This is a genomic window from Pseudomonas graminis (genome assembly GCF_001705435.1).
Taxonomy (GTDB): domain Bacteria; phylum Pseudomonadota; class Gammaproteobacteria; order Pseudomonadales; family Pseudomonadaceae; genus Aquipseudomonas; species Aquipseudomonas graminis_B.
Map to the genome: position 1 here is coordinate 624557 of NZ_MDEN01000069.1, position 56629 is coordinate 681185.

A 56629-nucleotide genomic window follows, 5' to 3' on the forward strand; every position below is an offset into this window, starting at 1 on the left:
CACCGTCCTGGCGAGCAACCCCAGGAGCGCACTGTCATCAATGAGGCGTCGTGGCCATGGGCCTGGCTGTTCCTGAATCTGAATCTGCACCTCGTCCATCACGACTTGCCTGGCTTGTCGTGGTATCACATGCCCGTCGTGTATCGGGCGCGGCGCGAGGAGTGGCTGGCACGCAGCGGCGGTTTTCTGGTGGCCGGTTACGCGGAACTCTTTCGTCGCCACAGCTTCAATCCTATCGACAGCCCGCAACATCCCCATGTTTGAAACCCTATGTCTGAAACCCCAGGTCTGATGAGGAACACCGAACATGCCCCAAGGCTTCGCTGAGCTGTTGATGTATGTCGCGCCGCCGCGCATTCGGCAGGCGCAGGAACAGTGGCTGAGCCGTGTGCTGGACATCCTCGGCGTGCAGCGTCTCGATGCTCAAGACCTGGAGCTGAAAGCGCTTTGGCTGTCGCCGCAGTTGCTGCTGACGCAAACCTGCGGTTATCCGCTGATGACTGAATTGCAGGGCAAGGTACAGGTGGTCGGGCGGCCTGTTTATCAGCTGCCCCACAGCGCCAATGGCAACCACTGCAGCCTGTTGATCGCCCGCGAGGACGATCCGCGTCAGGCACTCGTCGAATTCAGGGGCAGTCATGGCTTGCTCAATTCGCGGGATTCCAATTCCGGCATGAACCTGTTCCGCCACGCCCTGGCGCCGCTTCAACAAAACGGGGCGTTCTTTGCTGATGTGACGCTCACCGGCGGCCACCGCAGCAGCCTCGCTGCGATCAAAGCGGGTGACGGCGATCTGGCCGCCATCGACAGCGTGACCTTCGATTATCTGGCGCGCGACGGTAGCGAGGAGGTCGCCGGCGTGAAAGTGATTGCTCGAACGGCGGAGGGGCCGTGCCTGCCGTACATCACGCGCCTCGGCGCCGAGGCTGATGTCATCCGCGAGGTAATGAATCAGGCGCTGACTGAACTCCCCGATGTCGCCCACGTGTTGGCGATCAGCGAGGTGATGTCTGCGAGCGTGGAGGATTATCAGGTGTTGCTGGATTACCGGCAGCAGGCGGTATCACAAGGCCTGGCTTCGCTCTAGTTATTCCCCGATGGTCTATAAAGAACACTTTTAAGTATTTTTACTGCATAACCGCGCTTGCTAGCATGCCCACTCGGAAAGTCCCGATGATAAAAATTTCAGGGCAGGGGATGTCTTATGGCTGGCGCCGATATGATGCATCGCCAATACCTCGGCGAACTTTTTGTGCAGCACCACTCGTGGCTATGCCTACGCCTGCGTCGGCTTCTCGACTCCGAGCAGAGCGCTGAAGACGTTGCGTCCGAAACCTTCCTGCAACTGCTGGCCTCGCCCAACGTTGTGCCGATTCGCGACCCACGCGCGCTGCTGACTACCATTGCCCAGCGACGGGTGTATGAGCGCTGGCGGCGGCGTGATCAGGAGCGCGATTATCTGGCGGGATTGGCCCTGGAAGATGCTGTTCCTTGTGCATCTGCAGAAAGCCACGCCGCTACGCTGCAAATCCTTGACCGTCTGGATCGCCGCCTTGACCGCCTGCCTGCGAAGATCAAATCAACCTTTGTGCTCTCGCGTCGCGGCGGTCTGACCTACCCTGAAATTGCCGCGCACCTCGGCATTTCCCGGCGCTCGGTGAGCGACTACATGGATCAGGCTGAAACCTGTTGCCGCCGCGCTTGTCTGGAATAGAGCGTGTGCTGTGCCCGGCCGACTGTGCCAAACCGTTTGAGCTTCTCCCATCCCCGAGCGACGAGAGACATCCATGACACCAATCAAAAAATTGCTGGGCGGCTCGCTGCTGGCATTGGCTGCCCTGACGGGCTCGGCGTACGGCGCAGAAAAAACCGCGCCGATTCATTTCGGTGACATTACGTGGGAGAGCGGCAGCCTGATCACCGAAATCCTGCGCACCATCGTGGAAAAAGGCTACGGCTATCCCACTGACACCCTGCCGGGCAGTACGGTCAGTCTCGAAGCGGCACTGGCGAAGAACGACATTCAGGTGATCGGCGAAGAGTGGGCGGGCCGCAGCCCTGCGTGGGTCAAGGCGGAAGCCGAAGGCAAGGTTCACGGCCTGGGCAATATCGTCAAAGGCGCAACCGAAGGTTGGTGGGTGCCGGAGTTCGTCATCAAGGGCGACCCGGAGCGCGGGATCAAGCCGCTGGCGCCTGACCTGAAATCGGTGTCGGACCTGCCCAAATACAAAGACGTGTTCAAGGACCCGGAATCCCCGGACAAGGGCCGCTTCCTCAACAGCCCGACCGGCTGGACCTCGGAGATCGTCAACACCCAGAAGCTCAAGGCCTACAAGCTCAACGACAGCTACGTGAACTTCCGTACCGGTTCGGGGGCGGCGCTGGATGCTGAAGTTGCATCGTCGATTCGCCGCGGCAAGCCGGTGTTGTTCTACTACTGGTCGCCGACGCCGCTGCTGGGTCGCTTCAAGCTGATCAAACTGGAAGAGCCGCCATTCAACGAAGCCGCCTGGAAAACCCTCGCCGACGCCAGCAATCCCAACCCGATCGGCTCCAGCTCCCTCGCTGCGCACCTGGCCATTGGCGTGTCGGAACCGTTCCGTCAGCAGTACCCGGATCTGGTGAGCTTCTTCGAGAAGGTGGACCTGCCCATCGACCAGTTGAACAAGACCCTGGGCGAGATGAGCGAGAAGCGCCAGGAGCCCAGCGTTGTGGCGAAAAGCTTCCTGAAGGATCACCCGGAAGTCTGGTCTTCCTGGGTACCGGCTGAGGTTGCCAGCAAGGTGAAAGCCAGCCTGTAAGCGCTTTCCCTTCAAGCTGTGGGCAAGCGGGCTGCCGCTTGTCCCACAGGCAACCCTGTTCATGCACGAGTCACGCTTCATGAACCCTTTATGCCTTCCCCTTCATACCGAACGCCTGATCCTGCGCGAACTCACCCCTGACGACACCCCGGCGCTGGCGCAGATTCTGGGCGATGCCGAGGTAATGCGTCATTCGGTGGCGGGCGTGTTGTCGGAAAAGGCGACAGGGGAGTTCATCGACTGGTGCCGGATTTCCTACCGTGAGCGCGGCTTCGGTCCGTGGGCGGTGGTGGAAAAATCCACCTCAACCCTGGCCGGCTTCTGCGGTCTCAATGCCGAGCGGGTCGATGGGAAGGACGAGATCGAGATCGGCTATCGGCTCGCCACCGGGTTCTGGGGGAAAGGCCTTGGCACTGAAGCGGCGCGCAGCGCTCTGGCTTATGGTTTTAAAGAGCTCCAGGTGCCGTCGCTGATCGCCATCGTTCAACCGGCCAATTTCGCGTCGGTGAAAGTGATTCAGAAGCTCGGGTTCGGCGGGTTCGTTCACAGCCAGTATCATCGACAGGGCGTGAGAATTTACCGCATGACCGCGCAGCAATGGGCGCAGGGTCGTTCAGCAGAATCACAAGATACGCAATTCCCGTAGGGCCGGCTTCAGCCGGGAAGGCGTCAGGCATTTCAATGCAGAACTCACGGCGTACGCGCTGGCCTCTTCCCGGCTAAAGCCGGTCCCACAAGGTATGCATCGTTCGGCCAGAGATCGCTCACCGATGGATATCTCGCCCCTCAACTGTTAGCGTCCAGCAGACAATCAAAGCGTTGATCACCGATAAAAAGTCGCCGGGAGAGGACATGGGATATTGCAGATCGACAGCAATGACGATGATGAAGGCGTCACTCGGGCTGACTTTAGTGGGGGTGATGGCCCTGCAGAGCGTGGCATTGGCCAGCGAAACCGCCCCCGCTCCCGCACCCGTGGCCGGGGACGCCGCGCTGACCTTCGTGCAGGAGCGGCATCTGGGCGAAAGCCTGGGCTGGCTGGGTTATCAGGTCGCGTCCCACACGGTGACCTTCGCCACGATCGTCGAGACGGTCGGCCGCACCAAGGCCCAGGAAATCGTGCAGGACGAACTGCAAAGCCTGCAGCCGCAGTATCAGCAGGAATGGGACCGAAACCTCGCGGCCGCCTACGCCGCATCCTTCAGCCCTGAAGAGCTGAAGGCACTGGACGCCGCAGACCCGGCGCCGGAGGTCGCCAACACATTCCGCAACAAGCAGCGCGATGTCGGCGCTGACATGAAGGACCGCTCCAGCGAGCTGCTCAAGGTTTACGTGTCCACCGCGCTGGACAACGCATTGAAAAAAGCCAAGCCTTGAGCGCGCGTTTTTATGAAGCGTTTTTTCGATCATCCCCGTCACGAAGGAAAGGAGAGACCATGGACCCGTTCATGCAAGCGGCCATTGATGAAGCGCAGAAGGGCCTGGACGAAGGCGGTATTCCCATCGGCTCGGTCATCGTCCACGACGGCAAGATCATCGGTCGTGGCCACAATCGTCGCGTCCAGGAAGGCAGCGCCATCAAGCACGGCGAGATGGACGCCTTCGAAAACGCCGGCCGCCAGCCCGCTCGCGTTTATCGCGAAGCCACGCTTTACACGACCCTGTCCCCCTGCGCGATGTGCAGTGGCGCGATCCTGCTGTACGGCATCCGCAAAATCATCGTCGGCGAACACGAGACGTTCATGGGTGAGGAGGAATTGCTCAAGTCCCGTGGCGTGGACGTGAATGTGCTGCACGACAAGACGTGCGTCGGACTGATGAAGCAGTTCATCGCGGACAAGCCCGAGCTGTGGAATGAGGACATTGGGGAGTAGGTCAGCGTCAGGCCTTGACTCGCGCCGTCCCGAATAACTGCACCTGCTGCAACTGCTCGTCGCGCTCGATCAGGCGCAACGGTGCGGTGCCGCCGGGCATCACCACGTCCACCAGACCCGCTTGGACCCAGCCGCAGAACCACGCTGCCGACGCGACCGCGCTGGCGCTGGTGCCCGATGACGCCGTCGGGCCTTCGCCCCGTTCAAACACCCGCGCTGTGATGCGGTTTGGCCCCGAACGCGCGGCCCATTGCAGATTGACTCCGCCAGGGCAGGGGTCGCCGCTCCCTGATTCGCCGGCGACGAAGGCGATGCGGGTCAGGGCGGCGTTCAACTCGGTTTGGTGAAGGTTTGCGAAGCCGGGCAGATCATCCACATCCGCCATCAACGTGACGCAATGGGGGTTGCCCACCCTGACGAACACGCTGGTCTGCCATGCGGGGTGCAACGCCGCTATACGCTCGACCCGGTTAATCTCCCGCTCATTGAGCATCGCCTTACCGACACCGGCTCCTGTCGCGCCCACCGCCTGTGGGCCGAAAGTGGGGGCGCCGATGTCCAGCCAGAACCCGTTCACGCCGTCGACGGTTGCAGAAACCGCCTGGGTTGCTACGGGGCTTGGCATGTCAGCATTGTCGTGATGAACGCGCAGGCTGAACGGCGCGCTGTCGGTGCCAAGGGCTGAGTCTTTGAGTGATTGAGCGAAGATGGTCAGGCCGTTGCCGCTGCGTTCAGCGAGGGTGCCGTCGGTGTTGACGATCAATAGGTCGAACGGCGCGGTGTCCTGAAACGGGCCGACCAGAAGACCGTCCGAGCGGTGAGATTTGCTCCCCGGTGGACGCTGGCCAGCGGGCCAGTCACAGATCGCCGCGACGGCTTGAGCGGTCCAGGTGTGGCGGCCAGTGGCGGCTTCTGTCGGTGACTGGGGCAGAGGGACGCCGAGGGTGCGCAGGGCATCGGGAGCAATCACCGCGTAGATATTGCCGCGAGCGTCGTAGAAGCGAGCCATGGTCAGTCCGGATCAGGGAGTCAGCGCGCATTAAATCACGCCGACCCGCGCGTTGCTGCCCACCCTTCACACCACCAACGTCAACCACGCCGATACCAGCAACAGCACCGCCATCGCCTGATTGAAGCGCTTCATGCTCTGCGCCGAGCGGCAGAATGTCGCGGCGCTGACGCCCAGCCAGGCCCAGGCGCTCATGCACGGGATCGACACCAGGAAGAACGCCAGCGACAGCCATATCACCCGCAGCATGCGATCGGCGTCGGTGCCGGCGAACACGCTGACCACGGCCAGCGCCATCATCCAGGTTTTCGGGTTCACCAACTGCAGGCTCGCCGCGCCCCACAGGCCCAGGGTCGGGCCGCTGCGGCGTTGCGTCGGGTCGATCGCTTCGGCGGGCGCGCTGAAAATCTGCCACGCCAGCCAGGTCATCCAGGCGATGCCGCCCCATGACATGAGCGTCTGTACTTGCCGATGACGCGCCAGCACATCGCCCAGCCCGGTGCCGACCATCAGCACCAGCAACGCCGCACCGGCGCAGGCCCCGAGGACAATCGGCAGCGTGCGGAGCAGGCCGTAGCGCGAGCTGTTGGTCAGTACGAGGATGTTCGTCGGGCCGGGCGTGATGGACGCGACGAAAGCGAACAGAAGAAAGGGCAGGAGGGTTTGCATGAGGCCACTCGGCGGTCATTGATCGTGGAGCAATGATCCGCGCGCCGTGGGCGGTCAGTCTGGAACAATTGAGCAGCGTCGGCGGTAGTCAGCCGGGGTCATGCGATAGGCGCGCTGGAACCAGCGGCCCAGATGGCTTTGATCCGCGAAACCCAGGGCCGCCGCGACGCTGACAGGCGCCTCGCCCCGGGCCAGAAGATGGCGGGCGCGGGTCAGGCGCAGCTGGATCAGGTAGGCATGGGGCGCCAGGCCGAACGCGGCCTTGAACGCGCGGCTCAGGCGGAAACGATCGACGCCGGTCACTTGCGCCAGATCGTCCAGGCCAATGTCCTGCTGCAAATGGCTGTGCAGATAGTCACGCGCTCGCTGGGCCACCAGTGGCAGGCGGGGATCGGGGTCGATCAAGGTGCGCCAGCGCAAGTGGCTGGTCAGGTTGGCCAGCAGGTGGTCCAGTGCGGTCTGGCGCACGATGCGCAGTTCGTCGTGGTGCATCGCTTCGAAGGCGTCGGCCGTCGCGATGGCGAGGCGCGGGTCGTCCGCCAGCGTTGCCGCGAAGCTGAGCTGGGCGTTGTCCGGCGCTTCTTCAAACTGCGCGCGTAACTCCCGGTCCAGCCAGCGCGGGTCCAGGTACAACGTGCGGTAGGTAAAGCCGCCCGCTTTCGGGGCCGTGCCGTCGTGGATGTCGCCCGGCTCGAGCAGGAACACTTTTCCCGGCGTGCTGTTGTGCTGCTGTCGACGGCAATTGAATTGCTGCAGACCCTGTTCGGTGATGCCCACCAGAAAGCTGTCGTGCCAGTGGGGATCGTAGGCATGGCCCTCGAAATGCGCGCGCACTGTCTCGATGCCGGACGTGGCGTCCTGCTTGAGCTCGATCCAGTTGCGGTCGGACATCGCGGGGCCTCGGAAGGGGTAGCGGGTTTGGGTAGGCGGTCAAGCTTGAGTACGTTACCGCGCCGCTTACGGCAGGTCTGGAAGAATCGTGCAGCGGACGACGAAGTGTCGGCGCATGGGACGATCCGGCGGGTCGGCGACTATTCTTGTTACAAAGCGAAAGGTCCTACACGTTGCTCATCCACCGTGACAGCGCGAACCTACGCGCTCGATCGCCATCAAAGACCGGAATCGTTACCCATCCCACAGAAGGTAAATGATGAACAGTTTTCCGCGACGCCTCGCCGTCGCCTTGCTCGGCGCACTATTGTCCGCCGGGCTGGCGCAGGCTGATGATCACACCGCGCACTCGCCGCCGCTTCTGGCGGCCGCCGGTTACCCGAGCCGCTCGATCAACGTTCCCGATAACGGCGCCGTGCGCCGTGCCAATCCCAACAGTCGTCAGGGCACCGAGTCCATCGCGCCACGTGTCGGTGGCCCGAATCTCGGACCGACGCAGCCACGTCCGCCCACCCTTGAAAACGGTGGCATCGGCAACGGTTATCCGACCCGGCAGCAACCCGCCCGGCCTTCCGGCGATACCGAACGCCGCAGTAACTGAAATCACTGCCAGCCTCTCTTCCATTTCAGAAGGAACCGCCTATGTTGCGCGCCACCCCTTTTTACAAGCTCGCCCTCCGCAAGACATTGCTGGCGACCTTATGCGCCTCCGCATTATTGGGCCTCTCCGTGCAGGCCACTGCTGCGACCTATCAAAGCGAGGCTGGCACGCTGACCGTCGATGAGGTCGTCGGCGGGTTGCAGCATCCCTGGGCGGTGGCGTTTCTGCCGAACTCCCAAGGCATGCTGGTCACCGAGCGTACGGGCAATCTGCGTCGGGTGATGCCTGACGGCAAGCTGTCGGCGCCGATCTCCGGCGTGCCGAAGGTCTGGGTGCAAGGGCAGGGCGGTTTGCTGGACGTCGAGCTGTCTCCGGATTTCGCCAAGGACCGCATGGTGTACCTGACCTACTCCGAGGCCGCGAGCGACGGTAAAACCGGCGGCACGGCGGCGGGGCGCGCAAGGCTCTCGGAGGACATGACCAAGCTGGAAGGCTTTACGCGCATCTTCCAGCAGCAGCCGAAACTGTCGGTGGGCAACCACTTCGGCTCGCGCATCGTCTTTGATCGCTACGGCTACATGTTCATCGCCCTGGGCGAAAACAACGAACGGGCCACGGCTCAGGACCTCGACAAACTGCAGGGCAAGGTCGTGCGCCTGTACCCCGACGGCACCGTGCCCAAGGACAACCCCTTTGTCGGCCAGAAAAACGTTCGGCCGGAAATCTGGAGCTACGGTCACCGCAATCAACAGGGCGCCGCGCTCAACCCCTGGACCGGCACGCTGTGGACCAACGAGCACGGTCCGCGTGGCGGGGACGAAATCAACATCATCGAACGCGCCGGCAATTATGGCTGGCCAATCTCGACCTTCGGCATCGACTACAGCGGCGAGCCTATTTCCGAGTCCAAGGGCAAGGTAGTGGAGGGCGTGAAAAACCCCTTCCACGTGTGGGAGAAGTCCCCAGGCATCAGCGGCATGGCGTTCTACGACTCAAGCACGTTCAAAGCGTGGGACCACAACGTCTTCATTGGCGCGCTGGCATCGGAGGAGCTGATCCGTCTGGAGCTCAAGGACGACAAGGTGGTGCACGAAGAGCGTTTGCTCGGCGAGCTCAAGTCCCGCATCCGCGACGTGCGACAAGGGCCGGATGGGTATGTGTATGTGCTGACGGACGAGAACAACGGGAAGTTGTTGAAGGTCGGGTTGAAGGTGGAGCAATAGGCTCTTGTAACGTGTATGGCTCACTTCTAATGGGTGAGCCTAATAGGGCTCATTATCGCGCAAATGTAATCTATAGAGCTCATTTGTCAGAAATGAGCCCTATATAGCTCATGCCTCTTGACCTGAGCCATATACATTACATACTCGCTGCTCGACAGTGAGGCTCCCATGAAAACTACCCTGCTGGACCAAATTAGAAAGCGGCGCCTGGCGCTGGGCCTGCAGATTCAGCAGATGCCACTGCGTGCGGGCCTGACACGTCAGCAGTACGGCAAGATAGAAGCAGGTGGGAATCCGCGGTTGACGACCCTCGACCAGATTGCAGAGGGACTCGATGCGGCTCTGCTTCTCGTCCCCAAGTCAAAGCTTGCGGCGGTGCAGCGAATCCTCGACAGCGAGGCCGCCCACGACATTGATCGCCCGTACGCGGCGCAGGTGAGTGAATCTTCAGGTCCAGAGCATTTCATTCATGAGGCTGACGAGAGTCCGTGGGGTGATCTCTGATGGCTGATGAAACAGTTGCGGCATTGCAGCTGACCCTTCAGGGGGAGCGTGTGGGGTACGTGGCGGGATATTCCAATGGCAAAAACGTATTCACGCTGGAGCCCGAGTACATCGAGAATCAAGCCCGACTCCCGCTGACGCTTTCACATACTGACCCTATGGCATTTGCGCAGCAATTGGCCAAACGGCACCCCTACGTCAGCGCCCATAAACTGCATCCGGTGTTGAGCAACCTCCTGCCGGAAGGAGCGTTGCGCGATTATCTCTCGCAAGCGATGAAGGTCCATCGCGATAACGAGTTTCCACTGCTCACCTGGCTGGGCCGCGACTTGCCGGGCGCTTTGGTTGCAGAGCGAATGGACGCTGCAGACATCCCCGGCCTTGCGTTGCAGCACCGTGGGAAAATCGCCCCGACCGTCATCGGCATTCCTGATAGCCAGGCGCATTTCTCACTGGCTGGGGTGCAGATGAAATTTTCCATGCGCGACAGAGATGGGCGGTACATCACCGGTGATCCTGATGCGCCTGGCGACTGGATCATCAAGACGCCTTCGACGATCCACCCGTTTGTGCCCCTCAATGAGTACACGGCGATGACGCTGGCAGCGCTCGCTGGTGTTGAAATTCCCGAGATCAGGCTGATCCCGATGGCTGACATCGAAGCGCTGCCAAATATAAACCTGCCGAATGAAACGCTCGCTTACGGCATACGTCGTTTCGACCGTCTGCCAGGAAACGTGCGGGTGCATGCTGAAGATTTCGCGCAGGTATTCTTCGCCTACGCACACGATAAATACCGCAATGCAAGCTCAGACCAGATTGGGAAACTGGTATATCGCAGCTCGCTCCACGCGCAGCGTGATGCAATACAGATGGCGAGGCGGCTACTGGTGAATGTGCTACTCGGCAATGGCGATGCGCACCTGAAGAACTGGAGCATGATTTATCGCGACGGTCGAAACGCCGAGCTTTCACCAGCCTACGACATTGTTACGACCAAAGCCTACATCGCCGACGAGAGCAAGCCTGCGTTGAATATGGCCAAAGCCAGAAACTGGTATGGTATGTCACTCGAACACTTCAAGAAGTGGGCTGAATACGGCGACATTCCTTGGCGACCGGTCCTTTACAACTTGAGAGCGACCATCGACAGCGCACGCACCCTGTGGCCCGGTGCGCTTGAAAATAGCCCCATGCCAGACGCGCAGAAGGACGCCTTGCGGGCGCACTGGAAAGATCTGCATCAAGACTTCCGCATCGGATGATTCTTCGCGATCTACTTCACGTTTATCCCAGCACTTAACATCAATCCCGGTTGTAAAAATGCCGCGCAGAACGTAAAAGAGGCGCCGCCGAACTGGCCTGTGTTTCTCGTTGCCCGACTGCCCATCACCAGGAATTCACTCGCCGATGATCACCTCGTCCCGTCCCGCTGCCGGCTTCACCCGTCGGCTGTTGCCGTTGAGTATCGCTTTCGCTTCGCCATGGCTGGCGGCCCAGGAAGCCGAGCCGGTGACCCTGGATGCACTGCGCGTGACGGGGGAGCAGGAGTCGATTTATCAGGCGAGTGGCGCGTCGGTTGGCGGTTTCAGTGAAGCGCCGCTGCGCGACACGCCGGCGTCGATTTCGGTGTTCACCGCCGAGCGGCTGAAGGACCAGCAGGCCAAGCTGCTCAGCGATGTCCTGCGCAACGACGCGTCGGTGGGCGACAGCTATGCACCGGTGGGCTATTACGAGAATTTCGTCGCGCGCGGTTTCTCGCTCAACGCGGCCAACAGCTACCGCATCAACGGGCGGAGCATCACCGGCGAGCAGAACGTGGCGCTGGAAAACAAGGAACAGGTAGAGCTGCTCAAGGGGCTCTCGGGCCTGCAGAGCGGCGTGTCGGAGCCGGCGGGCGTGATCAATTACCAGACCAAACGCCCGGAAGACGTGCGCTCGGTGACGGTCTCGACCAACGAGCACGGCGAGCGCTACATCGCCACGGACGTCGGCGGCTGGTTCGGCAGCGAGAAGCAATTCGGCCTGCGCGCCAACGTTGCCCACGAGGACATCCGCTCCTACGTCGAGCACGCCAATGGTCAGCGGGATTTCGCCTCCCTCGCATTTGACTGGAACATCAACGACCAATCCACCCTGCAGCTCGACGTCGAATACCAGACCAAAGAACAGCGCTCGGTGCCGGGCTACCAACTGCTGGGCGGCACCGCGCTGCCCCACGACGCTTCGCCGCGCAAACTGCTGGGCTATCAAAGCGGCTCGAACCCGGTGGGCATCGACTCGCTGAACATGAACGGCCGCTACGAATACCGCCTCAGCGACGACTGGAAAGCCAGCCTCAGCGCTTCACGCAGCCGCGTGGTCATCGACGATTACAGCGCTTTCGCCTACGGCTGCTATTACCAGAGCGACTGCCCTGCCGAGCCGTTGACCGGGCACTTCACGCCCAGCGGAGGGTACGACATCTACGATTTCCGCAGCCCGGACGACACGCGACGCAACGATGAAGTCGAAGCGTCCATGACCGGCCTGTTCGACACCGGCTGGCTCAAGCATGAGCTGACCTTCGGCAGCACCGCGTTCCGCCGCACGGTCGACACCCGGCCGTATTTCAGCGAATACGTCGGCTCCGGCAACATCCACAAGACGCCGGACACCTTCGCACCGTCGGACCTGTCCGTGGGCCACACCGAACGGCGCCTGGACAGCCGCCAGTACGGGCTCTTCGCCACCGACCGCATCCGTTTCAACGAGCATTGGCAGACGGTCATCGGCGGGCGTGAGGTGAAGCTCGATGAAAAGGCCTACAACGAGGACGGCAGCGACAACCGTCATACCGAGCGCTCGATCTTTCTGCCGCAGGCTGCGCTCATCTACAAGCCGATCGACAACGTTTCGCTGTACACGAGCTACAGCAAAGGGCTTTCTCTGGGCGGCACGGCATCGGTGTTCGACAGCAATGTCGGGGAAATCCTCGCGCCGACGATCTCACGTCAACTGGAAGCCGGGGTCAAATACGACTGGCGCCGCATGAGCTTCACTGCGGCCGTATTCCAGACCCGCCAGGCGTATCAGTATTCGAAACCCAGCGACGACGGCAGCCTGACCTTCGTCCAGCAGGGCCAGCAGAAAAACACCGGCGTCGAGCTGAGCGCCAATGGCTACGTGACCTCGCAGTTGCAGATGTCGGCCAGCGTCGCGGCCATTCGCGCGCGGGTTGAAGACAGCGGCACCGCGGCTTACGAAGATCATCAGGCAATCAACGTGCCCAAATTCCGCGGCAGCCTGTCAGCCAATTACGCACTGCCGATTCAGGGGCTGGCGTTGCTTGGCGGCGTGCGATACAGCGCCAGCAAATACGCCAACCGGGAAGGCTCGGTGAAAGTCGATGACTATGCAGTGTTCAACGCGGGCAGTCGCTACAGCACGAAAATCGAGGGCTACGACACGGTCTTGCGCCTGACCGTGGATAACCTCTTCGACAAGCGCTACTGGCGCGACGCGGGCGAATACCTGGGGGACGATTACCTGTTCCTCGGCGCACCGCGTACGGCGCGGGTGTCGGCGACGGTGAATTTTTAAATCAGCTGCTGAAACGCGTCAGCCGTCAGCGATCCGCCCGCAGGCCGTCAGCTTTGTTATCCTGCGCGCCTTTGTCGCACCCGCGTGCGTTTCAACCTGTGATTTGGGGTCTTTCATGACAGCCATTCTTCGACCACGGCCACAACCCATCAGCCGGGGAGACTACAAAACCCTGGGTCTGGCGGCACTGGGCGGGGCGCTGGAAATCTACGATTTCATCATTTTCGTATTTTTCGCGCTGACGCTCAGTCAGCTGTTCTTTCCGCCGGAAATGCCCGAGTGGCTGCGCCTGCTGCAAAGCTTCGGCATCTTTGTCACCGGCTACCTGGCGCGCCCGCTGGGCGGGATTCTGATGGCGCACTTCGCCGACAAACTGGGTCGCAAGCGGGTGTTCAGCCTCAGTATCCTGATGATGGCGCTGCCGTGTCTGCTGATCGGTGTGATGCCGACCTATGCCGACATCGGCTACTGGGCCCCGTTGATCCTGCTGGCGCTGCGCATCCTTCAGGGCGCAGCCGTGGGCGGCGAAGTGCCAAGCGCCTGGGTGTTCGTCGCCGAGCACTCACCGAAGGGCCATCGCGGTTATGCGTTGGGCGTTTTGCAGGCCGGGCTGACCTTCGGCTACCTCATCGGTGCACTGACGGCGACCTGGCTGGCGAAGGTCTTCAGCCACGCGGAAATTCTCGATTACGCCTGGCGCATCCCGTTTCTGCTGGGCGGGGTCTTCGGCGTTATCGGCGTGTGGCTGCGCCGCTGGCTCAGCGAAACCCCGGTGTTCATGGCGATGCACGCCCAGCGCGAGGGCATGACTGAGCTGCCGCTGCGCGCCGTCCTGCGTCAACATCGGCAATCTCTGCTGCCGGCTGCGTTACTGACCTGCGTGCTGACGTCCGCCGTCGTGACGCTGGTGGTCATCACGCCTACGGTGATGCAGCAGCGTTTCGGCATGGCCCCCAGCGACACGTTCGCCCTCAGCAGCGTGGGTATCGTCTTTCTCAATATCGGCTGCGTGCTGGCCGGCATGCTGGTCGACCGAATCGGCGCCTGGCGCGGGGTGGTGCTTTACAGCCTGTTGCTGCCCGTGGGCGTCGGCGTGCTCTACGCGAGTCTGGTCAGTCACTGGCTGCCATTGAGCCTCGCTTACGCGGTGGCCGGCCTGGCCTGCGGCATTGTCGGCGTCGTGCCTTCGGTCATGGTCGGACTGTTTCCGGCGAACATTCGCGTCTCCGGCATCTCATTGACCTACAACATCAGCTACGCCCTGTGGGCAAGCACCACGCCGCTGGCGCTGATCGCCTTGATGCCATGGAGCCCGTGGGTGTGCGTCGGCTACTGCGTGATCATGGGTGCGGTCGGTCTGGTGACGGCCATGTTCTTTGGCCTGCGCAAGGGCATGCAGGTCGATGATCCGCGGGTGGTACAGGCTGGAAACTGACAGGGCAGCGGGCGTCGCAATGGCGCCCCTTGTCGACATGAGGGTGCGGATTTCAAATCCGTGCCATTTCAAACGAGATTGATCCGCTGATTTGTAACAGATGATTGTAATTATCATTTGCAGCGTTTATTGTCCCCCGTCTATACAACTCACCCGCTGTTATATAACCACATGGCTCTGCATTGGGTCGTGCGTGGATCAATTGTCTGCTGGTTCAGTGGGGATGTTTCGCCAATATTTGTAGGAAACTTTACTTATCATTGTTCGGTTATTAACCGGGCTTGACTGTGCACATTCTCTAACCGTTAGAGATTTAAAAATCAATAAGAACACTATTACGGCCATGGCTGAGTTACCGCCAGGGTCGGCACGTCGCGGAGACTGTTGAGGGCCAATGATAGAAGAACAACGCAAACGTAGACCATTGAAAAAAACCACCCCCAGAGAGCAGGAAGTCCTTCAGCTGGTGCTTCAGGGGCACACCAACAAAGCGATCGCCCAGCGGCTGGGGATCAGTGATTACACGGCCCGCGACCATGTGTCGGCCTTGCTCAGGAAGAACGAAGTCAGCAATCGGGCGCAGCTCATCGCTCTGCACGTTTCGGCAGCGCGCAAGAAAAAACTGGCACCACCCCTACATCTGACGGATTGTTCCGTCGAGCGGTAAGTGCATAATTAACCCGATTTAATCACTGAACTTTTAAAGCTGTCTTCGGCCTTTGCTTTGCCGCGATGACGCTGGCGTCGTAATAAGTGGTCTTTTGAGTGATGACCCTGTTTTCGCCACTTCGATGTGTCCCCACGAAGTGTTCGCGATGATGCACCCACAATAACGATCAATAATAAGGATGAAATCGATGACCCTTCAAATCGCAACGTCTGAGCCCTTGAAGCAACCGTGCATCGATGCAGACTTTAATGTGGACGCGTCAAGCGCGTTTCAGCAATTGGTCGATGAGCAAAGCCAGCTGTCCCGAGACCAGTTGAGCGAGCTGCACAAGCAATGGCTCGGGCCCCACGGGGTGTTTGCCACCTTCAGCGCTGAGGTCGAACGACTGGGGCGTCAGGCCCCCGCGCTGGATGATCTTTCCAGCCTGGGCAGCGCGGAGCGGATGAACGAAGCCGAACGGGCGGTAGCGTTCGCGCTGGCGCAGAGCAATCGCCGGCGCGCGACCAACAACCCCTTCGGCTCACGCTCGCGTCAGGACCTGTGTTGCGTGGTGTTCGACGAGACCGGCGCGTACACCCTGGCGGAGCGTTATGCCGCGTACGAAGCCATGCGCCAGAGCGACTCGGATTTCTTCATCAAACTGATCGCCACCACTCGCGGCGTCACCGAACGGCGCATCGTCTTCCAAGGTTTGCTGGAACATTACGACCGCCTGCTGCCGATCGAAAAAAGCATCTACCCCGAGGCCTACCGCGACGTGCAGCAAACGCATCTGGATCGGGAAGAAGGGTTGTATGGGCCGCTTATGTTGGGCGACAGCCTTGTTGCGATATTTGAAACAGTCACACCTAAAGAACTGCTCAACCAGATTCACAACTCGGCAGAAATGCTTCCATGATTTCCGGGCACCTGGTCCCGGATTAACGCAAAAATAGGTAACTGAGTAAAACTCAGGCCGTCCTCACCTAGGCGAAGACGGCCTCAAGCAGAGTATGTGTGATGAGCATTTCAATTCCAGAAAATACCAATGTTCAGTCCACCTCTTTGATGACGATCACCCAACCCGAGATCAAGAGGGTTGTGGGCGCCTCGCGTCATGAAGCGCAGCAAACCCCCGAGTCGCCTGTCTTTCTCAGTGGAAGGGGACTCATGATGTCCCGACTCTTCAAGGGGCATGCGGTTGAGCCCACGACAGTGGCATACGATCCAAACTTATCGACGTTATTCCCTACACTGTTCCTGTTACCAGAAGATCGGAATCTACTCTCTGCGGTTTATGAATTCGCAAATGTAAAAGGCGCCGACCTTGCCTACGTGGACGATCTGGCTTGGTCCATTGCTTATTACCGGAAATCGGACAATGGATGCGAAATCATCCCGCAGCGGCCTCTCAAACGGTTTGATACTGAAGGGCACGAGGTGTCTTATTCCTTCAATGAGGAAAGCGCCAAGACTGCCCATCGGATATTGAATGGAAGTGCTCTCAGTACGACAGTCGTAGACCGCGGCTTTCTGCGTTTTGCACTGGATGTCGATTACAGCCCGCTGAGCAGCCTGAATTTTGGTTTCCTGGAGCAGATCGTCAACAAGTTCTCGGAAAAAGGGGACGTTGTACCCGACTTCGGCCGGCAGTTTGATCACTTTTCTCTTGATCACAAGAACTGGATCAAGAACGTTTCAGCGCAAACATACGATCTTTCTACCGGCCTACCCTTCCTGAAAGGTACGACGCCTGATAGTCGCGCCGCGCTTGAATCAGCGGATGAAACGGCCCCTTTTAATAGGGAGCCTTTACGCTCCCTTCGAGAGATCATCGGCGCCTACCTGAAGGAAACGGATGTCCCTACGTTGTTCGAAACGTTGATGCGCACGAAGCGCTGAATTCACCCCAACGCCGCACCCTCGCGCGCGCGCACGTCGCTGGATGGCTGCGCCGGAGTGACACGATTGCGACCGGCGCTTTTTGCGTCATACAGCGCCATGTCGGCTTCGTGCAGCCACATGGCGGCGTCGGTCTGGTGCGCGCCATAGGCCGCGACGCCGATGCTCAGGCTCAGCTTGAGATCGGGGAGGGCCGAGTGGGCGTGGTCATGAACCGTACGCCGCAGGCGTTCGAGTATTTCGGTGGCCTGGGCCAGGGTGGTGTCGGGGAAGATGACGCAGAACTCGTCGCCGCCGTAACGGCCGGCCATATCGGTCTGTCGCAGGCTGGCGGACAGCGCGTTGCTCAGTTGCTTGAGCACGTTGTCGCCGGTGATGTGGCCGTAGGTGTCGTTGATGGTCTTGAAGTGGTCGATGTCAATCAGCGCCACGCTGTGCTGGCGGTTGAGCTTCTGGCATTTCTCGAACTCCAGCGTCAGTCGATCCTTCCACGCGCCGTGGTTCATGAGCCCTGTAAGGCTGTCGGTGGCGCTGAGTTTTTCCAGCGCCTTCTTGCTTTTCGAGAGTTGCACCGCGACCTGATAACAGACCAGCCCGATGGCCATCGGGTAGATCACCAGCATGGGCAGGCAGGCGAATAGCTGCAGCTGAGAGACGTGGGGGAACAGCGCCGGCAGGAAAATCTTGTACGACACCAGAGCGCCCGCGATTTGCGCCAGCGAACCCAACGTAAACAGACGTAAACCACCGGCCGCGATGTTATTCATCGCCATCATCGACAGCACCGTCACGGTGGGCAGCGGGCTGATCCCCATGGCGCCCGCCCAGAAACCGCCGCCCAGCGAGTCGTAGATGAGGTTGCGGCGCTCGGCGACATAAGGCTGAGGTGAACGCTTGGCGAGCAGAAAAGCCATGTGCGGCCAGCCATAACCGTGGGCGATCATGGCGATCCACACCCAGGTCGGTGGGTGAGAAGGGTACAGCGCTGCAGCCACCGCGAAGAACCCAATGCCCAGGCCGATGCTGCGCGGCAAGTACATGCGTCTGGCGTAGGAGAGACCTTTTTGGACCGGAGTGTTCATAGCGCTCTACTGGGTAATAACGCAGCATCCCGACAGCCACATCGGTCACGACCAACGCTCCGAGTGTCCCCCGCCGACGGGGTACTGGGAAGAGCATTTAGCCACTATTGGACAAATAATTTACACCGTGCGCCGTCGGAGGGTGCGCCGGCGCAGGTGCCGTTGGGATAAGTGACGGGCGCCGTCTGTCATGGCGTGTTTTCCGGCCATCTGTGTATAGACGGTTCTACGGAGGTTGGCTGAAATATGCCTGCCATTCGGCACGGCCCGGATGCATTCGATCACGCCGGCAGGAGCCTCTGATGCCCGAACTCTCAAACCTCATCGCTTTTTCCCTGATCGCCCTCGGCATGGTGCTGACACCAGGGCCGAATATGATTTACGTCATTTCGCGATCCATCTCACAAGGACGCAAGGCGGGACTGATCTCCCTCGGCGGCGTGGCGGTGGGCTTTATCTTCTACATGCTGTGCGCGGCGTTCGGCATCACCGGGTTGGTGATGGCAGTTCCTTATGCCTACGACACGCTGCGCATGGCCGGTGCCGTGTATTTGCTGTACCTCGCCTGGCAGGCCGTGAAACCGGGCGGTCGCTCGCCGTTTCAAGTGAAGGATTTGCCCAAGGACAGCAACCGGCAGTTGTTCCTGATGGGCCTGATGACCAACCTGTTCAATCCCAAGGTGGCGGTGCTTTACCTGTCGCTGCTGCCGCAATTCATCACCGTCGGCGACGGCACTGGCGTGCTCAGCCAGTCGCTGATCCTGGGCAGCGCGCAGATTGTGGTCAGCCTGAGCGTCAACGCCATGGTTGCTATGGCGGCGGGCTCCATCGCCGTGTTTTTGACCCAGAAGCCCGGTTGGGCGGCGGTGCAGCGCTGGCTGATGGGCACGGTGTTGTTCGGGTTCGCGGTGCGGATGGCAGTTGAAGGCAGGCGGTGAGGGCGCCGTCAGGCTTTGAGAAATCAAGGCTGGCCCTTGCCAGACGCTCCGCGATTCGGGAGATTACTGGCCCCACTCGTTAGCATCATCACAAGGGACGTCTGATGCCTGTTTCTCTCTCCGTTTTGCGTATCACCTGCCTCGCCGCGCTGGTCGCGCCATTCACGCTGCACGCCGAGAATGCGGTCCATGTGCTGACAGGCACCTTGGGAAAATCGCCCATCGTCGTCGAGCTGGATCTCACCAGCCCGGAAGACGTGACGGGTCGCTATTTTTACGAGAAGTACCACAAGGACCTGCCGCTGTCCGGCACCTCGAAAGGGAATGATCTGACGCTGACCGAAGGCCTGAGCTACGACGATGAGGCCAGGTTGCCGAAGCTGGTCCTTCATAAAAATCCGGACGCGAGCTGGACCGGGGACTGGAGCAGCAAGGGCAAGTCCTACAAGGTGCAACTGGCCGAACGCGCTATCACCGCGCCAGATGCTTCCGCCGAATCGGGTTGGCAGGACATCTACAAGCAGTCGGCTTACGACTACCTGCGGCTCACGCACCTGCCGCTCAAGTCGGATAACACAGCTACGTTTATGGGCCATTCGCTGCAGTGGTGGGTCGAGCCGGAATCGGGCGTCTCGATGTTTGAAATCACCTCGGGTTATTCGCCCGAGCAGGCTGCACCTATCAATCAGCGGCTGCGCTCCCGCCTGTGGCAAGAGGTTGTCAGCTATCACCAGTGCATGCTCAATGCGAGTCGCAACGGCGGCGACTTTGCCCAGACGGTCACGCCGCGCTTGCTTGCGCCCGGCATCGTGAGCCTGAGCGTCTTCACCGATTACGATTGCGGCGGCGCGCACCCGGACTTCGGCGACTCGCCGCTGAATCTCGATGCCCGCACGGGTAACGCCTTAACGCTGGAAGAAGTGCTGTGGGTCGGCAAGGGCGCGCCGTTTCACTACGAACGTGATGAAGAAGGTGGCACGAGTTTCGACACGTATTCCGACTACCGCAGCAAAGCCTTCGCCCCTTGGCTCGTTGACCAGTTGAAAGCGGCGCATCCTGCAGACATGGTGAAGCCTGCTACCGAAGACGACTGCGACTACACCGACCCGTCGGTCTGGGAATTTCCGTCGTGGTATTTCACTGAAAAAGGCATCGTTTTCGGTCCGTCTTTCGCGCGTGCTGCGCGCGCGTGTGAAGGTCCGGAATGGTCGGTCCTGCCTTACAGCGTCATCAAGGCGCATCCGGGCGGGAGCGAACTGACGCTGCCCGAGTAACTCAGCCTCTGTTGTTGTTTACCCGCGTCTGACGACGGGGGGCTGGAATCGCTGTTTTTTCGGCTGCAATCGCCGCCCAGAAAGCAGCACTCCTCATTTCCCGCCGGTCACGCCCTTCACCACCTCGGTGTGGGCCTTGGCATCCTTCGCCAAGGAAATGACGTTGACCATTGCCGTGCGTTTACCGTACGCAGCCGTAATCGTCGTGCTCAACACCCGGCCGCCGTCTACGCTGCCTGAGATATCAAGCTGACGCATGCCGAGGCCTTTTCGTACGATCTTCTTCTCGCCCAGCTTCTTGAAGTCCTTGTAGCTGGACTGCTGCTGTTGCAGCGTGTCGGCGATGATGCCGTCGAGGGTTGGCTTGTCGTTGGCGCCGACCTTCTGGTCATTGGGCAACGGCGCTTCGGTGATGATCACCACGCGCTTGGCCGGCTTGTTCATGTACAGCGAGCCGGTCACGCCAGCGGCCCTGGCCTTGGCATCGATCTCTTCCATCGGGCCTTTGACGTAGTCCTTCGGCAGGGTGAAGGCGAATTTGCCACCGAGCATCGCGACTTTTTGCCCAGAAGGTTTCGGCGCGGGTTTGGTTTTGGACGCCGCCTGCGCGCCGACGATGCCCAGGCATGAGGCTAAAGCGGTGCAGACCAGCAGGGTTCTTAAACTGAACAAACGCATTCCGACCACTCCTGGGGATGATTCCTACAAAGATCCGGCATTTTGCCTGAGGGTGATGGCAGGTTGATAGTCATGTGGGCGATGGTGTCAGCGGGACTCGCTAATGCCAGTCCTACGGGATGATCGCAGTGTATCTGTAGGACCGGCTTCAGCCGGGAAGAGGCCAGGATGTACAACACAAAATTTGCAGCGAGACGCCCGACGCTTTCCCGGCTAAAGCCAGTCCTACGGGGTATGCAGCATGAGCCAGTTTCCTGGGTGTACGCGGTGTCTAGTAGGAACGGCTTCAGCCGGGAAGGGGCCAGGATGTACAACACAAGATTTGCAGCGCGACACCCGACGCTTTCCCGGCTAAAGCCAGTCCTACGGGGTATGCGGCATGAGCCAATTTCCTGGGTGTACGCGGTGTCTAGTAGGACCGGCTTCAGCCGGGAAGAGGCCCGCATGGACAACACAAGATTTGCAGCGCGACGCCTGACGCCTTCCCGGCTAAAGCCGGTCCCACAGGGTATGCGGCGTGAGCCAATTTCCTGGGTGTACGCGGTGTTTAGTAGGACCGGCTTCAGCCGGGAAGAGGCCGGTACGTACAACACAAGATTTGCAGCGGGACGCCTGACGCTTTCCCGGCTAAAGCCAGTCCTACTGGATGATCGCGGTCCTACCAGGCCATATGCAGGTCCGAAGAATTGTGAGCGCCCTCCACGGTTGGCTTTCCGTGCCAAAGGTGTACATTGAATTCAAAATACAATAAGCACAGGAGACAGACATGACCCATGCCACTGATCGCACCTTGCAAGTCCCTTTCGCCGGTCCCACGTTGTTGGGCACTCCACTGCTGAACAAAGGCACCGCCTTCAGCCTCGACGAGCGTGAAGCCCTGGCCCTGCAAGGCCTGCTCCCCGAACGCGTCGAAACCATCGAACAACAGGCGAGCCGCGCCTATCACCAGTACCAGGCCTGCGCGACCGACCTGGACAAACACATCCTCCTGCGCTCGATCCAGGACTCCAACGAAACACTTTTCTACCGCGTCGTCGACGACCACCTCGACGAGATGCTGCCTATCATCTACACCCCCACCGTCGGCAAGGTCTGCCAGGAATTTTCCCGCATCTACCGCAGCCATCGCGGCCTGTTCATCAGCATCGCCGACAAGGACCGCATCGACGAAATCCTCAACAACGTCACCAAAGACAACGTCAAAGTCATCGTCGTCAGCGACTGCGAGCGCATTCTCGGCCTTGGCGATCAGGGCGTCGGCGGCATGGGCATTCCCATCGGCAAGTTGTCGTTGTACACGGCGTGCGGTGGCATCAGCCCGGCCTACACGCTGCCGGTGGTACTCGACGTCGGCACCAACAACCCGGCGCTGCTGGCGGATCCGCTGTACTTCGGCCGTGGCCAGGAGCGTGTTCGCGGCGCTGAATATGATGCGTTCGTGCAGGCATTCGTCGAGGGCGTGCAGCGCCGTTGGCCGGAAGCCATTCTGCAGTTCGAAGACTTCGCGCTGACCAATGCAATGCCGTTGCTCGCGCGCTTCCGCGATCAACTCTGCTGCTTCAACGATGACATCCAAGGCACTGCCGCCGTCACCGTCGGTACCTTGCTGGCCGCCTGCAAGATGAAGGGCCAGCGCTTGTCCGATCAGACCGTCGCCTTTGTCGGCGCCGGATCCGCGGGTTGTGGGATCGCCGAGCAGATCATCGCGGCCATGCAGCTCGAAGGCTTGTCCGAAGCCCAGGCGCGCAGTCAGGTGTATCTGCTGAACAGCAAAGGGCTGCTGACCGATCGCCAGCCGGGCCTCTACGATTTCCAACAGCGCCTGGCCCACTCCAGCGATTCCCTCAACGACTGGGCGTTCAGCGCCCACTGGCCATCGCTGCTTGAGGTGGTCAGCAACGCCAAACCTACCGTGCTGATCGGCGTGTCGGGCAAGGCCGGACTGTTCACCCAGCAGATCGTCGAGACCATGCACAGCCATTGCCCGCAGCCGATCATCATGCCGCTGTCCAACCCGACCTCGCAGATCGAAGCGCACCCCAAGGACATCCTGCAATGGACCGACGGGCAGGCGTTGGTGGCCACGGGCAGTCCGTTTTTACCCATCGAGGTGCTGGGCAAAACCTTCCCCATCGCGCAGTGCAATAACTCCTACATCTTCCCCGGTATCGGCCTCGGCGCCATCGCCAGCAAGGCCACCCGCGTCACCGACGGCATGCTGATGGCGTCGGCCCAGGCGCTGGCTGAGTGCGCAGCGGCAGGGCAGATGTTGCCGCCGCTTCGGGATGTTCAGGCCGTCAGCAAACGCATCGCCTTTGCCGTCGGCATGGCGGCCCAGCGCGACAGTGTGGCGCCACCGCAATCGGAAGATGAACTGTCAGCGGCCATCGAGAAGGACTTCTGGCAGCCCGTTTACCGCTCGTACGTTCGCCGCCCTGACTAAAACCGTCGCATACAAAAAGAACCCGCCAGCTCGGCGGGTTTTTTTATGGCAGCGAGGTAAAGCGTCAGGCCAGCGTCAATGAAACCGGCGGCAACCCTTCGATCTGCCCCAACACCTCAGCCATGCCCTGGGCGAAGTGCATGCCGGTGTATGAACCCGTCGTGATCACCAGGTCCTTGGACAACGGCAGTCCATTCAGGGTGTGATGGTTGACCAGCCACGGCAATAGCCGGCGCGGGTCGCCTGCCGGATTGCCGACTTTTGACGGCACGATGCTCTCGCCATTCACCGTGAAGGTCAGCGTCGGTGCAACAAAGGGAAACGACCCGTCGTAGGGTACGAAATCACCCACCACCAGGGCGCCGTGGTTAAGCAGATCGGCCAGTTGCGTCAGCGGCTCGATCTTAGGCCAGGCCGCAAACCGGCTGGAAACCACCTCGACGGACGCCGCCATTTCGCCGATGCCGGCCATGACCTCATCGTCGCTGTACGCCTCATCCCGCGGGCCGAAGTCGCGGTTGAAGCGGAAGGCGATTTCCAGCTCCAGACCCACCGGCGGATAGACGCTGCGGTCCAGTGTGCCGGTCGACGGGAACAGGCAGTCGCGGGGCAGGGGCGAGCCCTGAATCGGCCCGTCCGTGGACTTCGAACCGATCTTCCAGCCGCCCGCTTCAACCCCACGCAAGCGCAGGATTTTCTGCTGCGTGAGGTACGCCGCGTCGCGGTCGGACGGGTTCAGCTCGAAATCCAGGTCGCCCAACAAATCATGCTTGTTCTGCGCATCGACGATCAGCTGCGCCAGGCGCGAAGGTTGGGTGTCAGTGTCCAAAAGCGTTCTCCATTGAAGTGGCTCGATTGCAGGTGCCGGGCTGAAGCTTTATGGATCAAGCACCGCCCGAAGGCGGCTCCCGGTGTCGCTTTATTTACTGACCACTGGAGAAGGTTCCGCGCCCGGCGTCAGCGGCGCAGCCGGCTGCCCGTAGTCAAACTTGTTCTGCGGCTTCATGCGGAACGACAGCACGACGCCAATCGCCAGCAGAACAATGCTGACCAGAAACGGCAGCTGCCAGTTGCCAAACTTGTCGATCAACAGACCGGCGGCCACTGGGCTGACGATGGCGGCCATGGCCGATCCGGTGTTCATCATGCCGCTGGCGGTGCCGCAATGGTCCGGCGCGATGTCCATCGGAATCGCCCACATCGGGCCGATGGTCATCTCGGAGAAGAAAAACCCGATCGCCAGGCAGGCCAGGGAAATGTGCATGTCCTTGGTGAACATCAACGGCACCAGCGACAGCAGCGTCAGCCCCAGGCACACGGCGACCATCAGGCTGCGCGCCTTGTTCAGGTCCTTGGTGCGCGCATAAATGCGGTCACTGACGATGCCGCCCAGGGTGTCGCCGACCACGCCGCCGAAGAACACCGTCGACGCGAAAATCGCCGTGCCCTTCAAATCCAGACCCATGTTCATGAAGTACATCGGCACCCAACTGAGCAGCAGCCACAGCGTCCAGCCGTAGCAGAAGTAAACGATCGTGACCGGGGCCATGCGCTTGAACAGGCGACCCCATGGCAGCACGACGCTGGATTTCACTTTTGGCGGCGGCAGGGTGTCCAGTTCCTGCTTGGAGATGCGCGGGTGGTCTTTCGGGTGCTCGGTGAACACCGCCATCCACAAGATGACCCAGACAAAACTGGTGGCCGCGCAGACATAAAACGATTCGCGCCAGCCGTAGGTGGCCATCACCGCGATCATCGCTGCCGGCGCCAGCGCGTTACCGAGACGGGCGAAGGCGTGGGTGATGCCTTGGGCGAAGCCGCGCTTTTCCTTGGGGATCCAGCGGGACATTGCCGCCGTGGCTGCGGGGAACGTCGCGCCTTCACCGAGGCCGAGGAGAATCCGCGCGACGATCAGCGAGACGAAGCCGCCGGCCAGCCCGGTCAGCACCGTGGCGCTGGCCCAGATCAGCCCGCACACCACCAGCGTGCGCTTGGCGCCAAATCGGTCGCTGACCCAGCCGCCGATGATTTGAAAGATCAGGTAGGGATACGCGAAGGCCGAGAAGACGATGCCGATCTCGGTCTTGGTCAGATTGAATTCTTTACCGAAACCAACGGCGGCGGTGCTGACATTGACGCGGTCCAGGTAGGTAATGAAATACATGGCGCACAGCATGAACAGCACCACCGTGGTGGGGCGCAGACGTAAAAACTTCATGTGCTATCTCCAGTTTCTTATTGTGTTCGCTGACAACGCGATGATTCGGGATAGTGAGATGTGTCAAAAAAGCTGCGGGCGTGCCGCAGCCAGGTGTGGCATTAGTCGCGTCGCAGCGGCACCGATTGCCCTCCCAGGTAATCCATGGCGGCCAGCACGCCGCTGGACTGAAGTTTTACGCCGGCCATCTGCAGGCCCATTTCGCAGCCGGTCAGGGTGGCCATCAGCATCAGATCGTTACAGTCGCCCAAGTGACCGATGCGGAACATGCGGCCTTTCATCTTGCCCAGGCCGGTGCCGAGGGACATGTCGAAGCGCTCGTAAATGGTCTTGCGCAGCTGGTCGGCGTCGATGCCTTCAGGCGTCATCACGCCGGTGAGCACGGGGCTGTAAACGCTCGGGTCGGCGCACTGGATTTCCAGGCCCCAGGCGGTTACCGCGGTGCGGCACGCCTTCGCCAGACGGTTGTGACGGATGAACACGTTGTCCAAGCCTTCGCCGAGGATCATGTCCAGCGCTTCGGACAAGCCGTAGAGCAAGTTGGTGTTGGGCGTGTACGGCCAGTAGCCGGTCTTGTTCATCTCGATGATCTCGTCCCACGCCCAGAAACTGCGGGGCAAACCGGCGCTTTTACTGGCCTCGATGGCTTTGGGCGACAGGGCGTTGAAGCTGATGCCCGGCGGCAGCATCAGGCCTTTCTGCGAGCCGGAGACGGTGACGTCCACGCCCCACTCGTCATGACGATAGTCGGCGGAGGCCAGGCCGGAGATGGTGTCGACCAGCAGCAGGGCAGGGTGGCCCGCTGCATCAATGGCCTTGCGCACGGACGCGATGTCCGACGTCACGCCGGTGCTGGTCTCGTTATGCACAACACAGACCGCCTTGATGCGATGCCCGCCGTCAGCCCGCAGGTGGTCTTCGATCATTTGCGCATCAACCCCGCCGCGCCAGCCTTCAATGCCGGGCCGACCGATGAACTGCGGCCTGAGGCCTAGACTCAGTGCCATCTTCTGCCAGAGAGTGGCGAAATGGCCGGTCTCGAACATCAACACTTCGTCACCCGAACTCAGGGTGTTGCACAGCGCCGCTTCCCAGGCACCGGTGCCCGACGCCGGATAAATCACCACCGGATGCAGGGTTTTGAAGATCTGCTTGATGCCTTCCAGCACCTTGAGCCCCAGCTCGCCGAACTCCGGGCCGCGGTGGTCAATAGTGGGGTAACTCATCGCGCGAAGGATGCGATCCGGAACCGGACTAGGCCCCGGAATCTGAAGGAAGTGGCGACCGGCAGGGTGGAAATCGAGCTTCAGCATCGGTGACTCCTGGTTTTTTATAGTTTTGTATTTTGAATTCAAAATTAACCTAGCACAGGGCGATGCTGTGTCAAACGGCCTAATTACGCTAATCTTCCCAGCGAACTGGAGCATTTTCGAATAAGGACTCGATGCCAGAGCGGGTCCGATAAGGATTTTGTATGCAAAATTTTGACGAACTATCCGACCAACCGGCGCCCCGTCTCATTCCCAAGGTCGAACGCCAGCGCCTCCATGACATCGTCATTGATCACCTGCGCGGCTTTATCACCGAAGGCGTGCTCGCCCCGGGCACCAAACTCAACGAGCGCGAGCTGTGCGAAACCCTCGGCATCTCCCGCACGCCGTTGCGCGAAGCGTTGAAGGTGCTGGCCGTGGAAGGGCTGATCGAAATCAATCCCAACCGAGGCGCCAGCGTTGCCCGCATGTCGGAGCTGGAGATCCGCGAAACCTTCGAACTGATGAGCGGCATCGAAGCCTTCGCCGGGGAGCTGGCCTGTGAGCGCATCACCGCTCAGGAAATCGAAGACATCAAAGCGCTGCACTACGCCATGGTGGTCAGCAAAAACCAGAACGACCTGCCGGGTTACTACCAGCGCAACCGCGCCATCCACGACCTGATCAACCTGGCCGCGCGCAACTCGGCGCTGCGGCAGGTCTACCTGTCGCTGAACCGGCGCATCCATGCATTACGCTTTCTCTCCAATCATCAAGCCCCGAAATGGGACCGCGCACTGCACGACCACGAAGAAATGATCGAGGCCCTGCAAGCCCGGGACGGCAAGCGCCTGAGCAGCATCCTGCGCCACCACCTGCTGGAAAAACGCGACGCCCTGATGCTGCTGGTCAGGGACGAGTCCGAGCACCCGGATTCCATTCGTCGTTGATTCGTCATTAAGGGAGCTGCCGACCATGCCCCGTGATCTCGATGCCTTGCTCGCCGCTTGTGCCGACCGATTGCCGCAACTGGAAACCCAGCGCCTGATGCTCTATGCCGGTGCCAACCTCCCCAGCGCCCGCGCCATCGCCGCGTATAACCCTGCGCTCAGTGCCTACCCGGCGATGGGCCCGACCGGCCACAAAGAACAGCCAGACACCGAACTGGTCAGTGAGCTTGAAAGCTTCACCCGCCAGGCGGCCATGACCCTGTTCGGTGCGGCATGGGCCGAAGTCCGCCTGGCTAGCTGCACCCTCGCCCACCTGGCCATCTTCCACGCCTACTGCCGACCGGGCGACAAGGTGCTGGCACCCGCTGCCGAGCACGGCGGGCACCTGAGCCAGCGCCGGGGCGGCACCGCAGAATTGGCAGGTCTGGTGGTTGAAGACCTGCCATTCGACCGCCGCAACTGCCAGCTCGACGCAGCGCGCGCGGCGGAAATGATCACCCAAATCCGCCCCAGGCTCGTCGTGCTCGGCCGCAGCGTCATGATCAAGGCCGACGACATCGCCCCGGTGGTCAACGCCGCCCGTGCGGTCGGCGCCAAAACGCTATTCGACGCCTCCCACATGCTGGGCCTGATCGCCGGCGGCACGTACCCCAACCCCTTTGACGCTGGCGTCGACCTCATCAGCAGCTCCACCTACAAAACCCTGCCCGGTCGACCCCAAGGGCTGGTGCTCGGACGTGACCCGGACGATGCACTGGCGCTGCACAACCTGCTCGACACCCGCCTGCTCGCGAACTACGACGCCGGCCGACTGCCGTCCCTGGCGGTCACCCTTACCGAGGCCCAGGCCACTGGCCGGGAATATGCCGCCAGTATCGTCAGCAACAGCGCGGCGCTGCATCGCGCGTTGGTCGATGCGGGTTTGCCTGTCATAGGGGCTAATGACGGCGAGGTGCACACCCATCAATTGCTGCTGCCGCTGTCACTGGATGCTGATCCGCGCGCTGTGATGCACGCGTTGCAGGCGCAGGCGATTCTGATTGGCACTTGTGTTGATCCTTCCCGTGCGGGGCATCAGGCGTTGCGGTTGGGTACGCAATTTATTACCCGGCAGGGGATGGAGGCGGGTGGCATGGTGGAGGTGGCGCGATTGCTGGGTGATGTTTTGCATGTCGGCGGTTGCGGTCGTCTGCATGCTCGGCCGGTCGCTGAAACGGCGCAGATGGCAGGGCGGATTCAGCAAATCCTGAGCAAAAAAAAGCCGCTGGGGAGCGGCTGAAGTTTGGAGCTTGGAGGCACCACGTCGGGAGCAACGACGCAGCGAACGACAGAAACAAAATGCTAAAAGCTGATCAGGCGTTTGACGTTCTCCGGCTTGGGTGTGGGTTTCCATCGTTCCTGCGCTCGGCGGGTTCGATGGGGTGAAGCCACCTTACGAAGCATCGAACGCAGGGGCAAATGAAACCCGGGTAACTATTTGTTAGCGAAAATGTTATGTGCGGGGAGGGGGGGAGGGCGGAACTTTCAGGGCTTCGTGGTGCTTCGCGGCACGGCGCTTTGTATGAGCGTGCCAGGCAGTCCCTGCCAGGCACGCTTCCACCGTAGGAGCGCGCTTGCCCGCGGAAATCGTGTCAGCACCTGATTCGTCACTGACACACCGCCATCTCATAACGCCGCTAGAGTGTCTGCGCGGCGGGGGGCTTGTTGGTGCGAGGTTTGTGCGGAGCACGTCAGGAGTTGGCTGACGTGCTCATCTGGTCTTGCGGCATTACTTCACCGTCATCGGCGCGAAAATCGCCCGGATCCCACGGCATTTTGGATAAGCCACACAACCCCAGAAATTCCCGCCCGCGTTGGCGCCGGTTCTCGCGACACGTATCACCATGGTTTTGCGGCAGTGTGGGCACAGAGGCGCTGGGGGCAGGGCAGCGGGTTCAGGCTCGGCTTCTCGTGTGACGGGTGGCGTCGCGGTTGGAGCTGGCGCTTGAACGGGGATCGGAGCTGGAGCGGGACTTGGCGTAACGACCACCTCTGGCTCAACGATGGCTGGCTCGACACGCTCTGGCGCCACCTCGACCGTTGGCTTTGGACCAGGCTTCTTGGCTTCGGCGATCCACTGCTTCAACACTGATCCGTCGACCAGTTGCACGTTGCGACCTGCTGCAAAATCCCTCGCCGGTTTGGTGAATGTCCCACTGGTGACCACGAAACCACCGACCGCGCCCTCAGCCGCCATCGCGCCATACAACTCTCGCACCACCGGCACACCCACCTGCACCGAACGCCATTGCTTGCACTGCACCACGTACGTCTCGCCGTCCTTGCGCGCGATCAAATCAATGCCGCCGTCCGGGCCGTTTTTGCCTGTTTCCCGTACTGAGTAGCCGCGCCGGCCTAGGGCTTCGCCCACCAGTAACTCGAACTCGTGCCAAGAGATGCTCAGCAGTGGGTTGCCTTTGGTGGCGGCGGCGGATTCGAGGAGATTGCGGCGTTTGCGGCGGCCGATGATAGAAGCGATGGCGCCGGCGGTGAAGATGAATGGCAGCAGGTATTGCCCAAACAAAGCGCCGGTGTGCGCCATGGTGCTGAAGACTACCGACTGCAAATGCTGAGGGTCGGAGTAGACGGGCATTGGCGCGGTCGCTACCGAGTGCAGGTAGAGGCCGGAGCTGATCGCAATGAGCGCGCTGATCCACCAGGGCAGTTTGCTGGCGATGTGAAACAGGTCTTCGAAGAGGGAGGTTTTTTTGGCCATGTCCTTGGTCTTTTGTTTGGTCCGTGAGGGTGGAGATTTTGCGAGCGCTCAAAAATCTGTAGGATTGAGCTTGCTCGCGATGCGGCGTGGCGGATAACCATGTATCGGCAGGATTACTCACACCGATAGAGCATTCACTTGTACCTACGTTGGTACTGCGGACTTTTTCGATCTTTTAGCTTCTTGCAAAGCTTTGGCTAATGCATTCTCCTTCGTCATTATCGCGACACGAAGTTCTTCATTCTTCTTGCTGCCATCTCTCCCGTAGTGAATCTCGCGATGGCACGTCGGACACACCCCGCCCACGAAGTTGGGGTGATCCAATCCCCCGTCAGAAAGTCGATTTACATGGTGGGGCTCTAGGTATGGAGCGCCGTCGACTTTGTAGAAGGGGGCAGGTTTTCCGCAGCTCTCACAGGTCCCATCTGCTCGCAGTAACACGTAGCGTTTTACTTTTTTACTCCGAGCGTAAACAGTTTTTAACACAAGGTTTTGGTCTCCCTCAGGCGTGTCGGAAGCCTCAAGCGCCGTCTTTCTTGCGGCCGAGAGCGACATGTCCACCGCCTCGTCTTCTTCGTTATCTGCATCAGGTTTGACCTCATCCTGCACATTCACGCTCACGGGGACTAAGCGGAAGACGATAGTTCTTCTCTTGTTGCCGTGTTTGTCGAGGCCTTCGCCCCATTCATAACTTGCACAGCAGAACTCATCTAGATAGCGATGTCCTTTTCCGTGACCCAGCGATTCAAATAGGTGCAGCGCTCGCCCCTCACGCGCATGGTTCAGAATCGCGAGGTTTCCTTTCGACAGCGTCATGTCTCCGGTCTGACCTTCCCCTGTGTAGGAGTAGACACCCAGGTCGTCTTTCTTATCGTGGTAGCCGTACTGCTCCCCGGATTTACCGGTGAATATGAAAACAGCACTCGATTTTGTTGAGCGAGTAATTCCCGGCTGATAACTGCCTCCATAGGGGAGGTGGATGTCGCGCTGTCGTTGGTAGATTTCTCCTTTGGTGAAGCGCGGCTGAGCGCGCTCAGGCTGAGTAGAATCAACCTCCTTTGACGACATCCTCTGGCTTAACGTGGGGGGCACTGTTCCATTCCGCGTGTAGGAAAAATTACCTAGCACTGTACGAATGGTTTGGATTTTTGGCTAGTAGCCTTACGCCTCTTATCCTTGGCCTCGCGATTAGCCGATCCCCTCAGACTTCGGGCGGGCTACCACCTTGATTTCAAAGTTCAGGTGATCCGATCGTTCCCACGCTCTGCGTGGTAATGCAGCCCAGGACGCTCCGCGTCCTTCAGCACCAACGTTGTACCTCGATCAAACCCGACTCACCTTGATAATCACGCGCACTCGAATATCGCCATTGCTCCCCGAAGTCGACATACCCTCGCTTCACAGGGTTCTGGTGTATGTAGTCGAGCTTCTGCTGCATGACATTCTCGCTGTAGACCATCTCCGCATGCACGCCTTCCTGCCAGACCTGATAAACGCGGTCGACCTTATGCGCGCGCTTAGCGAATCGAAGGCGTTGGAGGGTGCTCTCAGCATTCGCGAGTTGGAGGTAGTCGATGATGTTTCGCGCCGTGTAAGACTTGAACCCAGCTACAGATTTTGCGAGGTCTGGTGATTGGGCGAGATAGTGAAGATGATTTTCTAAGACGACATACCCATAGAGCTGTAGACCCTGATTCGCTTGTTGATAGCGCCATGTATTAAGCACGATGTCGACCAATGCCGGGCGGGTAAAGAGCGGCAGCCATTCGACGATGGTGCAGGTCAGGAAATGGGGTTTATCGATTTCCGTGATCATGTAGCGGCTTCGGCCCATGGATTCGTCCTTTAATCTGAATGGGGGCGGAGCGTCGGAGGCTAGTTTAAGTGGGTGGTAGGGAGTACCGCATTGGTGTTGCTGGGTGCTTCAGCCTGTTTAGTCGGCTACGGCGTGATGGACGCGGAGCGTCTAGGGCTGCATTCCCACGCGGAGCATGGGAACGATCAAGGTGCCTGCTCGGCGGTCCGCAATAAAAAGGGCCGCCATTTCTGGCAGCCCTTTCGTTTGCAGCTCACTAAGTCGAGATCAAATCAATCCCAGCTCAAAGCCCCACCTGTCTGATACTCAATAACCCGCGTCTCAAAGAAATTCTTCTCTTTCTTCAAGTCCATGATCTCGCTCATCCATGGGAACGGGTTCGTGGTTCCTGGATACTCTTCCTTCAGACCAATCTGCGACAGACGACGGTTCGCGATGAACTTGAGGTAGTCCTCCATCATCGCCGCGTTCATGCCCAGTACGCCGCGAGGCATGGTGTCGCGGGCGTATTCGATTTCCAGTTGGGTCCCTTGCAGGATCATCTGGGTTGCTTCTTCCTTCATTTCGGCATCCCACAGGTGTGGGTTTTCGATTTTGATCTGGTTGATCACGTCGATGCCGAAGTTCAGGTGCATGGACTCGTCACGCAGGATGTACTGGAACTGTTCTGCGACGCCGGTCATTTTGTTGCGGCGACCCATGGAGAGGATCTGGGTGAAGCCGCAGTAGAAGAAGATGCCTTCCAGGACGCAGTAGTAGGCGATCAGGTTGCGCAGCAGTTCTTTGTCGGTTTCGACGGTGCCGGTTTCGAACTTCGGATCGGAGATCGAGCGGGTGTATTTGAGGCCCCAGGCTGCCTTTTTGGCGACCGACGGGATCTCGTGATACATGTTGAAGATCTCGCCTTCGTCCATGCCCAGCGATTCGATGCAGTACTGGTAGGCGTGGGTGTGGATCGCTTCCTCGAAGGCCTGGCGCAGGATGTACTGGCGGCATTCAGGATTGGTGATGAGGCGATACACGGCCAGCACGAGGTTGTTGGCAACCAGGGAGTCGGCGGTGGAGAAGAAGCCCAGGTTGCGCAGGACGATGCGGCGCTCGTCGTCGGTCAGGCCTTCCGGGTCTTTCCAGAGGGCGATGTCCGTGGTCATGTTGACCTCTTGCGGCATCCAGTGGTTGGCGCAGCCGTCGAGGTATTTCTGCCAGGCCCAGTCGTACTTGAAAGGCACCAGCTGGTTGAGGTCGGCGCGGCAGTTGATCATGCGTTTTTCGTCGACCGCGACGCGGGCGGCGGAGCCTTCGAGTTCGGCAAGACCTTCAGCGACGTCCAGCTTGTCCAGCGCGGCTTTGGCGCGGGCAATGGCGTCGGAGTCGTTTGCGCTGACGGCGCGGGCTTCAAGCGCAGCAGCACCACCGGCGCTGTCGAGTTTGTCCATCGCGGCTTCGGAAGCATGGCCGGCGTTGGCGCCTTTGGCGGGTTCAGCGGCGTCTTCTTTGTCGAATTCGTCCCAGCTCAGCATGGTGAGGAGGCTCCTGCTAGAGGACCGGTTTTACGCGGCCTGTGGATTTGAGTAATCGGTTTGCTGCTGTTGTGACACGGGTCACGCCATACAGCGGTCGAGAGAAGTCTCTCTGAAATCTATGTGTTCGAGGTTCCGGTGAAGGCTGTCAGGCGCGGGGGCCGTCATCCGGGAGAGGAGCAGAACGCTGACACGGCAGACGAGTGATGACCATAAAACTCTGGTCGACTTGGGCTGCGCAGGTGGTCATGGCGTTGTCCTTGATTGGGGGGCGCGAGTATACGGAAATTTGCTCCGCACGTCTGTGCTGCGACCCGTATATCCGTCATTTTCAGCGGTCGTTCGACAGGGCGAACGCACGCTGGATTTTTCTTGACCTGACGGTGATTCACTGATTCTGAATCGCCTATCTAGTGGTCGTGGGCGTAAGAATACACACGATATGGTGTTTGTGAAACCGCGTATTTCGTCATCTGCCGGTGTTTGTGACGCAGGTCAACGGCTCATAAAAGCCCTTGACCCTGAAGACGCCCGAGATACGTGCCGTCCATGGATGCGCGAGCCCATACGCTACTCATTTCGATGACGGCCGACCTGACAAAAGGCGCTCGCGCTCGTGGTGTTTGAATCGAGGAGCGTCAATCAGCCGCAACCCCAATCGCCCCCCCAACACACCGCTCAAACACCCGCACCAACCCCTCATAATCACACCCCACCGCATCCACATTCGCCCGTATCCATTCCTCCGCCTCCACCGGCCACCAGCTGATCTCAAACCCCGCATTCACGATGAGGTGTTCAAACAGAATCCGCTGCGCCCGCCCATTCCCTTCTCGAAACGGATGAACCACGTTCAGATCCCCAAACAGCTCCGCACTCGCCGCAATCAAGGCTCCACGATCCAGCTCCTGAAACCAGTTCGCGTCGGCCAATGCCTTGAACAGCTTGTTGGCCTCGGGCTCGATGCGGTGGGTCACGCAGAAGTGGGTCTGGTCTTTGGAGATGTCGACGGTGCGCAGTTCGCCCGCCCAGTGATAGAGATCGGCGAACAGCTGGCGGTGGATGGCTTGCAGGTAGGGCAGGTCGTAGGGAGGAGGGGAGAAGTCGATGGCTTCGGCGGCGACTTCGGACAGGTCGCGCTCGGCTTGGGCCAGGGTTTCCGCGTCGGTGAGGTCGAGGCGGTTGCGCAGCACGGTGCTGCCGGGCGGACAGTAAGGGTCCTGTCCGACGCCGTATTTGTCGACCATCAGGCCTGTTTTTTGCGGTAGCTGGTGAGCAGATCTTCCCGGGAGGGCAGGCGGCGTTCGGAGTCGGCGGGCGAACTCTCGAAACCTTCCAGACGCAGGCTGGCGGCGTAATTGGAGCGGCGCGTTTTGGCGCAGTAGGCTTTTTTGGACTCTAGCGAGGCAGCTGGCATGGGCATTCTCCTGGCTGGGAATGAGGGGAGTGTAACGCAAGAAGGCCCCGCGCCCTAGGGGACGCGGAGCCTTCAATCAGGGCGTCACCCGAAGGTGACGCTTGACGCGCTGTTACTGGCAGGCTTCGCAGTCCGGCTCGTCGATCGCGCAGGCTTTTGGCACTGGCGCTGGACCGGCCGGAGCCGCTTCGGCTGGACGCGGGGCGGTGATCGCCGAGTCGTCCGGGCCGTGTCCACCGCTGGAAACGGCGTTCAGCTTGCCGGTGTTGATGGTCGACTTCTCGGTGCTGGTCGCGGCCAGGGCACGGAGGTAGTAAGTGGTTTTCAGACCACGGTACCAGGCCATGCGGTAGGTCACGTCCAGCTTCTTGCCCGAAGCGCCGGCGATGTACAGGTTCAGCGACTGGGCCTGGTCGATCCACTTCTGACGACGGCTGGCCGCGTCAACGATCCACTTGGTGTCCACTTCGAAGGCGGTCGCGTAGAGGTCTTTCAACTCCTGCGGGATGCGCTCGATCTGCTGCACCGAACCGTCGTAGTACTTCAGGTCGTTGATCATGACCGAGTCCCACAGATCGCGGGCTTTCAGGTCGCGAACCAGGTACGGGTTGATCACGGTGAATTCGCCCGACAGGTTCGATTTCACGTACAGGTTCTGGTAAGTCGGCTCGATCGACTGCGACACGCCGGTGATGTTGGCGATGGTCGCGGTCGGTGCGATGGCCATGATGTTCGAGTTACGAATGCCTTTCTGAACGCGAGCACGCACAGGCGCCCAGTCCAGGAATTCGTTGAGGTCGACGTCGATGTACTTCTGGCCACGCTGCTCGATCAGGATCTGTTGCGAATCCAGCGGCAGGATGCCTTTGGACCATAGCGAACCCTGGAACGTCTCGTAGGCACCGCGCTCGTCCGCCAGATCGCAGGACGCCTGGATCGCGTAGTAGCTGACGGCTTCCATCGAGCGGTCGGCGAATTCGACAGCGGCATCGGAACCGTAAGGAATGTGCTGCAGGTACAGCGCGTCCTGGAAGCCCATGATGCCCAGACCGACCGGACGGTGACGGAAGTTGGAGTTCTTCGCTTGCGGCACCGAGTAGTAGTTGATGTCGATCACGTTGTCGAGCATGCGCACGGCAACGTCGATGGTGCGCTTGAGCTTGTCGGTGTCCAGCTTGCCGTCGACGATGTGGTTCGGCAGGTTGATCGAGCCCAGGTTGCAGACCGCGATCTCGTCCTTGTTGGTGTTCAGGGTGATCTCGGTGCACAGGTTCGAGCTGTGAACCACGCCCACGTGCTGCTGCGGCGAACGCAGGTTGCACGGGTCCTTGAAGGTCAGCCATGGGTGGCCGGTTTCGAACAGCATGGACAGCATTTTGCGCCACAGGTCTTTGGCCTGAATGGTCTTGAACAGCTTGACCTTGCCCGGGTACTCGGTCAGCGCTTCGTAGTACTCGTAGCGCTCTTCGAAGGCTTTACCGGTCAGGTCGTGCAGATCAGGCACTTCGGACGGCGAGAACAGGGTCCACTTGCCGTCGTCGAAGACACGCTTCATGAACAGGTCAGGGATCCAGTTGGCGGTGTTCATGTCGTGGGTACGACGGCGATCATCACCGGTGTTCTTGCGCAGCTCGATGAACTCTTCGATGTCCATGTGCCAGGTTTCCAGGTAGGCACAGACAGCGCCTTTGCGCTTGCCGCCCTGGTTCACGGCCACGGCCGTGTCGTTGACCACTTTCAGGAACGGCACGACGCCCTGGGATTTGCCGTTGGTGCCCTTGATGTAAGAGCCCAGCGCGCGAACCGGCGTCCAGTCGTTGCCCAGACCGCCTGCGAATTTGGACAGCATGGCGTTGTCGTGGATCGCGTGGTAAATGCCCGACAGGTCATCCGGAACGGTGGTCAGGTAGCAGCTCGACAGCTGTGGACGCAGGGTGCCGGCGTTGAACAGTGTCGGGGTCGAGGCCATGTAGTCGAAGGACGACAACAGGTTGTAGAACTCGATGGCGCGGTCTTCGCGGGCTTTCTCTTCGATCGCCAGGCCCATGGCCACACGCATGAAGAAGATCTGCGGCAGTTCGAAACGGATACCGTCCTTGTGGATGAAGTAACGGTCGTACAGGGTTTGCAGGCCCAGGTAGGTGAACTGCTGATCGCGCTCGTGGTTGATCGCCTTGCCCAGTTTTTCCAGGTCAAATTCGGCCAGCACAGGGTTCAGCAGTTCGAACTGGATGCCTTTCTCGACGTAAGCCGGCAGCGCCTTGGCGTACAGGTCGACCATTTCGTGGTGGGTGGCGCTTTCGGCGACACCGAGGAAACCCAGGCCTTCGGCGCGCAGGGTGTCCATCAGCAGGCGCGCGGTGACGAACGAGTAGTTCGGCTCACGCTCGACCAGGGTACGCGCGGTCATCACCAGTGCAGTGTTGACGTCGGTCAGGGCAACGCCGTCGTACAGGTTCTTCAGGGTTTCGCTCTGGATCAGGTCGGCATCGACCTCGGCCAGGCCTTCGCACGCTTCGGTGACGATGGTGTTCAGGCGGCCCATGTCCAGCGGCGCGAGGCTGCCGTCTTTGGCGGTGATGCGAATCGACGGGTGCGCTTGCACGGGGGTTTCGCCTGCGCTGCGACCGGCACGCTCCTTGGAGCGCTCGTTGCGGTAGATCACGTAGTCGCGGGCAACTTTCTGCTCGCCGGCGCGCATCAGCGCCAGTTCGACCTGATCCTGGATTTCTTCGATGTGGATGGTGCCGCCCGACGGCATGCGGCGCTTGAAGGTCGCGGAGACCTGTTCAGTCAGGCGCGCAACGGTGTCGTGGATACGCGACGAAGCGGCAGCGGTGCCGCCTTCAACTGCGAGAAAGGCCTTGGTGATGGCGACGGTGATCTTGTCATCGGTGTACGCAACGACGGTGCCGTTACGCTTGATCACACGCAGCTGACCCGGCGCGGTGGCGGACAGGTCCTGCTGGGTCGCACCTGTCTGCGGCGCGGTGGCCTGCGGATTCTCGCGAGTTGTGTCGGTTTGCATGGGTGTCTCCACGTTCTTTAAGTGTGTTTGGACGCGGAGTACGCGCCCACCGTTTCGTCTTGCGGCAGTGAACTGACAACTGTCAGGCCATGACTTCAAGACGAATGGGAAGGCGGATTTACCCTCCCTGGCGTTGAAGTCGAAAAGGGTGCCGGACTTAAGCCCGTCACCCCAAAAACTGTTGCAGAATGCGCGTGTGATGTTGCAACACGTGTGCCGCTGCGCGCAGATCCCAAGGCTGGGTGGTCTGCCATTCGCGCTGGCGGGGTAGAGCGGTAGATTCGGGGGTAATTCAGCCCTTCGTACACAGGTAACGCGCGAGAAAAAAACCTTGAAATCGCGCCCTGACTTGTGTTTGAGATTTAGGCGAAAACCCCACATGTAGGGTCTGCGCCGTCGAAGGGCTACAAGATATGCGTTTCGGACACTTACTGCAACGCATGACCTGTGGATAAGGCTGTGTGTAATTTGTGTGTGAAACGGCGAAATCCCGTGTAGGCCGCATGGCGTCTGGGATGAGCGCTTTGTCGGCGGCCGAAATCATTTTTTCGGGAATTTTGCGGGCGTGAACGCGATCGCAAAAGCCCGTTGCGCAAGCACTATTAATAAGAAAAAACAAGGAGCCTCACCGTGCAGCCACAACCCTGGCAGGTGCTGATCATCGAGGATGACCAGCGGCTGGCCGAGCTCACCCGCGACTACCTCGAAAACAATGGCCTGCGCGTGAGCCTCGAAGGAGACGGCGCGCGGGCGGCCCTGCGAATCATCGACGAGCAGCCGGACCTGGTGATCCTCGACCTCATGCTGCCCGGCGAGGACGGCCTGACCATCTGTCGCAAGGTGCGTAGCCGCTATGACGGCCCGATCTTGATGCTCACCGCGCGCACCGACGACAGCGACCAGATCCAGGGCCTGGACATGGGCGCAGACGATTACGTCGGCAAACCGGTGCACCCCCGCGTACTGCTCGCGCGCATCCATGCCTTATTAAGGCGCAGCGAAACCGTCGAAAGCCCTGTCCAGGTACAGCACCGTCTGGAATTCGGCGCGCTGGTGGTGGACAACACCCTGCGCGAAGCCTGGCTCAACGACCAGAGCGTCGAGCTGACCAGCGCCGAATTCGACCTGCTGTGGCTGTTGGTCAGCAACGCCGGGCGCATCCTCTCTCGCGAAGAAATCTTCACCGCCCTGCGCGGCGTCGGCTACGACGGCCAGGACCGCTCCATCGACGTGCGCATCTCGAAAATCCGCCCGCGCATCGGTGACGACCCCGACCACCCGCGCCTGATCAAGACCGTGCGCAACAAGGGTTACCTGTTCGTGCCCCACGCCGCCTCGCAACTGCCCTCCCTCAAGCGCGACGGCTGACCGATGAATTCCATCTTCCTGCGCATCTATGGCGGCATGCTCGGCGTTCTGGTGCTGGTGGCATTGCTCGGCGTGCTGACCCTGCATCTGGTCAACGCCGTGCGCGCCGATCGGTACCGCGAGCAATTGGCCCACGGCACCTTCACGCTGATGGCCGACAATCTGCGTGGCATGAATGACATCGAACGCACTCGCGCCCTCGCCGTGTGGGAGCGCCTGCTGGGCATTCCGCTGACACTGCAAACCGCCGAGCGCGCGCACTTGGACGGCGGCGCGCGCAGTCGGCTGAGTCGCGGGCAGGTGGTGGTCGAACAGACCGGACCCCATGCCGCGCAAGTGTTTCGGGAGGTCGAGCCTGGGCTGTCAGGCAATCCGTCCAGCGGCTTGCTCCTGACCGGCGAGGTGCGGCAGATCAGCGAGCAACTGGCCCGCGCGACCATCTTTCTGTTGCTCGACGAATTGGTGCGTCTGCCCGTCGATGAGCAGCCGGCGCGGCTGGAAGCGTTGCGCCAGAGCAAGGGGTTCGGCTTTGACATGCAGCTGATCCGTCTGGAGAACCTGGATGTGGACGATGACCAGCGTCGGCGCATCGACGAGGGCGACACGGTGATGGCGCTGGGCAAGGGCGGCGATTCGATCCGCGTGCTGTCTGGCGTTGGCGAAACCCCGTGGGTGCTGGAGATCGGCCCGCTGTTCCAGATGAACGCCTATCCGCCGGAGCTGCTGATCCTGATCGCGTTTCTGGGGCTGTGCCTGATCGGCCTGGTCGTTTACCTGCTGGTGCGTCGGCTCGAGCATCGTCTGCGCGGACTGGAAGCGGCGGCCACGCAGATCGCCCAGGGCAGCCTGGAAACCCGCGTGCCTGTAGCAAGTGCGGGGGCGGGCGCGGATTCGGTCGGGCGGCTGGCGTCGGCGTTCAACGGTATGGCCGAGCACCTGCAGCGTTCGCTGATGATCCAGCGCGAACTGGTGCGCGCGGTGTCCCATGAGCTGCGCACGCCGGTGGCGCGGTTGCGTTTCGGGCTGGAAATGATCAACGACGCCACCAACCCGGAAGCGCGGCATAAATACATGGTCGGCATGGACAGCGATATTCAGGACCTCGACAAGCTGGTGGACGAGATGCTCACCTACGCGCGCCTGGAGCAGGGCGCGCCGACCCTGAATTTCCAGCGCATCGACCTCGACGCCCTGATCGATCAGGTGATTGCCGAACTGGCGCCGCTGCGGCCGAATATCAGTGTCAGGCGCGGGGAGTGTGTTGATGCGCTGCATCGTGTCGGATCGGGCGAAGAGCACTGGGTGGAGGCCGAGCCGCGATACTTGCACCGTGCGCTGCAGAATCTGGTGAGCAACGCCATGCGCCACGCCGAATCGGAGGTGCGCATCGGCTATCAGTTGAGTGAAGAGCGCTGTCGCATCGACGTGGACGATAACGGACCCGGCGTGCCGGAAAGTGCCTGGGAGCGGATTTTCACGCCGTTTATGCGTCTGGACGACAGCCGCACCCGGGCGTCGGGCGGGCATGGGCTGGGATTGTCGATCGTGCGCCGCATCATTCATTGGCACGGCGGGCGCGCGTTGATCGGGCGCAGCCATACCTTGGGGGGTGCGTGTTTCAGCCTGGCCTGGCCGCGTAAGCAGGGAGATGCATGATGTTCGACGGTGCGCTGGCCGGGTTTGCTCGCACGGTGCGGGTCGATGAAACGCGGCCTGTGTTGCCGCTGACCGAGCTGTTGCAGGATGAGGTTCTGGATCGCTTGCTGCTGAAGGTGTATGGGCCGGCGTTGCTGAGGGAGCAGTTGCCGGTGCTGGTTTCGCAGTGGATGAAGTACTACGCCATGCAGCTGATCCCGCCGGTGGTGGTGGCGAGTCTGGCCTATGGCCTGGGGTGGCCGCTGGGGCTGGATCACCTGAGTTTTGCCCTGCATGAACGTGGCTATCTGGATGGGGTGAGGTTTGAGGGGGCCGTTACGCCGGTGGCGGTTTCGGACGATCCGTTCGAGCGGTTTGCGCCGCTGCTAGAGAATCTGCAGCACGTGATCGATCGCTTGAGTGCCTACGGCGATGTGCCGACGGCGGTGCTGTGGGGCAACGCCGGGGATTATCTTGAAACCTGCTTGCGGCAGTTGTCTGCGGCGAGCGAGGTTTCAGTTGCGGCAGGGTATGGGCTGTTGCGGGAACGGCTGAGGCCGGATGGGCGGCGCAATCCGCTGTTCAACGCCGTTAGCTATATAGAAAAGGACGGGCAGATGGTTCGGCAACGGCGCACGTGCTGTTTGAGTCATCGGGTGGAATGGGTGGGGCGGTGTGAGCATTGTCCGCTGGGCGCGACCGTCAGCCTCGAATCGCCACCAGACTCAACAGCTGCCCATCCTGCACGCTGAACTGCGCGTCCAGCTCCTTGCCGTTGTGCCATTCCGCCGACAGATCGATGTTCAGCCGCAGGCGCGCAGTGCCTTCGTCTGACCAGTCGAGCAACTCGGCGGCCTCGAAATAGAACCGCTTGAGCACGATGGGGTAGAGCGCCTTGAACAGGCTTTCTTTCAGGGAAAAGGTCAGGGTGACGAGCTTGGCTGCTTCATGCTCGGGGCCGGCGTTCAGGCGTTGCATTTCCGCCGGCGTCAGAATCTCTCCGGCCAGACGCACGGCGCGCTCGTGGCTCATCAACTGTTCCACGTCCAGGCCCAGTCCGCGCCAGTCTGATTTTCGCGCCACGATCGCGGCGGCCCACCCGGTGCTGTGGGTGATCGAGCCGGTGACGTCCGCTGGCCAGACCGGCGCGCGATCCTCGCCAATCAGCGGGACATGGGAGCGGCCGTCCAACCGGCGCATCGCCTCCCGCGCGCACAAACGACCGGCGAGAAACTCCGTCTTCCGCTTGGCCACCGACCGCTGAATGGAGGCGGGCGGCTCGATGAGACAGCGCTGAAAATCGCCGTCGATGAGCTTTTGCGGATCGAAGCGACTGCTCACCAACACCACATCCGCCAGCCCATGGGGCAAGGGCCAGTGAGCGGTGAGGGCGGGGCAACAGTCAGGCAGTGTCGGAGATTGAGTCATGCCCGGCATTCTGCCGGAACCGCCGTGTTGGGCGCAAAACTGGTTTGCCGGAAATCCCCAATCCAAAGTCATGCACAGAACCTGTGGGAGTCAGCTTGCTGACGAATGCGGTGGGTCAGGCGAAGTGGATGGCACAGGCAGAAAGCATTCGCGAGCAAGCTCGCTCCCACAGGAGATGTGTGTGGGTCCGAGACTTCAGCGTCATGCACAGAACCTGTGGGAGTCAGCTTGCTGACGAATGGGTGGCTCAGACAAAGTTGATGGCCGAGGCAGACCGCCTTCGCGAGCTAGCTCGCTCTGCTGGCCTCTTCCCGGGTGAAGCCGGTCCCACAAAGAGCAGCGCGTGCATTCAGTGAAATGCGTGGTGATCAAACCGGCCTCTTCCTGGCTAAAGCCAGTCCTACAGTGGCCGCGGTAGATCTGTAGGACCGGCTTCAGCCGGGAAGCTTTTGATCTTCATGCGCAGAAAGCTCAGACACCGCCAATCGCGACTTGGGTGCAGGCTGAACGCAGGTCTCGCGCAGTGGGCCGAGCCGCATGGATGCGGCGAGAGCGCCGTCAGGACATGGATGTCCGTTCGGCGCGGGCCCACGGAGCGAGACCGGAGTGAAGGAACCCTGAGGAACGAAGGGCCAAACCAGGAGCAGGCACCCTTGGTTACTTGGGGTGCTTTTCCAAGTAACTCGCCGAAGGCGAAACCTGAGGCCGTTAGGCCGACACAAGAGATCTTCGCTGCCCGGGAATTCAGCGCCAGGCACAGAACCTGTGGGAGTCAGCTTGCTGACGAATGCGGTGGGTCAGTACGTGTTCAGGAGGGGTTCAGCGCTGGCTGGGTATGCTCCAAACCGTACCCAACAAGGCGCCTGGCGCCGGAGGACCTGCTCATGCTGACGTTCAACAAGCTCTTTCTGGCGCTGGCGTTCCTTGGCAGCAGCGCGGCGGCGCAAGCGGCTGATGGCAACGCGGACCTGTCCCGCACCGATTTCGGCAAGAACACCGAACGCGCCGACCGCCTCAACGGCCTGCGCCGCGGTCTGGCCACCACCAGCCAGGTCGGCAATTGGAGCCAGACCTTCAGCCAGCAGCCTATGGACGATCCCTACGCCGCCGGCTACGGAAATCTCACAGCCCGCGTCAACGGGGTGAGCTTTCAAACGGGCAATCTTCCGGCCGTTTACAGCGTGCAGATGTCTTCACCGGGCACGTCTAGACTGTTCGAGACCGGCGCACCAGCCCGCACAGCGCAGCAACCTCCCTCGTTGAGCCTGAGCGAGAGCCCGCACACCTATTTACCTGTCCACCACGTTTTATAAGCCGGTTTATAAGCCGCCAGCCTGTTTTTAGCGGTGTCTGGATTGCACAATCACTGCCGGGCTCGTCACACTGCACGCGCTCGGCAGCGTCGTTGAGACTCTTGAAAAAAGAGGGTTGCCTTTGCCTGGGAGAGCGTCATGAAATTGCTGGTTGTCGAAGATGAAGCCCTGCTGCGTCACCACCTGCAGACCCGTCTGACCGAAAGCGGTCACGTCGTCGAAGCGGTGGGCAACGCCGAGGAAGCGTTGTATCAGGCGGGCCAGTTCAACCACGATCTGGCGGTCATCGACCTGGGCCTGCCCGGGGTTGGCGGTCTCGACCTGATCCGCCAGCTGCGCGTGCAGAACAAGGCATTCCCGATCCTCATCCTGACCGCGCGCGGCAACTGGCAGGACAAGGTCGAAGGCCTGGCTGCCGGCGCCGACGACTACGTGGTCAAGCCCTTCCAGTTCGAAGAGCTCGAAGCGCGCCTCAACGCCTTGCTGCGACGCTCCAGCGGTTTCACCCACTCGACAATTGTCGCCGGCCCGCTGACCCTGGACCTCAACCGCAAGCAGGCGTCCCTGGACGAACAGCCCCTGGCGCTGACCGCCTACGAATACCGGATTCTCGAATACCTCATGCGCCATCACCAGCAAGTGGTGCCCAAGGAACGCCTGATGGAACAGCTGTACCCCGATGATGACGAGCGCGATCCGAACGTGATCGAAGTGTTGGTCGGCCGTCTGCGGCGCAAACTCGAAGGGCCCGCCGGCTTCAAACCGATCGACACCGTGCGCGGCCTGGGCTACCTGTTCACCGAGCGCTGTACATGATTCGTTCGCTGCGCCTGCGTCTGATGCTGGGCGCCGCGACCTTGGCCGTCATTTTCATGCTGCTGATGCTGCCGGCGCTGCAGAGCGCCTTCAGCCTGGCGCTGGAAAGCTCCATCGAAAAACGCCTGGCGTCCGACGTCACCACGCTGATCTCCGCCGCCCGGGTCGAAGACGATCACCTGTTGATGCCGTCGTTACTGCCCGGCGAACAATTTGCCCTGCCCGACAGCCGCTTGCTCGGCTACATCTATAACCGCGCCGGCAAACTGGTGTGGCGCTCCCGGGCCACCGAAGACGAAGCCATCGACTACCAGCCACGCTACGACGGCCGCGGCAACGAATTCGCCAAGATCCGCCAACCCAACGGCGAAGAATTTTTCGTCTACGACGTCGAAATCAAACTGCTCGGCGGCCGCAACGCCGCTTTCAGCATCGTCGCCCTGCAACCGGTGCGCGAATACCAGGAAACCATTTCCGGCCTGCGCCAGAAACTCTACCTGGGCTTCGGCGGCGCGCTGCTGGTTCTGTTGATTCTGCTGTGGGGCGGGCTGACCTGGGGCCTGCGCGCCCTGCGGGGCATGAGTCAGGAACTAGATCAGGTCGAGGCCGGCTCGCGGGAAAGCCTCAGCGAAGAACACCCCAGCGAACTGCTGCGCCTGACCGACTCGCTCAACCGCCTGTTGCGCAGCGAACGGGAGCAACGCATTCGATACCGCGACTCTCTCGACGATCTCGCCCACAGCCTGAAAACCCCGCTGGCCGTGCTGCAGGGCGTCAGCGAGCAGATTGCCAAACGGCCGGAAGACCTGGAGCAGGCGCGGATTCTGCAATCGCAGATCGAACGCATGAGCCAGCAGATCAGCTATCAATTGCAGCGCGCCAGTCTGCGCAAAAGCGGGCTGGTGCGTTATCACGTGGCCCTGAGACCCGTGGTGCAAAGCCTGTGCAACACGCTGGAAAAGGTCTACCGCGACAAGCGCGTCAACGTGGTCCTCGACCTGCCGGACAACGGCCAGGTGCAAATGGAAGAGGGCGCCTTGCTGGAGATGCTCGGCAACCTGCTGGAAAACGCCTACCGCCTGTGCCTGGGCGAAGTGCGCGTGAGCTGGCGGTCATCGATGATGGGCGACGAGTTGTGCATCGAAGACGACGGCCCGGGCGTTCCGGAAAGCCAGCGCGCACGGATTCTCGAACGCGGCGAGCGACTGGACACGCAGAACCCGGGGCAAGGCATCGGTCTGGCGGTGGTCAAGGACATCATCGAAAGCTATGGCGCGCAGCTGACCTTGGGCGATTCGGAACTGGGCGGCGCGGCCTTCCGCATTCAGTTCGCCATCTAACCTCAAGGCGTTCCCACGCCCTTCGAGGCGGATACCCGCCAGTGTGGCGAGGTATTTGCCGCCAAACGGCGGAAAACCGCCATCCCTTTCCGGTTTACGGGTCTACCGTTAAACAGACGGTTCACGGAAACCGGGCCTCTCCTGCGATTTATCAACACTGGCACGGTGCCTGCAAAGCACTGGGCAGAGGTCTGCCGCGCGCAGCTCGACAAAAACAAATCCCTCCGAGCAGGAGGGTTCGCACTTTAGGCGTCACTGCAACCGGAATGCTGCAGCTCGATGCTCTTGAGGAAACTGCAATGACGACTCGTCAGCCCATCTATAAATCCCTTTACGCCCAGGTGATCGTCGCGATCATCGTCGGTATCGCCCTCGGCCACTGGTACCCCGAAACTGCCGTAACGCTCAAACCGCTGGGTGACGGTTTTATCAAACTGATCAAAATGGTCATTGCACCGATCATCTTCTGCACCGTCGTCAGCGGCATCGCTGGCATGCAGAGCATGAAATCCGTGGGCAAGACCGGCGGCTACGCGCTGCTCTACTTCGAAATCGTCTCGACCATCTCGCTGATCATCGGCCTGATCGTGGTCAACGTCGTCCAGCCGGGCGCCGGCATGAACATCGACGTGTCCACCCTCGACGCTTCCAAAGTCGCGGCCTACGTGACCGCCGGTAAAGACCAGAGCATCGTCGGCTTCATCCTCAACGTGATCCCGAACACCATCGTCGGCGCATTCGCCAACGGCGACATCCTGCAAGTGCTGATGTTCTCGGTGATCTTCGGTTTTGCCCTGCATCGCCTGGGCGCTTACGGCAAGCCGATCCTGGACTTCATCGATCGCTTCGCCCACGTCATGTTCAACATCATCAACATGATCATGAAGCTCGCCCCGATCGGCGCGCTGGGTGCCATGGCGTTCACCATCGGTGCCTACGGCGTCAGCTCGCTGGTGCAACTGGGCCAGCTGATGCTGTGCTTCTACATCACTTGCCTGCTGTTCGTGCTGCTGGTGCTGGGCTCCATCGCCAAAGCTCACGGCTTCAGCATCCTCAAGCTGATCAAGTACATCCGCGAAGAGCTGCTGATCGTGCTGGGTACGTCGTCGTCCGAGTCGGCACTGCCACGCATGCTGATCAAGATGGAGCGTCTGGGCGCGAAGAAATCCGTCGTCGGTCTGGTGATCCCGACCGGTTACTCGTTCAACCTCGACGGTACTTCGATCTACCTGACCATGGCCGCAGTGTTCATCGCTCAGGCCACCAACACCCACATGGACATCACCCATCAGGTCACCCTGTTGCTGGTGCTGCTGCTGTCGTCCAAAGGTGCGGCAGGCGTGACCGGTTCAGGCTTCATCGTGCTGGCCGCGACGCTGTCCGCCGTGGGCCATCTGCCGGTGGCCGGTCTGGCGCTGATCCTCGGCATCGACCGCTTCATGTCCGAAGCCCGCGCCCTGACCAACCTGTGCGGTAACGCCGTGGCAACCCTGGTGGTCGCCAAGTGGGTCGGCGAGTTGGACGTTCCGCAGATGCAGGCCGAGCTGGCGTCTGGCGGTCGTGCCATCGACAACACCGCGCCGACCGACGACCTGGGTGTGGCTGAAACCGCGCCAAGCCCTGTTGTACGTTCGTAAGCTGCGTTAACGGTAAAGGTTGTTGAAAAAGCCTGTCCTCGGACAGGCTTTTTTTATGGGCGAATCACACCTACTCTGAGCCACACGCTGGCCATCAGAGAACGCTCCATGCAAGGTCCGCTGTCATCCCTCAAAGTCCTCGATTTCTCGACGTTGCTGCCCGGGCCGTTCGCCTCGTTGCTGCTGGCGGACATGGGCGCCGAAGTGTTGCGCATCGAGTCACCCACTCGCCCGGACCTGCTGCGGGAATTGCCGCCCCATGACCACGGTGTCTCAGCCAGCCACGCCTACCTCAACCGCAACAAGCGCAGCCTGGCGCTGGACCTCAAACAGCCTCGGGCCATCGAAGTGGTCAAGCGGCTGGTGGCGGATCACGACATCGTGCTGGAACAGTTTCGGCCCGGTGTGATGGACCGGCTGGGCATCGGGTATGAGGCGTTGAAGGTGATCAATTCGCGGCTGATCTATGTGGCTATCACCGGTTACGGCCAGACCGGGCCTTACCGCGATCGCGCCGGACACGACATCAACTACATGGCTGTGGCCGGGCTCGCCAGCCACACCGGGCGCAAAGACAGCGGGCCGTTGCCCTTGGGCGTGCAGGTTGCGGATGTGGCCGGCGGTTCGCTGCATGGGGTGATCGGCCTGCTCGCCGCGGTGGTCGCTCGCCATCAAACCGGGCAGGGCCAGTACGTCGACGTCAGCATGACCGATTGCGCGTTCAGCCTGAATGCCCTGGCGGGCGCGGGGTATCTGGCGGCCGGCGTCGAGCCTGAGCGGGAGGCGCAGATGCTCAACGGCGGCAGCTTCTACGACTACTACCGCAGCCGTGACGGCAGATGGTTTTCGGTGGGAGGGCTGGAGCCGGGGTTTCTCCACGGGATGTGCGCCGCCCTGGGCCGGCCGGAGCTGGCGCGGCTTGGGCGGTCGTTTGTGCCCGACGATCAGGCTGCGCTCAAGCGAGAGCTGCAAATCGAATTCGAGCGCCGCAGTGCTGATGAGCTGACAGCGCTGTTTGCCGGCATCGACGCCTGTGTCGAGCCGGTGCTGAGTTTCTCCGAAGCGACGCAGCATCCGCACATTCAGGCGCGAGAGATGCTGGCGCAGGTGCCCCGCGGTGATGGCAGCGCGCAGGTGCAGATGGCCTGTCCGGTGAAGTTCTCAGCAGGACTGCCCACGCCCCGGCACATCGGCGTGGCCGTCGGCGCGCATTCCGCAGAGGTGCTGGCCGAAGCAGGGTTCAGCGCGCAGGAAATCCAGTTGATGGGTGATGCGGGGGTGTTTGGGTGAAATCTGAAGGCAGGGTCAATCGAATGCCCCGGCGTCTCGTGCGCAACCTCAGTGGCTTCAACAAAGTCCCGAGTCCACTCCAATCCTGTGGGAGCGAGCTTGCTCGCGAAGACTTGCTTGCAGCCACTTGAGAAAATTGCTGACTGCCCTGGCCCCTTCGTGAGCAAGCTCACTCCCACAAGTCCAGCGGCGTTACCAAGATCCCGAGTCCACCCCGGTCACTCGTGCGCAACCTCAGTGGCTTTAACAAGGTCCCGAGTCCACTCCAATCCTGTGGGAGCGAGCTTGCTCGCGAAGACTTGCTTGCAGCCACTTGAGAAAATTGCTGACTGCCCTGGCCCCTTCGTGAGCAAGCTCACTCCCACAAGTCCAGCGGCGTTACCAAGATCCCGAGTCCACCCCGGTCACTCGTGCGCAACCTCAGTGGCTTTAACAAGGTCCCGAGTCCACTCCAATCCTGTGGGAGCGAGCTTGCTCGCGAAGACTTGCTTGCAGCCACTTGAGAAAATTGCTGACTGCCCTGGCCCCTTCGTGAGCAAGCTCACTCCCACAAGTCCAGCGGCGTTACCAAGATCCCGAGTCCACCCCGGTCACTCGTGCGCAACCTCAGTGGCTTCAACAAAGTCCCGAGTCCACTCCAATCCTGTGGGAGCGAGCTTGCTCGCGAAGACTTACTTGCAGCCACTTGAGAAAGCGGGGAGTCACTCCACCCGCGTCTCGCCGCTGAACACCAGAATCTCCCGGCAGCGCTTGCACAGATACCGGCGGCCTTTGCGCACCAGCTTGTGGCGCTGGGCGGTGAAGGGGAAATCGCTTTCCGGGCACGGGCAGCGGTAGATGTAGCGGGTTACGCTGCGGCGCTGGATTTCGTAGGTGTGGCAACGGTTCGGCGGCAGCTCGTAGACGCCGCGCATGATCAGCTGCCATTCCTCGCCATGGGGCTGGATGGTGTCGCCGAACAATTGGTGAGCGATCAGATGCGCGACCTCGTGGGGGACGGTCTGGCGCAGAAAGTCTTCGCTGTTTTCGAGGTACAGCTGCGGATTGAAGCGCAGCATGTTCTCGTGCAGGTGGGCTACACCGGCCTTCTGGCCGCGCAACTTGACGCTTACCACCGGACGTTTGAAAGGACGTTTGAAGAAGTCTTCGGCTTGCTGGTAGCAGGATTCGACGCGGGTGGTAAGTGGTTCGAGCATGCTTCATCGGTCTCCAGAGAAAGCGAGTATGCCGCAAAGCTCATGTACCGCCAAAACCCCAGGCGCCGAATGGTCACCCTGTATCAGTTCGTGAATTCCGGCCCGACTCCGACGCCCCACAGCACCACCGTAAAGGCCATGATCGCCACCAACACCACCAGCCCGACCGCCAGCACAGAGCTTGAGAACATGAAGCCTTCGTCGGGGTGGACGCCCATGAACACCGGCAAACCGACGTACAGCAGGTAAACCGTGTAGCAAACCGCCGCCAGCTCGACCATCATCCCCACCCACATGTGCGGGTACAGCGCGGCCAGCCCGCCGAGGAACAGCGGCGTCGCCGTATAGGTCGCAAAGGCGACGCAGCGCGCAGGGCTGGGCGTCGCGTCATAGGTGCGCGCCATCCAGTGGATGAAGCCGCCCATGATGCCGACCCCGGCGAGCATGGCGATGTACGACATCAGCGCCATCCACACTGCACTGTCGCTGGTCAGCATGACCGGCGCGCGGTCGCCGATTTGCCAGCCCACCTGCGTCGTGCCGATGTACGCCGACACCGCCGGGATCGCTGCCAGTATCAGCGTGTGGGTGAGGTACATATGGCCGATGCTTTCTTCACCTTCGCCACGTATCTGTTGCCATTCCTGATCGGGGTGGGTAAACAGCCCCAAGACGTGATGGATCATGTCCGTTACTCCCGTGAAGTGTGTCAGCGCTTGCGACGCAGCGCCTGACCGCCAGATGCCGTCAGGACAAGGTCTCAGTCGAGCAAGGGAAATGGCTGGGACCTCTCAGGTCAGTATAGAAAGCTGATCACTCCAAAACCGGATGCGTTAGAGCGATTGAGGTGTTCAAACACGCGGCTAATAGCGGTTAGCGATCAGAGACCCTCCGAAACCGACCGCGATCGAACCCGCAACGGGCATTACCCGGTCCGGGCTTTTTGCGTAAAATGCCGACCCTTTCCCCACGTCACTTCACACCACAGCGAGCGGATACCAGCACCATGGGCACCCTTTCAGTCAATCAGAACAAACTGCAGAAGCGTCTGCGTCGGCTCGCGGGCGAAGCGGTGGCCGACTACAACATGATTGAAGAGGGCGACAAGGTGATGGTCTGCCTGTCCGGCGGCAAGGACAGTTACACGCTGCTGGATGTGCTGATGCATTTGCAGAAAGTCGCGCCGATCCACTTCGACATCGTCGCGGTGAACATGGACCAGAAGCAGCCAGGCTTCCCCGAGCACGTCCTGCCGGCGTACCTGGCGCAATTGGGCGTCGAGTACCACATCGTCGAGAAAGACACCTACTCGGTGGTCAAGGAATTGATCCCCGAGGGCCGGACCACCTGCTCGCTGTGTTCGCGCCTGCGTCGCGGCACGCTGTATACGTTCGCGGATGAAATCGGCGCGACCAAAATGGCCCTCGGTCACCACCGTGACGACATCGTCGAGACGTTTTTCCTGAACATGTTTTTCCAGGGCAGCATCAAGGCCATGCCGCCCAAGCTGCGCGCCGACGATGGCCGCAACGTGGTGATCCGTCCGCTGGCCTACTGCGCCGAGAAGGACATTCAGGCCTATTCGGACATCAAGCAATTCCCGATCATCCCGTGCAACCTGTGCGGCTCCCAGGAAAACCTGCAGCGTCAGGTGGTCAAGGACATGCTGCAGGAATGGGACCGCAAAACCCCGGGCCGCTCCGACATGATTTTCCGCAGCCTGCAGAACGTCCAGCCGTCGCAACTGGCGGACCGCAACCTGTTCGATTTCACCAACCTGCGCATCGACGACACCGCCGCCTCGCGGTTTGTAAATGTGGTGAATGTGTAAGGGCGAATGCGAAGGCTCATCCGCCGCAGAACCGTAGGAGCGTGGCTTGTCCCGCGATCGGCGACGCAGTCGTCGTGAAACCTGCAAACGCGGGGCACCTGACTCCCCGCAGTTGTCAGTTTGCTGCCGCTTCGCGCCAGATCGCGGGACAAGCCACGCTCCTACCGAAGATGGTGCGGGGCTCACGTATTCGTTCACCCCATCAAAGCGCGGGTTACAACCCCACATCCGGCAACACCGGCTTGTTCGCCAACGCAGTCTTCATCAATTTCTCGACATATTCCCGATCACTGTCCGGCAGCGCCAGCCGCGGTGGGCGGGTGAGGGCGCTGCCGCGTTCCATGATCGCTTCGCACAGCTTGATGCACTGCACCAGGTCCGGACGCGCATCCAGGTGCAGCAGCGGCATGAACCACTCATACAGCGCCATCGCCTCGGCAAAACGCCCGGCCTTGGCCAGACGGAACAGCGTCTCGCCCTCTTTGGGGAAGGCGTTGGACATCCCCGACACCCAGCCCACCGCGCCCACGGCGACGCTCTCCACCAACACATCATCGAGCCCGGCAAACAGCACGAAGCGATCACCGACTTCGTTGCGCACGTCGATAAAGCGGTTGGTGTTCCCCGACGAATCCTTGAAACACACGATGGTGTCGCAGTCCGCCAGGGAGATGAGGATGTCCGGCGTGACGTCGTTCTTGTAGATCGGCGGGTTGTTGTAAACCATCATCGGCAGGTCGGTGGCGGCGGCCACGGTGCGGAAGTGCGTGGCGGTTTCGAAAGGCTTGGCCGAGTACACCAGCGCCGGCATCAGCATGATCCCGTCGGCGCCGGCTTTCTGCACTTCTTTGGCGACGGCACTGGCATTGGCGCTGGTGAACTCGGCGATGCCGGAAATCACCGGCACGCGCCCGGCCGAGGCGTCTTTGGCGGCTTCCACCAGGCTGATTTTTTCAGCGACGCTCAGGGAGGTGTTCTCGCCCACAGTCCCGCAGATCACCAGACCCGACACGCCATCGCGCACCAGGTTGGAAATGACTTTGTGGGTCGCCTCCAGATTGAGGGAGAAATCGTTGTTGAATTGCGTGGTAACGGCAGGGAAGACCCCGCTCCAGGATACGGACTGGCTCATGATTGACTCCTGATTGGGTAAAGGTATTTCGTATACGTTCTGGTTTGGGCGTATGACGCCCTTCTTTTTCTGCGTTAGCGGTGCTTCAGGCTGTCCCCGACCCCTTGTAGGAGTGAGCTTGCTCGCGAATGCGGAGTGTCAGTCACCACATCCATCGCAGACATACCGCATTCGCGAGCAAGCTCACTCCTACAGGATTTGCATTCATTCAGAAAAAATCGGTTTTGCATTCATTCAGAAAAATCGGTTTCGATTTATTGAAAGCAGCCGCAGCATCTACAGCTTCAACCCCACCGGCCAGGTATCACTCAGCTTGTAGCCCTCCGGCCACGGGTCGCTCGGGTCGAGCATGTGCTGGTGCGTCCCGGTGATCCACGCCCGCCCGGACAGGCTCGGGATGATCGCCTTGCGCCCGGCCACTTCAGTCTCGCTCTGGATCTTGCAGTGGAACTCCGAGCCAATGATCGAACGTCCGATAAACCGGTCCCCCACCTTCAACTGACCCTTCGCATGCAACACCGCCAGCCGCGCCGAACAGCCGGTGCCGCACGGCGAGCGGTCGATCTTGCCCGGGCGAATCACCACCGCGTTTGCCGCATTCGCCACGCCGCCGTCAAAATTCACCGGCGCGGCGATCTGGCAGAAGGAAATGTGATTCCAGTCCCTGTTCAACGGATGGCTGAAACCCAGTTGCTCGTTGGCCGCTTTGGTGATTTTCAGGCCGGTGTCCACCAGGTCCTTGGCTTCATCGGCGGTCAACGAAAAGCCCAGCTTCACCGAATCGACGATGGCGAAACTGTCGCCGCCATAGGCGGTATCGACCTGCATCGAACCCAACCCCGGCACCTCGATCCACACGTCCAGCTGATCGGCGAAAGAAGGGTGGTTGTGCACCTCGACGCTCGTCACCTTGCCGTCGCGGCACTGGGCAATCGCCTCGATCAGGCCGCCCGGCGCCTCCAGAATCAGCCGGGTTTCCGGCTCGGTCATCGGCAGAATCCCGCTGTCCAGCAGCACCGTCGCCACGCAAAGGGAATTGGAGCCGGACATCGGCGGCACGTCGGCCGGCTCCATGATGATCCAGCCCATCTGCGCCTTCGGGTGCTTGGGCGGCACCAGCAGATTGACGTGGCGGAACACCCCGCCGCGGGGCTCATTGAGCATGAAATTGCGTAGCACGTTGTCCTTCTCGATCCAGCGCGACTGCTCCCAGATCGTCTCTCCGGGAGGCGGCGCAACCCCGCCAACAATCACATCGCCCACCTCACCCTCGGCGTGACAACTGACCACATGAATCACTTTCGATGAGCGCATGACCTAAAATCCTCCTGAGCAGGCTCTAGTTGATTGATCGCAAAAAATCCGCCGTCTCCGGCCGTTGCGGGTTGCCGATCACCTGATCCGGCGTGCCGATCTCGTGCACCAGCCCGTTGCGGAAAAACGCCACGCGGTCCGACACGTCCCGGGCGAAGCGGATTTCGTGGGTCACCAGAATCATCGTCATGCCGTCCTCGGCCAGCATGCGCATGGTGTCCAGTACCTCGCCCACCAGTTGGGGATCGAGGGCCGACGTCGCTTCGTCGAACAGCATGTAATCCGGCGACATCGCCAACGCACGGGCAATCGCCATGCGCTGTTGCTGACCGCCCGACAATTTGCCGGGAAACACCTTGAGCTTGTCGCCCAGCCCGACGTGGGTCAGCTGCTTGACCGCCAGCGCTTCGGCTTCGGCCTTGCTTTTGCCCAGTACCGTGCGCGGGGCGAGCATCACGTTTTCCAGCACCGTCAGATGGGGGAACGCGTTCCACTGCTGGAAGACAATGCCGATCTTCTGCCGCAGCTTGTTGATGTCCGTGCCCCTGGCGTGAACCTCGGTGCCGTCGACGCGAATGCTGCCGCTCTTGATCGATTCCAGGCCGTTGATGCACATCAGCAAGGTCGACTTGCCCGAGCCCGAACCGCCGATGATCGACACCACTTCGCCCTTGTTCACCTGCAGGCTCACGCCCTTGATGACCTCAAGCTCGCCGAATGACTTGTGCACGTTGTCGATCTCAATCATTTTCCTGCCACCTCGTTTCCAGCCGGGCGCCCAGGCGAGCGACCACCAGACTCATGACGTAATAAATCAGGCCGGCGATGCACAGCACCAACAGCGGCTCCTGAATGCGCGTGACGATGGTTTGCGAGGCGCGCAGCAGTTCGACGATGCCGATCCACATCACCAGCGCGGTGTCTTTCATCACCCCCAGCAGCAGGTTGATCCAGCCGGGAAACGCCACGCGGGTGGCCATCGGCATGACGATCTGGCGCAGGTCCTGCCAGTACGTCAGGCCCAGGGAACGACTGGCGCGGCGCAGGCTGAGCGGCACCGACAGCACGCCGCTGCGCACGATCTCCGTGCAGTAAGCGGTGACGTACAGGCCCAGCACCACGCAGGCGACGGCGAAGGCGCTCCAGTTCAGGCCGACGATGCTTTTCAGCGCGTTGAACAGCACGAACTGGATCAGCAACGGCACGCTGCGAAACACGTCCAGCACCCACGCCAACGGGATCGTGCTGCGCGGCAGCAGGGCGCGGGCCATGCCGCAGACCACCCCGGCCAGCGTGCCGATGATCATCGACACCACGGTCAGCAAAATCGTGACCCAGGCGCCCTGAAGCATGAATTGCAGGTCGTTCCAGCTGAACGTGCTCTCGAACATGCCCATCTCCTCAGTACCGGAACAGCCGCCAGGACAGCAGCCGCGCAACGGCCACGATCAGCTTGGCAATCAGGTAATAGAGCACCGCCGCAATGGCGAAGAATTCGAAGGTGCGGAACGTCTTGACGTTGTAATCCTGGGTCACGCCGGTGAGGTCGTTATTGAGGCCGACGATCACCCCCATCGAGGTCATCAGCACGGCCCAGACCATCTGGTTGGTCAGCGGATAGAAAACGATGCGCAGCAACTGCGGAATGACGATCAGCCGATAGGCCTGGGGCGCGCTCATGCCCAGCGAACGGGCGGCGCGCAATTGCGTGTCGGGCACGGCCTTCAGACCGCCGCGAAAGTTCTCCGCCAGATAGCCCGCGTTATTGATGGTGATGCCCGCCAGCAACGCCGCCCACGAGCTGATGTGCAGGCCGAACG

Annotated in this window: 53 protein-coding genes (2 of these 53 cut by a window edge); 30 read left to right on the forward strand and 23 right to left on the reverse strand. The window is 60.9% G+C overall.

All coding sequences use genetic code 11. The features are described 5' to 3' along the window. The 7 genes from BBI10_RS24975 to BBI10_RS25005 form a co-directional block, all read left to right on the forward strand. On the forward strand, nucleotides 1-264 hold the final stretch of the coding sequence (locus BBI10_RS24975; RefSeq protein WP_065992710.1) for a fatty acid desaturase. Its footprint begins 678 nt before the window's first position; the window shows 264 of its 942 coding nt (coding positions 679-942); its start codon lies beyond the left edge, outside the window; it ends in the stop codon at nucleotides 262-264. 43 nt (nucleotides 265-307) lie between these two features. Next, a complete protein-coding gene (locus tag BBI10_RS24980; protein ID WP_065992711.1) occupies nucleotides 308-1087 on the forward strand; it encodes a phosphate/phosphite/phosphonate ABC transporter substrate-binding protein in 780 nt (259 codons plus the stop codon). A gap of 117 nt (nucleotides 1088-1204) precedes the next feature. Beyond that, nucleotides 1205-1714 carry a sigma-70 family RNA polymerase sigma factor gene (locus BBI10_RS24985; RefSeq protein ID WP_065992713.1) on the forward strand — a complete coding sequence of 170 codons (510 nt, stop codon included), beginning with the start codon at nucleotides 1205-1207 and terminating at the stop codon, nucleotides 1712-1714. A gap of 73 nt (nucleotides 1715-1787) precedes the next feature. Further along, a complete protein-coding gene (locus tag BBI10_RS24990; RefSeq protein WP_065992715.1) occupies nucleotides 1788-2801 on the forward strand; it encodes an ABC transporter substrate-binding protein in 1014 nt (337 codons plus the stop codon). 79 nt (nucleotides 2802-2880) lie between these two features. Beyond that, on the forward strand, nucleotides 2881-3447 hold the full coding sequence (locus tag BBI10_RS24995; RefSeq protein WP_065993211.1) for a GNAT family N-acetyltransferase: 567 nt from the start codon (nucleotides 2881-2883) through the stop codon (nucleotides 3445-3447). Nucleotides 3448-3677: 230 nt separating this feature from the next. After that, a complete protein-coding gene (locus BBI10_RS25000; protein ID WP_065992718.1) occupies nucleotides 3678-4178 on the forward strand; it encodes a hypothetical protein in 501 nt (166 codons plus the stop codon). Between the two features lie 59 nt (nucleotides 4179-4237). Next, a complete protein-coding gene (locus tag BBI10_RS25005) occupies nucleotides 4238-4675 on the forward strand; it encodes a nucleoside deaminase (RefSeq protein WP_065992720.1) in 438 nt (145 codons plus the stop codon). 7 nt (nucleotides 4676-4682) lie between these two features. Here the strand turns inward: BBI10_RS25005 and BBI10_RS25010 are convergent, their stop codons facing one another. From BBI10_RS25010 to BBI10_RS25020, 3 genes are all read right to left on the reverse strand, one after another. Further along, nucleotides 4683-5684, reverse strand: coding sequence for a diaminopimelate epimerase (locus BBI10_RS25010; protein WP_065992722.1), 1002 nt, complete (start codon nucleotides 5682-5684; stop codon nucleotides 4683-4685). A gap of 66 nt (nucleotides 5685-5750) precedes the next feature. Next, on the reverse strand, nucleotides 5751-6353 hold the full coding sequence (locus BBI10_RS25015; RefSeq protein WP_065992724.1) for a LysE family translocator: 603 nt from the start codon (nucleotides 6351-6353) through the stop codon (nucleotides 5751-5753). A gap of 54 nt (nucleotides 6354-6407) precedes the next feature. After that, nucleotides 6408-7244 (reverse strand): AraC family transcriptional regulator, encoded by an 837-nt coding sequence (locus tag BBI10_RS25020; protein ID WP_065992726.1) that lies wholly within the window; start codon nucleotides 7242-7244, stop codon nucleotides 6408-6410. A gap of 259 nt (nucleotides 7245-7503) precedes the next feature. Between BBI10_RS25020 and BBI10_RS25025 the strand changes: the two genes are divergently transcribed. The 9 genes from BBI10_RS25025 (at nucleotide 7504) to BBI10_RS25065 (ending at nucleotide 17140) form a co-directional block, all read left to right on the forward strand. After that, nucleotides 7504-7845, forward strand: a complete 342-nt coding sequence (locus BBI10_RS25025; protein ID WP_065992730.1) for a hypothetical protein — start codon at nucleotides 7504-7506, stop codon at nucleotides 7843-7845. 41 nt (nucleotides 7846-7886) lie between these two features. Next, nucleotides 7887-9068: a PQQ-dependent sugar dehydrogenase gene (locus BBI10_RS25030; RefSeq protein WP_065992732.1), complete on the forward strand. Its 1182-nt coding sequence runs from the start codon at nucleotides 7887-7889 to the stop codon at nucleotides 9066-9068. 168 nt (nucleotides 9069-9236) lie between these two features. After that, complete coding sequence (locus BBI10_RS25035) at nucleotides 9237-9572, forward strand: helix-turn-helix transcriptional regulator (protein ID WP_065992734.1); 336 nt, start codon at nucleotides 9237-9239, stop codon at nucleotides 9570-9572. Then, nucleotides 9572-10837: a type II toxin-antitoxin system HipA family toxin gene (locus BBI10_RS25040; RefSeq protein WP_065992736.1), complete on the forward strand. Its 1266-nt coding sequence runs from the start codon at nucleotides 9572-9574 to the stop codon at nucleotides 10835-10837. The genes BBI10_RS25035 and BBI10_RS25040 overlap by 1 nt, the downstream gene beginning before the upstream one ends. A 145-nt stretch (nucleotides 10838-10982) precedes the next feature. Beyond that, nucleotides 10983-13154, forward strand: coding sequence for a TonB-dependent siderophore receptor (locus BBI10_RS25045; RefSeq protein ID WP_065992741.1), 2172 nt, complete (start codon nucleotides 10983-10985; stop codon nucleotides 13152-13154). Between the two features lie 115 nt (nucleotides 13155-13269). Then, complete coding sequence (locus BBI10_RS25050) at nucleotides 13270-14589, forward strand: MFS transporter (protein ID WP_065992742.1); 1320 nt, start codon at nucleotides 13270-13272, stop codon at nucleotides 14587-14589. Nucleotides 14590-14983: 394 nt separating this feature from the next. Next, entirely contained in the window at nucleotides 14984-15256 is a 273-nt protein-coding gene (locus tag BBI10_RS25055; protein WP_065992746.1) for a LuxR C-terminal-related transcriptional regulator, read from the forward strand. A 190-nt stretch (nucleotides 15257-15446) separates the two neighbouring features. After that, nucleotides 15447-16157, forward strand: coding sequence for a hypothetical protein (locus BBI10_RS25060; RefSeq protein ID WP_065992747.1), 711 nt, complete (start codon nucleotides 15447-15449; stop codon nucleotides 16155-16157). Between the two features lie 101 nt (nucleotides 16158-16258). Beyond that, on the forward strand, nucleotides 16259-17140 hold the full coding sequence (locus BBI10_RS25065; RefSeq protein ID WP_065992749.1) for a hypothetical protein: 882 nt from the start codon (nucleotides 16259-16261) through the stop codon (nucleotides 17138-17140). Nucleotides 17141-17142: 2 nt separating this feature from the next. Here BBI10_RS25065 and BBI10_RS25070 read toward each other — a convergent pair whose 3' ends face one another. Beyond that, on the reverse strand, nucleotides 17143-18222 hold the full coding sequence (locus tag BBI10_RS25070; RefSeq protein WP_065992751.1) for a diguanylate cyclase: 1080 nt from the start codon (nucleotides 18220-18222) through the stop codon (nucleotides 17143-17145). Nucleotides 18223-18524: 302 nt separating this feature from the next. Here BBI10_RS25070 and BBI10_RS25075 point away from each other — a divergent pair, with 302 nt between their 5' ends. Together BBI10_RS25075 and BBI10_RS25080 are read left to right on the forward strand one after the other, a co-directional pair. Then, on the forward strand, nucleotides 18525-19160 hold the full coding sequence (locus tag BBI10_RS25075) for a LysE family translocator (RefSeq protein WP_065992753.1): 636 nt from the start codon (nucleotides 18525-18527) through the stop codon (nucleotides 19158-19160). Between the two features lie 104 nt (nucleotides 19161-19264). Further along, entirely contained in the window at nucleotides 19265-20434 is a 1170-nt protein-coding gene (locus BBI10_RS25080; protein WP_065992754.1) for an RsiV family protein, read from the forward strand. A 93-nt stretch (nucleotides 20435-20527) separates the two neighbouring features. On the opposite strand, the gene BBI10_RS25085 is transcribed toward BBI10_RS25080, so the two are convergent. Next, a complete protein-coding gene (locus BBI10_RS25085; RefSeq protein ID WP_065992758.1) occupies nucleotides 20528-21112 on the reverse strand; it encodes a polyribonucleotide nucleotidyltransferase in 585 nt (194 codons plus the stop codon). A gap of 766 nt (nucleotides 21113-21878) precedes the next feature. On the opposite strand from BBI10_RS25085, the gene BBI10_RS25090 reads away from it, so the two are divergent. Continuing rightward, nucleotides 21879-23555, forward strand: a complete 1677-nt coding sequence (locus BBI10_RS25090) for an NAD-dependent malic enzyme (protein WP_065992759.1) — start codon at nucleotides 21879-21881, stop codon at nucleotides 23553-23555. Nucleotides 23556-23619: 64 nt separating this feature from the next. On the opposite strand, the gene BBI10_RS25095 is transcribed toward BBI10_RS25090, so the two are convergent. From BBI10_RS25095 to BBI10_RS25105, 3 genes are all read right to left on the reverse strand, one after another. Then, nucleotides 23620-24384, reverse strand: coding sequence for a 2-keto-4-pentenoate hydratase (locus BBI10_RS25095; RefSeq protein WP_065992760.1), 765 nt, complete (start codon nucleotides 24382-24384; stop codon nucleotides 23620-23622). Between the two features lie 90 nt (nucleotides 24385-24474). Beyond that, entirely contained in the window at nucleotides 24475-25773 is a 1299-nt protein-coding gene (locus BBI10_RS25100) for an MFS transporter (protein WP_083233261.1), read from the reverse strand. Nucleotides 25774-25874: 101 nt separating this feature from the next. After that, a complete protein-coding gene (locus BBI10_RS25105) occupies nucleotides 25875-27086 on the reverse strand; it encodes a pyridoxal-phosphate-dependent aminotransferase family protein (protein WP_065992764.1) in 1212 nt (403 codons plus the stop codon). A 161-nt stretch (nucleotides 27087-27247) separates the two neighbouring features. Here BBI10_RS25105 and BBI10_RS25110 point away from each other — a divergent pair, with 161 nt between their 5' ends. Together BBI10_RS25110 and BBI10_RS25115 are read left to right on the forward strand one after the other, a co-directional pair. Then, nucleotides 27248-27973 carry a GntR family transcriptional regulator gene (locus BBI10_RS25110; protein WP_065992768.1) on the forward strand — a complete coding sequence of 242 codons (726 nt, stop codon included), beginning with the start codon at nucleotides 27248-27250 and terminating at the stop codon, nucleotides 27971-27973. 25 nt (nucleotides 27974-27998) lie between these two features. Next, a complete protein-coding gene (locus tag BBI10_RS25115) occupies nucleotides 27999-29252 on the forward strand; it encodes a glycine hydroxymethyltransferase (protein WP_065992772.1) in 1254 nt (417 codons plus the stop codon). Between the two features lie 489 nt (nucleotides 29253-29741). On the opposite strand, the gene BBI10_RS25120 is transcribed toward BBI10_RS25115, so the two are convergent. The 7 genes from BBI10_RS25120 to BBI10_RS25150 all read right to left on the reverse strand — a co-directional run bounded on the left by BBI10_RS25120 (nucleotide 29742) and on the right by BBI10_RS25150 (nucleotide 38509). Beyond that, nucleotides 29742-30728, reverse strand: a complete 987-nt coding sequence (locus BBI10_RS25120; RefSeq protein ID WP_065992774.1) for a restriction endonuclease — start codon at nucleotides 30726-30728, stop codon at nucleotides 29742-29744. A gap of 144 nt (nucleotides 30729-30872) precedes the next feature. After that, nucleotides 30873-31796, reverse strand: coding sequence for an HNH endonuclease (locus BBI10_RS25125; protein ID WP_208600770.1), 924 nt, complete (start codon nucleotides 31794-31796; stop codon nucleotides 30873-30875). Between the two features lie 232 nt (nucleotides 31797-32028). After that, the gene (locus BBI10_RS25130; protein ID WP_065992778.1) at nucleotides 32029-32562 is read right to left on the reverse strand and encodes an REP-associated tyrosine transposase; all 534 of its coding nucleotides are present in this window, start codon (nucleotides 32560-32562) and stop codon (nucleotides 32029-32031) included. 254 nt (nucleotides 32563-32816) lie between these two features. After that, entirely contained in the window at nucleotides 32817-34064 is a 1248-nt protein-coding gene (locus BBI10_RS25135) for a ribonucleotide-diphosphate reductase subunit beta (RefSeq protein WP_037012114.1), read from the reverse strand. 638 nt (nucleotides 34065-34702) lie between these two features. Beyond that, nucleotides 34703-35311 carry a putative adenosine monophosphate-protein transferase Fic gene (locus tag BBI10_RS25145; protein WP_065992782.1) on the reverse strand — a complete coding sequence of 203 codons (609 nt, stop codon included), beginning with the start codon at nucleotides 35309-35311 and terminating at the stop codon, nucleotides 34703-34705. Then, nucleotides 35311-35481: a YhfG family protein gene (locus tag BBI10_RS27430; protein WP_141695266.1), complete on the reverse strand. Its 171-nt coding sequence runs from the start codon at nucleotides 35479-35481 to the stop codon at nucleotides 35311-35313. The genes BBI10_RS25145 and BBI10_RS27430 overlap by 1 nt, the downstream gene beginning before the upstream one ends. 112 nt (nucleotides 35482-35593) lie before the next feature. Then, complete coding sequence (locus BBI10_RS25150; protein ID WP_065992783.1) at nucleotides 35594-38509, reverse strand: ribonucleoside-diphosphate reductase subunit alpha; 2916 nt, start codon at nucleotides 38507-38509, stop codon at nucleotides 35594-35596. Between the two features lie 630 nt (nucleotides 38510-39139). On the opposite strand from BBI10_RS25150, the gene BBI10_RS25155 reads away from it, so the two are divergent. Genes BBI10_RS25155 through fhuF form a run of 3 tightly spaced genes read left to right on the forward strand, consistent with a single transcriptional unit; the run spans nucleotide 39140 to nucleotide 42264 of the window. Beyond that, entirely contained in the window at nucleotides 39140-39877 is a 738-nt protein-coding gene (locus BBI10_RS25155; protein ID WP_065992785.1) for a response regulator, read from the forward strand. A gap of 3 nt (nucleotides 39878-39880) precedes the next feature. Further along, a complete protein-coding gene (locus BBI10_RS25160; protein WP_065992786.1) occupies nucleotides 39881-41533 on the forward strand; it encodes an ATP-binding protein in 1653 nt (550 codons plus the stop codon). Next, nucleotides 41530-42264 carry a siderophore-iron reductase FhuF gene (gene fhuF / locus BBI10_RS25165; RefSeq protein ID WP_065992787.1) on the forward strand — a complete coding sequence of 245 codons (735 nt, stop codon included), beginning with the start codon at nucleotides 41530-41532 and terminating at the stop codon, nucleotides 42262-42264. The genes BBI10_RS25160 and fhuF overlap by 4 nt, the downstream gene beginning before the upstream one ends. Here the strand turns inward: fhuF and BBI10_RS25170 are convergent. Then, complete coding sequence (locus BBI10_RS25170) at nucleotides 42215-42940, reverse strand: 4'-phosphopantetheinyl transferase family protein (protein WP_208600771.1); 726 nt, start codon at nucleotides 42938-42940, stop codon at nucleotides 42215-42217. The genes fhuF and BBI10_RS25170 overlap by 50 nt on opposite strands. Nucleotides 42941-43824: 884 nt before the next feature. On the opposite strand from BBI10_RS25170, the gene BBI10_RS25180 reads away from it, so the two are divergent. From BBI10_RS25180 to BBI10_RS25200, 5 genes are all read left to right on the forward strand, one after another. Continuing rightward, nucleotides 43825-44253 carry a hypothetical protein gene (locus tag BBI10_RS25180; protein WP_065992795.1) on the forward strand — a complete coding sequence of 143 codons (429 nt, stop codon included), beginning with the start codon at nucleotides 43825-43827 and terminating at the stop codon, nucleotides 44251-44253. Between the two features lie 138 nt (nucleotides 44254-44391). Continuing rightward, nucleotides 44392-45069 (forward strand): response regulator transcription factor, encoded by a 678-nt coding sequence (locus tag BBI10_RS25185; RefSeq protein WP_065992796.1) that lies wholly within the window; start codon nucleotides 44392-44394, stop codon nucleotides 45067-45069. Beyond that, a complete protein-coding gene (locus BBI10_RS25190) occupies nucleotides 45066-46409 on the forward strand; it encodes an ATP-binding protein (protein WP_065992797.1) in 1344 nt (447 codons plus the stop codon). Before BBI10_RS25185 ends, BBI10_RS25190 begins: the two co-directional genes overlap by 4 nt. A gap of 299 nt (nucleotides 46410-46708) precedes the next feature. Then, on the forward strand, nucleotides 46709-48046 hold the full coding sequence (locus BBI10_RS25195; RefSeq protein WP_065993219.1) for a dicarboxylate/amino acid:cation symporter: 1338 nt from the start codon (nucleotides 46709-46711) through the stop codon (nucleotides 48044-48046). 108 nt (nucleotides 48047-48154) lie between these two features. Continuing rightward, nucleotides 48155-49336: a CaiB/BaiF CoA transferase family protein gene (locus BBI10_RS25200; RefSeq protein WP_065992799.1), complete on the forward strand. Its 1182-nt coding sequence runs from the start codon at nucleotides 48155-48157 to the stop codon at nucleotides 49334-49336. Nucleotides 49337-50037: 701 nt separating this feature from the next. Here the strand turns inward: BBI10_RS25200 and BBI10_RS25205 are convergent. Both BBI10_RS25205 and BBI10_RS25210 read right to left on the reverse strand, forming a co-directional pair. Next, nucleotides 50038-50532, reverse strand: coding sequence for a SprT family zinc-dependent metalloprotease (locus tag BBI10_RS25205; protein ID WP_065992800.1), 495 nt, complete (start codon nucleotides 50530-50532; stop codon nucleotides 50038-50040). 83 nt (nucleotides 50533-50615) lie between these two features. After that, a complete protein-coding gene (locus BBI10_RS25210; protein WP_065992801.1) occupies nucleotides 50616-51218 on the reverse strand; it encodes a Yip1 family protein in 603 nt (200 codons plus the stop codon). Nucleotides 51219-51538: 320 nt separating this feature from the next. On the opposite strand from BBI10_RS25210, the gene ttcA reads away from it, so the two are divergent. Then, nucleotides 51539-52363, forward strand: a complete 825-nt coding sequence (gene ttcA, locus BBI10_RS25215; protein WP_065992805.1) for a tRNA 2-thiocytidine(32) synthetase TtcA — start codon at nucleotides 51539-51541, stop codon at nucleotides 52361-52363. A 214-nt stretch (nucleotides 52364-52577) separates the two neighbouring features. Here ttcA and BBI10_RS25220 read toward each other — a convergent pair whose 3' ends face one another. The 5 genes from BBI10_RS25220 to BBI10_RS25240 form a co-directional block, all read right to left on the reverse strand. Then, the gene (locus BBI10_RS25220) at nucleotides 52578-53495 is read right to left on the reverse strand and encodes a dihydrodipicolinate synthase family protein (RefSeq protein WP_065992807.1); all 918 of its coding nucleotides are present in this window, start codon (nucleotides 53493-53495) and stop codon (nucleotides 52578-52580) included. Between the two features lie 276 nt (nucleotides 53496-53771). Beyond that, on the reverse strand, nucleotides 53772-54809 hold the full coding sequence (locus tag BBI10_RS25225) for a trans-3-hydroxy-L-proline dehydratase (protein WP_065992808.1): 1038 nt from the start codon (nucleotides 54807-54809) through the stop codon (nucleotides 53772-53774). Nucleotides 54810-54834: 25 nt separating this feature from the next. Further along, nucleotides 54835-55557: an amino acid ABC transporter ATP-binding protein gene (locus BBI10_RS25230; RefSeq protein WP_065992809.1), complete on the reverse strand. Its 723-nt coding sequence runs from the start codon at nucleotides 55555-55557 to the stop codon at nucleotides 54835-54837. Then, nucleotides 55550-56200 (reverse strand): amino acid ABC transporter permease, encoded by a 651-nt coding sequence (locus BBI10_RS25235; RefSeq protein ID WP_065992810.1) that lies wholly within the window; start codon nucleotides 56198-56200, stop codon nucleotides 55550-55552. The genes BBI10_RS25230 and BBI10_RS25235 overlap by 8 nt, the downstream gene beginning before the upstream one ends. Before the next feature lie 10 nt (nucleotides 56201-56210). Continuing rightward, nucleotides 56211-56629 carry the 3' portion of an amino acid ABC transporter permease gene (locus BBI10_RS25240; RefSeq protein WP_065992814.1) on the reverse strand. It continues 247 nt past the right edge of the window, so the window shows 419 of its 666 coding nt (coding positions 248-666); its start codon lies off the right edge, out of view; the stop codon is at nucleotides 56211-56213.

Coding starts and splice junctions, on each gene's coding strand:
- BBI10_RS24980 (WP_065992711.1), top strand. CDS start 308: ATGCCCCAAGGCTTCGCTGAGCTGTTGATGTATGTCGCGCCGCCGCGC.
- BBI10_RS24985 (WP_065992713.1), top strand. CDS start 1,205: ATGGCTGGCGCCGATATGATGCATCGCCAATACCTCGGCGAACTTTTT.
- BBI10_RS24990 (WP_065992715.1), top strand. CDS start 1,788: ATGACACCAATCAAAAAATTGCTGGGCGGCTCGCTGCTGGCATTGGCT.
- BBI10_RS24995 (WP_065993211.1), top strand. CDS start 2,881: ATGAACCCTTTATGCCTTCCCCTTCATACCGAACGCCTGATCCTGCGC.
- BBI10_RS25000 (WP_065992718.1), top strand. CDS start 3,678: ATGACGATGATGAAGGCGTCACTCGGGCTGACTTTAGTGGGGGTGATG.
- BBI10_RS25005 (WP_065992720.1), top strand. CDS start 4,238: ATGGACCCGTTCATGCAAGCGGCCATTGATGAAGCGCAGAAGGGCCTG.
- BBI10_RS25010 (WP_065992722.1), bottom strand. CDS start 5,684: ATGGCTCGCTTCTACGACGCTCGCGGCAATATCTACGCGGTGATTGCT.
- BBI10_RS25015 (WP_065992724.1), bottom strand. CDS start 6,353: ATGCAAACCCTCCTGCCCTTTCTTCTGTTCGCTTTCGTCGCGTCCATC.
- BBI10_RS25020 (WP_065992726.1), bottom strand. CDS start 7,244: ATGTCCGACCGCAACTGGATCGAGCTCAAGCAGGACGCCACGTCCGGC.
- BBI10_RS25025 (WP_065992730.1), top strand. CDS start 7,504: ATGAACAGTTTTCCGCGACGCCTCGCCGTCGCCTTGCTCGGCGCACTA.
- BBI10_RS25030 (WP_065992732.1), top strand. CDS start 7,887: ATGTTGCGCGCCACCCCTTTTTACAAGCTCGCCCTCCGCAAGACATTG.
- BBI10_RS25035 (WP_065992734.1), top strand. CDS start 9,237: ATGAAAACTACCCTGCTGGACCAAATTAGAAAGCGGCGCCTGGCGCTG.
- BBI10_RS25040 (WP_065992736.1), top strand. CDS start 9,572: ATGGCTGATGAAACAGTTGCGGCATTGCAGCTGACCCTTCAGGGGGAG.
- BBI10_RS25045 (WP_065992741.1), top strand. CDS start 10,983: ATGATCACCTCGTCCCGTCCCGCTGCCGGCTTCACCCGTCGGCTGTTG.
- BBI10_RS25050 (WP_065992742.1), top strand. CDS start 13,270: ATGACAGCCATTCTTCGACCACGGCCACAACCCATCAGCCGGGGAGAC.
- BBI10_RS25055 (WP_065992746.1), top strand. CDS start 14,984: ATGATAGAAGAACAACGCAAACGTAGACCATTGAAAAAAACCACCCCC.
- BBI10_RS25060 (WP_065992747.1), top strand. CDS start 15,447: ATGACCCTTCAAATCGCAACGTCTGAGCCCTTGAAGCAACCGTGCATC.
- BBI10_RS25065 (WP_065992749.1), top strand. CDS start 16,259: ATGAGCATTTCAATTCCAGAAAATACCAATGTTCAGTCCACCTCTTTG.
- BBI10_RS25070 (WP_065992751.1), bottom strand. CDS start 18,222: ATGAACACTCCGGTCCAAAAAGGTCTCTCCTACGCCAGACGCATGTAC.
- BBI10_RS25075 (WP_065992753.1), top strand. CDS start 18,525: ATGCCCGAACTCTCAAACCTCATCGCTTTTTCCCTGATCGCCCTCGGC.
- BBI10_RS25080 (WP_065992754.1), top strand. CDS start 19,265: ATGCCTGTTTCTCTCTCCGTTTTGCGTATCACCTGCCTCGCCGCGCTG.
- BBI10_RS25085 (WP_065992758.1), bottom strand. CDS start 21,112: ATGCGTTTGTTCAGTTTAAGAACCCTGCTGGTCTGCACCGCTTTAGCC.
- BBI10_RS25090 (WP_065992759.1), top strand. CDS start 21,879: ATGACCCATGCCACTGATCGCACCTTGCAAGTCCCTTTCGCCGGTCCC.
- BBI10_RS25100 (WP_083233261.1), bottom strand. CDS start 25,773: ATGAAGTTTTTACGTCTGCGCCCCACCACGGTGGTGCTGTTCATGCTG.
- BBI10_RS25105 (WP_065992764.1), bottom strand. CDS start 27,086: ATGCTGAAGCTCGATTTCCACCCTGCCGGTCGCCACTTCCTTCAGATT.
- BBI10_RS25110 (WP_065992768.1), top strand. CDS start 27,248: ATGCAAAATTTTGACGAACTATCCGACCAACCGGCGCCCCGTCTCATT.
- BBI10_RS25115 (WP_065992772.1), top strand. CDS start 27,999: ATGCCCCGTGATCTCGATGCCTTGCTCGCCGCTTGTGCCGACCGATTG.
- BBI10_RS25120 (WP_065992774.1), bottom strand. CDS start 30,728: ATGGCCAAAAAAACCTCCCTCTTCGAAGACCTGTTTCACATCGCCAGC.
- BBI10_RS25125 (WP_208600770.1), bottom strand. CDS start 31,796: ATGTCGTCAAAGGAGGTTGATTCTACTCAGCCTGAGCGCGCTCAGCCG.
- BBI10_RS25130 (WP_065992778.1), bottom strand. CDS start 32,562: ATGGGCCGAAGCCGCTACATGATCACGGAAATCGATAAACCCCATTTC.
- BBI10_RS25135 (WP_037012114.1), bottom strand. CDS start 34,064: ATGCTGAGCTGGGACGAATTCGACAAAGAAGACGCCGCTGAACCCGCC.
- BBI10_RS25145 (WP_065992782.1), bottom strand. CDS start 35,311: ATGGTCGACAAATACGGCGTCGGACAGGACCCTTACTGTCCGCCCGGC.
- BBI10_RS27430 (WP_141695266.1), bottom strand. CDS start 35,481: ATGCCAGCTGCCTCGCTAGAGTCCAAAAAAGCCTACTGCGCCAAAACG.
- BBI10_RS25150 (WP_065992783.1), bottom strand. CDS start 38,509: ATGCAAACCGACACAACTCGCGAGAATCCGCAGGCCACCGCGCCGCAG.
- BBI10_RS25160 (WP_065992786.1), top strand. CDS start 39,881: ATGAATTCCATCTTCCTGCGCATCTATGGCGGCATGCTCGGCGTTCTG.
- fhuF (WP_065992787.1), top strand. CDS start 41,530: ATGATGTTCGACGGTGCGCTGGCCGGGTTTGCTCGCACGGTGCGGGTC.
- BBI10_RS25170 (WP_208600771.1), bottom strand. CDS start 42,940: ATGACTCAATCTCCGACACTGCCTGACTGTTGCCCCGCCCTCACCGCT.
- BBI10_RS25180 (WP_065992795.1), top strand. CDS start 43,825: ATGCTGACGTTCAACAAGCTCTTTCTGGCGCTGGCGTTCCTTGGCAGC.
- BBI10_RS25185 (WP_065992796.1), top strand. CDS start 44,392: ATGAAATTGCTGGTTGTCGAAGATGAAGCCCTGCTGCGTCACCACCTG.
- BBI10_RS25190 (WP_065992797.1), top strand. CDS start 45,066: ATGATTCGTTCGCTGCGCCTGCGTCTGATGCTGGGCGCCGCGACCTTG.
- BBI10_RS25195 (WP_065993219.1), top strand. CDS start 46,709: ATGACGACTCGTCAGCCCATCTATAAATCCCTTTACGCCCAGGTGATC.
- BBI10_RS25200 (WP_065992799.1), top strand. CDS start 48,155: ATGCAAGGTCCGCTGTCATCCCTCAAAGTCCTCGATTTCTCGACGTTG.
- BBI10_RS25205 (WP_065992800.1), bottom strand. CDS start 50,532: ATGCTCGAACCACTTACCACCCGCGTCGAATCCTGCTACCAGCAAGCC.
- BBI10_RS25210 (WP_065992801.1), bottom strand. CDS start 51,218: ATGATCCATCACGTCTTGGGGCTGTTTACCCACCCCGATCAGGAATGG.
- ttcA (WP_065992805.1), top strand. CDS start 51,539: ATGGGCACCCTTTCAGTCAATCAGAACAAACTGCAGAAGCGTCTGCGT.
- BBI10_RS25220 (WP_065992807.1), bottom strand. CDS start 53,495: ATGAGCCAGTCCGTATCCTGGAGCGGGGTCTTCCCTGCCGTTACCACG.
- BBI10_RS25225 (WP_065992808.1), bottom strand. CDS start 54,809: ATGCGCTCATCGAAAGTGATTCATGTGGTCAGTTGTCACGCCGAGGGT.
- BBI10_RS25230 (WP_065992809.1), bottom strand. CDS start 55,557: ATGATTGAGATCGACAACGTGCACAAGTCATTCGGCGAGCTTGAGGTC.
- BBI10_RS25235 (WP_065992810.1), bottom strand. CDS start 56,200: ATGTTCGAGAGCACGTTCAGCTGGAACGACCTGCAATTCATGCTTCAG.